The organism is Streptomyces sp. H27-D2, assembly GCF_035828615.1.
Lineage (GTDB): Bacteria > Actinomycetota > Actinomycetes > Streptomycetales > Streptomycetaceae > Streptomyces.
Map to the genome: position 1 here is coordinate 1 of NZ_JAYMZR010000013.1, position 57,671 is coordinate 57,671.

General features: G+C 70.7%; 48 protein-coding genes and 1 pseudogene (1 of these 49 running past the window's edge). 13 read left to right on the forward strand and 36 right to left on the reverse strand.

Going from position 1 to position 57,671, the window contains the following annotated elements:
• Positions 1-7 precede the first annotated feature (7 nt).
• From ilvC to QMK28_RS07905, 5 genes are all read right to left on the reverse strand, one after another.
• Positions 8-1,006, reverse strand: a complete 999-nt coding sequence (ilvC, locus tag QMK28_RS07885; protein ID WP_326436299.1) for a ketol-acid reductoisomerase — start codon at positions 1,004-1,006, stop codon at positions 8-10.
• A 137-nt stretch (positions 1,007-1,143) separates the two neighbouring features.
• Positions 1,144-1,671, reverse strand: a complete 528-nt coding sequence (ilvN, locus tag QMK28_RS07890; RefSeq protein ID WP_326436300.1) for an acetolactate synthase small subunit — start codon at positions 1,669-1,671, stop codon at positions 1,144-1,146.
• A 33-nt stretch (positions 1,672-1,704) separates the two neighbouring features.
• Positions 1,705-3,636, reverse strand: a complete 1,932-nt coding sequence (locus QMK28_RS07895) for an acetolactate synthase large subunit (protein ID WP_326436301.1) — start codon at positions 3,634-3,636, stop codon at positions 1,705-1,707.
• 204 nt (positions 3,637-3,840) lie between these two features.
• Entirely contained in the window at positions 3,841-6,720 is a 2,880-nt protein-coding gene (locus QMK28_RS07900) for a putative bifunctional diguanylate cyclase/phosphodiesterase (RefSeq protein WP_326436371.1), read from the reverse strand.
• A 435-nt stretch (positions 6,721-7,155) separates the two neighbouring features.
• Positions 7,156-8,094 (reverse strand): 2-hydroxyacid dehydrogenase, encoded by a 939-nt coding sequence (locus QMK28_RS07905; protein ID WP_326436302.1) that lies wholly within the window; start codon positions 8,092-8,094, stop codon positions 7,156-7,158.
• A gap of 89 nt (positions 8,095-8,183) precedes the next feature.
• Here QMK28_RS07905 and QMK28_RS07910 point away from each other — a divergent pair, with 89 nt between their 5' ends.
• Together QMK28_RS07910 and QMK28_RS07915 are read left to right on the forward strand one after the other, a co-directional pair.
• Positions 8,184-9,218 carry an aldo/keto reductase gene (locus QMK28_RS07910; RefSeq protein ID WP_326436303.1) on the forward strand — a complete coding sequence of 345 codons (1,035 nt, stop codon included), beginning with the start codon at positions 8,184-8,186 and terminating at the stop codon, positions 9,216-9,218.
• A 269-nt stretch (positions 9,219-9,487) separates the two neighbouring features.
• The gene (locus tag QMK28_RS07915; protein ID WP_326436304.1) at positions 9,488-10,663 is read left to right on the forward strand and encodes a PQQ-dependent sugar dehydrogenase; all 1,176 of its coding nucleotides are present in this window, start codon (positions 9,488-9,490) and stop codon (positions 10,661-10,663) included.
• Between the two features lie 162 nt (positions 10,664-10,825).
• Here QMK28_RS07915 and QMK28_RS07920 read toward each other — a convergent pair whose 3' ends face one another.
• From QMK28_RS07920 to gdhA, 15 genes and pseudogenes are all read right to left on the reverse strand, one after another.
• On the reverse strand, positions 10,826-14,176 hold the full coding sequence (locus QMK28_RS07920; protein WP_326436305.1) for a helix-turn-helix transcriptional regulator: 3,351 nt from the start codon (positions 14,174-14,176) through the stop codon (positions 10,826-10,828).
• 94 nt (positions 14,177-14,270) lie between these two features.
• Positions 14,271-14,465, reverse strand: a complete 195-nt coding sequence (locus QMK28_RS07925; protein WP_326436306.1) for a hypothetical protein — start codon at positions 14,463-14,465, stop codon at positions 14,271-14,273.
• A gap of 226 nt (positions 14,466-14,691) precedes the next feature.
• Complete coding sequence (locus QMK28_RS07930) at positions 14,692-15,363, reverse strand: hypothetical protein (protein WP_326436307.1); 672 nt, start codon at positions 15,361-15,363, stop codon at positions 14,692-14,694.
• Positions 15,364-15,420: 57 nt separating this feature from the next.
• A pseudogene (locus QMK28_RS07935) lies at positions 15,421-17,620 on the reverse strand (MMPL family transporter).
• Positions 17,621-17,917: 297 nt separating this feature from the next.
• Complete coding sequence (locus tag QMK28_RS07940) at positions 17,918-20,029, reverse strand: phosphocholine-specific phospholipase C (RefSeq protein ID WP_326436308.1); 2,112 nt, start codon at positions 20,027-20,029, stop codon at positions 17,918-17,920.
• Positions 20,030-20,234: 205 nt separating this feature from the next.
• Entirely contained in the window at positions 20,235-21,743 is a 1,509-nt protein-coding gene (gene gatB, locus QMK28_RS07945; protein ID WP_326436309.1) for an Asp-tRNA(Asn)/Glu-tRNA(Gln) amidotransferase subunit GatB, read from the reverse strand.
• Positions 21,744-21,758: 15 nt separating this feature from the next.
• Positions 21,759-22,001 (reverse strand): hypothetical protein, encoded by a 243-nt coding sequence (locus QMK28_RS07950; protein ID WP_326436310.1) that lies wholly within the window; start codon positions 21,999-22,001, stop codon positions 21,759-21,761.
• Positions 21,998-23,497: an Asp-tRNA(Asn)/Glu-tRNA(Gln) amidotransferase subunit GatA gene (gene gatA, locus QMK28_RS07955; RefSeq protein ID WP_326436311.1), complete on the reverse strand. Its 1,500-nt coding sequence runs from the start codon at positions 23,495-23,497 to the stop codon at positions 21,998-22,000. The genes QMK28_RS07950 and gatA overlap by 4 nt, the downstream gene beginning before the upstream one ends.
• Positions 23,498-23,502: 5 nt before the next feature.
• Positions 23,503-23,799, reverse strand: coding sequence for an Asp-tRNA(Asn)/Glu-tRNA(Gln) amidotransferase subunit GatC (gatC, locus tag QMK28_RS07960; RefSeq protein ID WP_326436312.1), 297 nt, complete (start codon positions 23,797-23,799; stop codon positions 23,503-23,505).
• Between the two features lie 377 nt (positions 23,800-24,176).
• Entirely contained in the window at positions 24,177-26,306 is a 2,130-nt protein-coding gene (locus QMK28_RS07965; protein ID WP_326436313.1) for a putative bifunctional diguanylate cyclase/phosphodiesterase, read from the reverse strand.
• Between the two features lie 220 nt (positions 26,307-26,526).
• Positions 26,527-28,749, reverse strand: coding sequence for an NAD-dependent DNA ligase LigA (ligA, locus tag QMK28_RS07970; protein WP_326436372.1), 2,223 nt, complete (start codon positions 28,747-28,749; stop codon positions 26,527-26,529).
• A 45-nt stretch (positions 28,750-28,794) separates the two neighbouring features.
• Entirely contained in the window at positions 28,795-29,808 is a 1,014-nt protein-coding gene (locus tag QMK28_RS07975) for a methionine synthase (protein WP_326436314.1), read from the reverse strand.
• Positions 29,809-29,969: 161 nt separating this feature from the next.
• Positions 29,970-30,659 carry an SDR family oxidoreductase gene (locus QMK28_RS07980; RefSeq protein ID WP_326436315.1) on the reverse strand — a complete coding sequence of 230 codons (690 nt, stop codon included), beginning with the start codon at positions 30,657-30,659 and terminating at the stop codon, positions 29,970-29,972.
• Between the two features lie 109 nt (positions 30,660-30,768).
• Positions 30,769-31,311: a TIGR00730 family Rossman fold protein gene (locus tag QMK28_RS07985; RefSeq protein WP_326436316.1), complete on the reverse strand. Its 543-nt coding sequence runs from the start codon at positions 31,309-31,311 to the stop codon at positions 30,769-30,771.
• Positions 31,312-31,401: 90 nt separating this feature from the next.
• Positions 31,402-32,730 carry an NADP-specific glutamate dehydrogenase gene (gene gdhA, locus QMK28_RS07990; RefSeq protein ID WP_326436317.1) on the reverse strand — a complete coding sequence of 443 codons (1,329 nt, stop codon included), beginning with the start codon at positions 32,728-32,730 and terminating at the stop codon, positions 31,402-31,404.
• A gap of 598 nt (positions 32,731-33,328) precedes the next feature.
• Here gdhA and QMK28_RS07995 point away from each other — a divergent pair.
• The 7 genes from QMK28_RS07995 (at position 33,329) to QMK28_RS34225 (ending at position 36,974) form a co-directional block, all read left to right on the forward strand.
• Positions 33,329-34,333, forward strand: coding sequence for a hypothetical protein (locus QMK28_RS07995; RefSeq protein ID WP_326436318.1), 1,005 nt, complete (start codon positions 33,329-33,331; stop codon positions 34,331-34,333).
• 97 nt (positions 34,334-34,430) lie between these two features.
• The gene (locus QMK28_RS08000) at positions 34,431-34,718 is read left to right on the forward strand and encodes a hypothetical protein (RefSeq protein ID WP_326436319.1); all 288 of its coding nucleotides are present in this window, start codon (positions 34,431-34,433) and stop codon (positions 34,716-34,718) included.
• A complete protein-coding gene (locus QMK28_RS08005; protein ID WP_326436320.1) occupies positions 34,715-34,987 on the forward strand; it encodes a PIN domain-containing protein in 273 nt (90 codons plus the stop codon). Before QMK28_RS08000 ends, QMK28_RS08005 begins: the two co-directional genes overlap by 4 nt.
• Before the next feature lie 361 nt (positions 34,988-35,348).
• Complete coding sequence (locus QMK28_RS08010; protein WP_326436321.1) at positions 35,349-35,603, forward strand: type II toxin-antitoxin system Phd/YefM family antitoxin; 255 nt, start codon at positions 35,349-35,351, stop codon at positions 35,601-35,603.
• A complete protein-coding gene (locus QMK28_RS08015; RefSeq protein ID WP_326436322.1) occupies positions 35,588-35,989 on the forward strand; it encodes a PIN domain-containing protein in 402 nt (133 codons plus the stop codon). The genes QMK28_RS08010 and QMK28_RS08015 overlap by 16 nt, the downstream gene beginning before the upstream one ends.
• Positions 35,990-36,171: 182 nt before the next feature.
• A complete protein-coding gene (locus tag QMK28_RS08020) occupies positions 36,172-36,774 on the forward strand; it encodes a DUF6879 family protein (RefSeq protein ID WP_326436323.1) in 603 nt (200 codons plus the stop codon).
• A 50-nt stretch (positions 36,775-36,824) separates the two neighbouring features.
• Positions 36,825-36,974 (forward strand): DUF6082 family protein, encoded by a 150-nt coding sequence (locus QMK28_RS34225; RefSeq protein ID WP_443050576.1) that lies wholly within the window; start codon positions 36,825-36,827, stop codon positions 36,972-36,974.
• Positions 36,975-37,059: 85 nt separating this feature from the next.
• On the opposite strand, the gene QMK28_RS08025 is transcribed toward QMK28_RS34225, so the two are convergent.
• A complete protein-coding gene (locus QMK28_RS08025) occupies positions 37,060-37,263 on the reverse strand; it encodes a DUF397 domain-containing protein (RefSeq protein ID WP_326436324.1) in 204 nt (67 codons plus the stop codon).
• A 22-nt stretch (positions 37,264-37,285) separates the two neighbouring features.
• Complete coding sequence (locus tag QMK28_RS08030) at positions 37,286-38,119, reverse strand: helix-turn-helix domain-containing protein (RefSeq protein ID WP_326436325.1); 834 nt, start codon at positions 38,117-38,119, stop codon at positions 37,286-37,288.
• 238 nt (positions 38,120-38,357) lie between these two features.
• Here QMK28_RS08030 and QMK28_RS08035 point away from each other — a divergent pair, with 238 nt between their 5' ends.
• On the forward strand, positions 38,358-39,017 hold the full coding sequence (locus QMK28_RS08035; RefSeq protein WP_326436326.1) for an ATP-binding protein: 660 nt from the start codon (positions 38,358-38,360) through the stop codon (positions 39,015-39,017).
• Between the two features lie 213 nt (positions 39,018-39,230).
• Here QMK28_RS08035 and mnmA read toward each other — a convergent pair whose 3' ends face one another.
• Together mnmA and QMK28_RS08045 are read right to left on the reverse strand one after the other, a co-directional pair.
• Positions 39,231-40,403: a tRNA 2-thiouridine(34) synthase MnmA gene (mnmA, locus tag QMK28_RS08040; protein WP_326436327.1), complete on the reverse strand. Its 1,173-nt coding sequence runs from the start codon at positions 40,401-40,403 to the stop codon at positions 39,231-39,233.
• A 130-nt stretch (positions 40,404-40,533) separates the two neighbouring features.
• Entirely contained in the window at positions 40,534-41,703 is a 1,170-nt protein-coding gene (locus QMK28_RS08045) for a cysteine desulfurase family protein (RefSeq protein WP_326436328.1), read from the reverse strand.
• 110 nt (positions 41,704-41,813) lie between these two features.
• Here QMK28_RS08045 and QMK28_RS08050 point away from each other — a divergent pair, with 110 nt between their 5' ends.
• Both QMK28_RS08050 and QMK28_RS08055 read left to right on the forward strand, forming a co-directional pair.
• Entirely contained in the window at positions 41,814-42,725 is a 912-nt protein-coding gene (locus QMK28_RS08050) for an alpha/beta fold hydrolase (protein ID WP_326436329.1), read from the forward strand.
• Positions 42,726-42,747: 22 nt separating this feature from the next.
• Positions 42,748-43,386 carry a mycothiol-dependent nitroreductase Rv2466c family protein gene (locus QMK28_RS08055; protein ID WP_326436330.1) on the forward strand — a complete coding sequence of 213 codons (639 nt, stop codon included), beginning with the start codon at positions 42,748-42,750 and terminating at the stop codon, positions 43,384-43,386.
• A 78-nt stretch (positions 43,387-43,464) separates the two neighbouring features.
• Here the strand turns inward: QMK28_RS08055 and QMK28_RS08060 are convergent, their stop codons facing one another.
• The 11 genes from QMK28_RS08060 to QMK28_RS08110 form a co-directional block, all read right to left on the reverse strand.
• Positions 43,465-44,409, reverse strand: a complete 945-nt coding sequence (locus QMK28_RS08060) for a beta-ketoacyl-ACP synthase III (RefSeq protein WP_326436331.1) — start codon at positions 44,407-44,409, stop codon at positions 43,465-43,467.
• Positions 44,410-44,661: 252 nt separating this feature from the next.
• Positions 44,662-45,516 (reverse strand): thioesterase family protein, encoded by an 855-nt coding sequence (locus QMK28_RS08065; protein WP_326436332.1) that lies wholly within the window; start codon positions 45,514-45,516, stop codon positions 44,662-44,664.
• Between the two features lie 106 nt (positions 45,517-45,622).
• A complete protein-coding gene (locus QMK28_RS08070; protein WP_326436333.1) occupies positions 45,623-46,282 on the reverse strand; it encodes a trimeric intracellular cation channel family protein in 660 nt (219 codons plus the stop codon).
• A gap of 63 nt (positions 46,283-46,345) precedes the next feature.
• Positions 46,346-47,740, reverse strand: a complete 1,395-nt coding sequence (locus QMK28_RS08075) for a M1 family metallopeptidase (RefSeq protein ID WP_326436334.1) — start codon at positions 47,738-47,740, stop codon at positions 46,346-46,348.
• A gap of 99 nt (positions 47,741-47,839) precedes the next feature.
• A complete protein-coding gene (locus tag QMK28_RS08080; protein WP_326436373.1) occupies positions 47,840-48,892 on the reverse strand; it encodes an ABC transporter ATP-binding protein in 1,053 nt (350 codons plus the stop codon).
• Positions 48,893-49,005: 113 nt separating this feature from the next.
• Positions 49,006-50,052 (reverse strand): ABC transporter ATP-binding protein, encoded by a 1,047-nt coding sequence (locus QMK28_RS08085; RefSeq protein WP_443050580.1) that lies wholly within the window; start codon positions 50,050-50,052, stop codon positions 49,006-49,008.
• Positions 50,053-50,093: 41 nt separating this feature from the next.
• The gene (locus tag QMK28_RS08090) at positions 50,094-51,104 is read right to left on the reverse strand and encodes an ABC transporter permease (protein WP_326436336.1); all 1,011 of its coding nucleotides are present in this window, start codon (positions 51,102-51,104) and stop codon (positions 50,094-50,096) included.
• 99 nt (positions 51,105-51,203) lie between these two features.
• Entirely contained in the window at positions 51,204-52,958 is a 1,755-nt protein-coding gene (locus QMK28_RS08095) for an ABC transporter substrate-binding protein (protein ID WP_326436337.1), read from the reverse strand.
• A 31-nt stretch (positions 52,959-52,989) separates the two neighbouring features.
• The gene (locus QMK28_RS08100; protein ID WP_326436338.1) at positions 52,990-53,988 is read right to left on the reverse strand and encodes an ABC transporter permease; all 999 of its coding nucleotides are present in this window, start codon (positions 53,986-53,988) and stop codon (positions 52,990-52,992) included.
• Positions 53,989-54,448: 460 nt separating this feature from the next.
• On the reverse strand, positions 54,449-55,192 hold the full coding sequence (locus QMK28_RS08105; protein ID WP_326436374.1) for an enhanced serine sensitivity protein SseB C-terminal domain-containing protein: 744 nt from the start codon (positions 55,190-55,192) through the stop codon (positions 54,449-54,451).
• A gap of 216 nt (positions 55,193-55,408) precedes the next feature.
• Positions 55,409-56,287 (reverse strand): enhanced serine sensitivity protein SseB, encoded by an 879-nt coding sequence (locus QMK28_RS08110; RefSeq protein WP_443050581.1) that lies wholly within the window; start codon positions 56,285-56,287, stop codon positions 55,409-55,411.
• 285 nt (positions 56,288-56,572) lie between these two features.
• Here QMK28_RS08110 and QMK28_RS08115 point away from each other — a divergent pair, with 285 nt between their 5' ends.
• The gene (locus QMK28_RS08115) at positions 56,573-57,208 is read left to right on the forward strand and encodes a hypothetical protein (RefSeq protein ID WP_326436340.1); all 636 of its coding nucleotides are present in this window, start codon (positions 56,573-56,575) and stop codon (positions 57,206-57,208) included.
• A 185-nt stretch (positions 57,209-57,393) separates the two neighbouring features.
• On the opposite strand, the gene QMK28_RS08120 is transcribed toward QMK28_RS08115, so the two are convergent.
• Positions 57,394-57,671, reverse strand: the final stretch of a protein-coding gene (locus QMK28_RS08120; protein ID WP_326436375.1) for an AAA family ATPase. It continues 379 nt past the right edge of the window; the window shows 278 of its 657 coding nt (coding positions 380-657); its start codon lies beyond the right edge, outside the window; its stop codon occupies positions 57,394-57,396.

Genomic DNA, 57,671 nt, shown 5'->3' on the forward strand with positions numbered 1-57,671 from the left:
GAGAGGCTTACGCCTCCTCGTCGACCCAGCTCATGAGCTTGCGGAGCTCCTTGCCGGTGGTCTCCAGCAGGTGGTTCTCGTCGGCCTTCTTGTACTCGTTGTACTTGGGCAGACCCGAGTGGTACTCGGCCATCCACGCCTTGGCGAAGGTGCCGTCCTGGATCTCGCCGAGGATCTTCTTCATCTCGACCTTGGTCTGGTCGTTGATGATCCGCGGGCCGCTGATGTAGTCGCCCCACTCGGCGGTCTCCGAGATCGACCAGCGCATCTTCTCCAGGCCGCCCTCGTACATGAGGTCGACGATGAGCTTCAGCTCGTGCAGGCACTCGAAGTAGGCGATCTCCGGCTGGTAGCCGGCCTCGGTCAGCGTCTCGAAGCCCGCCTTGACCAGCGCGGCGGTGCCGCCGCAGAGGACCGCCTGCTCGCCGAAGAGGTCGGTCTCGGTCTCCTCGGTGAAGGTGGTCTTGATGACGCCCGCGCGGGTGCCGCCGATGCCCTTGGCGTACGAGAGGGCCAGTTCCAGGCCCTTGCCGGTCGGGTCCTGCTCGACGGCCACGATGCACGGCACGCCGCGGCCCTCTTCGTACTGACGGCGGACGAGGTGGCCCGGCCCCTTCGGCGCGACCATACAGACGTCGACGTTGGCCGGCGGCTTGATGAACTCGAACCGGATGTTCAGGCCGTGGCCGAAGAACAGCGCGTCGCCGTCCTTGAGGTTGTCCTTGACGGACTCCTCGTAGACCTGCGCCTGGAGCGGGTCGGGAACCAGCATCATGATGACGTCGGCCTCGGCGGACGCCTCGGCGGGCGTGAGCACCCGCAGGCCCTGCTCCTCGGCCTTGGCCTTGGACTTGGAGCCCTCGTGCAGACCCACGCGGACGTCGACGCCGGAGTCCCGGAGCGACAGCGCGTGGGCGTGGCCCTGGCTGCCGTAACCGAGAACCGCGACCTTGCGGCCCTGGATGATGGACAGGTCAGCGTCGTCGTCGTAGAACATCTCGGCCACTGGAGGATCTCCTTGTTTCGGGTTGTGCGTCCCACCGTATGACGGGGAGCGGGTGGGAAGTCTCGGGGTCTCGGAATACGGTCGCCCGGTCGAGCGGCGACGGGGTGCGGCTAGGGCGGAACAGGCCCTAGTGCGTACTAGGCGCTGCGGTCGAGCGCGCGCAGCGACCGGTCGGTGATGGAGCGCCCACCGCGGCCTATGGCGATGGTGCCGGACTGCACCAGTTCCTTGATGCCGAACGGCTCCAGCATCTTGAGCATCGCTTCGAGCTTGTCGGCGCCGCCGGTGGCCTCGATGGTGACGGCCTCCGGCGCGACGTCGACGGTCTTGGCGCGGAAGAGCTGGACGATCTCGACGATCTGGGAGCGGGTCTCGTTGTCGGCGCGGACCTTCACCAGGACGAGCTCGCGCTGGATCGCAGCGCTGGGCTCGAGTTCGACGATCTTCAGGACGTTGACCAGCTTGTTGAGCTGTTTGGTGACCTGTTCCAGCGGGAGCGCCTCGATCACGTTCACCACGATGGTGATGCGCGAGATGTCGGGGTGCTCGGTGGTGCCGACCGCGAGTGAGTCGATATTGAAGCCGCGGCGGGAGAACAGGGCGGTGATCCGGGCGAGGACACCGGGCTTGTTCTCCACCAGGACGGAGAGCGTGTGCTTTGACATGGGCTCGTTCTCTCTCTTCTCTGTGTCCCGCGCTCAGTCGTCCGTGTCGCCGAAGTCCGGGCGGACGTCCCGGGCGGCGAAGATCTCGTCGTTGGAGGTGCCCGCGGCGACCATCGGCCAGACCATGGCGTCCTCGTGGACGATGAAGTCCACGACCACCGGGCGGTCGTTGATGGAGTTGGCCTTCTCGATGACCGCGTCCAGCTGGGACGGGTCCTCGCAGCGCAGACCGACGCAGCCCATCGCCTCGGACAGCTTGACGAAGTCCGGGATACGGGTGCCCTTGTTCTCGGCCGAGCCGGTGCCGACCGTGGAGCCGCTGCCGGCGTTGGTGTCGCCGTTGTGCAGCACGGTGTTGGAGTAGCGCTGGTTGTAGAACAGCGTCTGCCACTGGCGGACCATGCCCAGCGCGCCGTTGTTGATGATCGCGACCTTGATCGGGATGTTGTTGAGCGCGCAGGTGGCCAGTTCCTGGTTGGTCATCTGGAAGCAGCCGTCGCCGTCGATCGCCCAGACCGTGGCCTCGGGCCGGCCGGCCTTGGCGCCCATGGCCGCCGGGACCGCGTAGCCCATGGTTCCGGCGCCGCCGGAGTTGAGCCAGGTCGAGGGCTGCTCGTAGTCGATGAAGTGCGAGGCCCACATCTGGTGCTGGCCGACGCCCGCCGCGTAGACGGTGCCCTCGGGGGCCAGCCGGCCGATCCGCTGGATGACCTGCTGCGGCGAGAGGCTGCCGTCCGCGGGCAGGTCGTAGCCCAGCGGGTAGGTGTCGCGCCAGCGGTTGAGGTCGGTCCACCACTCGGCGTACCGGGTGCGGGCGTGCGGGCCGAGCGGGACCTTGCCGCTCGGGGCGCCGTCCGTGCTCCCGGCGGCCTCGCCGAACTCGGTCTGCAGCGCGACGACCAGGTCGGCGATGACCTCGCGGGCGTCGCCGACGATCGGCACGTCCGCGACGCGGTTCTTGCCGATCTCGGCCGGGTCGATGTCCGCGTGCACGATCTTGGCGAACGGGGCGAACGAGTCGAGCCGGCCCGTGACGCGGTCGTCGAAGCGCGCGCCCAGCGCGATGATCAGGTCGGCCTTCTGGAGCGCGGTGACGGCCGTGACCGCGCCGTGCATGCCGGGCATGCCGACGTGCTGCGGGTGGCTGTCGGGGAACGAGCCGAGCGCCATCAGCGTGGTGGTGACGGGCGCGCCGGTCAGCTCGGCGAGGACGCGCAGCTCGGCGGTCGCGCCGGCCTTCATGACTCCGCCGCCGACGTACAGCACCGGGCGCTTGGCCTCGTTGAGCAGCCGGGCGGCCTCGCGGATCTGCTTGGCGTGCGGCTTGGTGACCGGGCGATAGCCGGGCAGGTCGGTCTGCGGGGGCCAGGAGAAGGTGGTCTTCGCCTGCAGGGCGTCCTTGGCGATGTCCACCAGCACCGGTCCCGGGCGGCCCGTGGACGCGACGTGGAACGCCTCGGCGATCACCCTGGGGATGTCGTCCGCGTTGGTGACCAGCCAGTTGTGCTTGGTGATCGGCATCGAGATGCCGCAGATGTCCGCCTCCTGGAAGGCGTCCGTGCCGATCGCCTTGGAGGCGACCTGGCCGGTGATCGCGACCAGCGGGACCGAGTCCATGTGGGCGTCGGCGATCGGGGTGACGAGGTTGGTGGCGCCCGGTCCTGAGGTCGCCATGCAGACCCCGACCTTGCCGGTGGCCTGGGCGTAGCCGGTCGCGGCGTGGCCCGCGCCCTGCTCGTGGCGGACCAGGATGTGGCGCACCTTCGAGGAGTCCATCATCGGGTCGTAGGCGGGGAGGATCGCACCGCCGGGGATGCCGAAGACGGTGTCGGCGCCGACTTCCTCAAGAGAACGGATGAGGGCCTGCGCGCCCGTGCAGTGCTCGACGGGTGCGGGCTGCTGTCCGCCGGTACGGGGCCGCGGCTGCGGGTGGTGGGCCCCGGTGGCCTGTTCGGTCATCGGCATTCTCTTCTCGAAGATGAGGGTTTGTGAGGAGATCTGCTCAGTGCCAGTGCAACAAAAAACCCCTCGAGCCGTGAGGCAGTCGAGGGGAGCGCGTCGGTGATGTCAGCAGGACTTTCGAGGAAGTCCTGCTCAGCCGACGCGCTGTCCAAGTACGAGAATTCGGGTGCGCATGACATTGACCATCCCCCTGGCGCAGGGTAGGTGTCAAGTAGGTGGGACGGGCGTCTCAGCATTTGAAACCAGCGGGGGCCGGAAGGGCGGGTGGAACGGGGGGTGCGCCGAGAGCGCTCCGCCGACCAGCGCGGGGCCGCCCACCCCCGGCAGCGGGTAGCCGCCGCGGGCCAGCGAGCGGCGCAGCCGGTGTTCGTCGAGCGGGCCGGAGAAGGCCATGCCCTGGCCGTGCGTGCACCCCATGGCGCGCAGCGCGACGACCTGGTCCGGCAGGTCCACGCCGTCCGCCACGGACTGCATCCCGAGGTCGGCGGCGATCCGCAGCAGCCCGGCGGTGATCTTGTGCAGCCGGGCGGACTCGACCACGCCCTCGACCAGACCGCGGTCCAGCTTGAGTATGTCGATGGGGAGCCGGCGCAGCGCGCTGATCGCGGCGTAGCCGCTGCCGAAGCCGTCGAGGGCGATGCGCACGCCGAGCCGGTGCAGCCCCACCAGGCGCTGTTCCAGCTCGTCCATCGGCACCCTGGGGTCACTGTCGGCCAGCTCCAGGATGAGGGCGCCGGACGGCAGACCGTGCCGGATCAGCAGTGCCTCGATGCTCTTGGGCGGCAGCGCGCGGTCCACCAGGCGGCGAGCGGAGAGTCGTACGGTCACCGGCACCGGGTGTCCGGCGCGGTGCCGCTGCGCGGCCTGTTCGACGGCCTCCTCCAGCTGCCAGCGGCCCAGCTCGGCGGTGCGGGCCCCGTCGTCGTACTGGCCGGTCTCGGCGACCCGCAGGAACTCGGCGGGGGTGAACAGGATGCCCTGCGCGGAGCGCCAGCGGGCCTGCGCGGAGACGGCGGAGATCCGGCCGCCGTCCAGTTCGACGACGGGCTGGTGCAGCAGGGCGAACTCGCCGTCGTGCAGCGCCGTGCGGAGCCGGGTGGCCAGCTCGGCCCGGCGCACCACGTCGGCCTGCATCTGCGGGGCGTACATCTCGACCCGGCCCTTGCCGGCGGATTTCGCGCGGTACATCGCGAGGTCGGCGTTGCGCATCAGGTCGGCGGGGGTGATGCCGGGCTCGGCGAAGGCGACGCCGATGCTGGCGGCGACGCGCACTTCGGTGCCGTTGACCCGGTAGGGCCTGGAGAGGTTGAGGCGCAGCCGGTCGGCGATGTCGTGGACGCGGAATTCGCGGACCGTGTGGTCGCGGGTGCCGTCGCCGCGGATGAGAGTGGCGAACTCGTCGCCGCCGAGCCTGGCGGCGGTGTCGACGGCGCGTACGGACTCCTGGAGGCGGCGGGCTGCCTGGATGAGGAGTTCGTCGCCCGCCTGGTGGCCGACGGAGTCGTTGACCGCCTTGAAGCCGTCGAGGTCGATGAAGAGCACGGCGGCGTCGAGGTCGGAGGCGCGCCGGCCGCCGAGCGCCTGCCGGACCCGTTCGGTGAACAGGGCCCGGTTGGGCAGGTCGGTGAGCGGGTCGTGCGAGGCGTTGTGCTGGAGCTGGGCCTGGAGCCGGACCCGTTCGGTGACGTCGCGGCTGTTGAAGATCAGGCCGCCCTGGTGCCGGTTGACGGTGGATTCGACGTTGAGCCACTGGGCGCCGTCGGAGCGGCTGCCGCCGGCCCTGAAGCGGCATTCGATACGGGTGGTCGGCTCGTCGTCGGGCGGCGCGGCGAGAAACCGCCGGACTTCGTGGACCACCCGGCCCAGGTCCTCGGAGTGGATGAGGGAGGCCAGTTCGGAGCCGACCAGCTCCTCCGCCTCGCGGCCGTAGACGCCCGCGGCGGCGGGGCTGACGTAGCGGAGCACGCCGGTCGGGGCGGCGATCATGATGACGTCGCTGGAGCCCTGCACCAGGGAGCGGAAGTGGTTCTCCTTCTGGGCCAGTTCCTGGGTGAGGCTGATGTTGTCGAGCAGCATGATGCCCTGCCGGACGACGAGGGCGAGCACTACCGTGCAGGCGGTGAACAGCACCACCCGGTCGATCCGGCGGCCGTCGATGACGGTGTAGAGGATGCCCAGGGTGCAGACGGCGGCGGCGAGGTAGGGCGTCAGGGCGGCGAGCGAGCCCGCGATGGGGCGGCTCGGGTTGCGGTCGTTGCGGACGCCCCGGTCCCAGTCGATCCGCTCCCCCACGCCGCGCTTGGCGACCCAGGGGGCGTACGCGAGCAGCAGCGAGCCGGCGAACCAGCCCGCGTCGAGGAGCTGGCCCGAGCGGTACTCCTCGCGGAGCAGCGGCGAGGTGAACAGCGCGTCGCACAGCACGGTGAGCGCGAGGGCGGCGATGGCGGTGTTGATCGCGGAGCGGTTGGCCGAGGAGCGCCGGAAGTGCAGCGCGAGCACCATGCTGACGAGCGCGATGTCGAGCAGCGGATAGGCCAGTGAGAGCGCGGTGTGCGCGACGGTCTCGCCGTCGAAGTGCGCGGTGTGGGCGAGCGCCAGGCTCCAGGAGAGGGTCAGCAGCGAGCCGCCGATCAGCCAGGCGTCCAGGCCCAGGCAGACCCAGCCGGCGCGGGTGACCGGGCGCTTGGCGAGGACCAGCAGGCCGACGATGGCCGGTGGCGCGAAGAGCAGGAAGCTGAAGTCGGCGAACGAGGGGCTCGGCACGGGCTGCCGGAGCACCACCTCGTACCAGCCCCAGGCGCCGTTGCCGAGCGCGGCCATCGCGGAGGAGACCGCGAACAGCAGCCAGGCGGGTCGAAAGCGGGTCGCGTGGCTGCGGGCGTACCAGAGGCAGGAGACGGCGGCGGTGAGGGCGGCGGCGCTGAGGCCGAAGTCACCCATGCACTTCGCGACCCCGGGGGAGCCCCAGCCGAGCGCGGAGCCGGTGGCGTACCCGCCGCAGAGCAGGGCCAGGACGACCTGCGGCAGCACCCCGGCCGGTCCGCCGGAGGCCGACTCCCGGGAGAGCACCGCGCTCGACGCGCTCACCACGCAGTCCTCGACCGCATCGTCCTCGACCGCATCGTCCTCGACCGCGCAGTCCTCGACCGTACGGTCCGCAGCCGTACGGTCCGCGGCGGCGGGGCCCAGCGATGTCGTGGTCGACAGTCGCCCCGTGTCGGGTACTTGCTCCATTGGCCGTGCATCGCCCGTCGCCCCCCTAGAGTTCCGGTCCTACGCGCACGCCGTATCCCGCATGGCGTGGCCCCCGATTCGGGACGATACACCAGATCGGTCACTCAGGGACATACTTCCTCTACACAGCGTAACTACCTGCGGAATCACGGCTACTGAGTGCATTCACACCGCTCCGCAGGGTGCTTTGAGCAGACAATTCGACTGCCGGGATGGCGTCGGGAGGGCACCGGGAGCGGCGGGTGGGAAAGCGGCCGGCCACTCCCCCGCCCGCTTCGCGCTCCGCGGTCAGCCGCTCGTCACCACCACGTGCTGGAGTTCCTCGCCCGCCGCGAAGCGCCGCAACTGCTCGCGCAGCAGCCGCTTCGCGCGGGGCAGGAAGGCCGACGTCGGGCCGCCGACGTGCGGGGTGATGAGCACACCGGGGGCGTGCCACAGCGGATGACCCGCAGGCAGCGGCTCCGGGTCGGTCACATCGAGAGCCGCCCGCAGCCGGCCGGAGTCCAGCTCGGCGAGCAGCGCCTTGGTGTCGACGACGGCGCCGCGGGCCACGTTCACCAGCAGCGCGCCGTCCCGCATCCGGGCCAGGAAGTCGGCGCCGACCAGGCCGCGGGTCTCGTCGGTGAGCGGGGTGGAGATCAGCACGACGTCGGCGTCCGGCAGCAGTTCGGGCAGCTCCGAGAACGGCAGCACCGGGCCGTGCGCCGTCTCGCGGGCGGAGCGCGCGACGCGCACGACCCGCGCGCACTCGAAGGGCGCGAGCCGGTCCTCGATGGCGCTGCCGATCGCGCCGTAGCCGACGATCAGCACCGACTTGTCGGCGAGCGCCGGGTAGAAGCCGCTCCGCCACTCCTCCGCGTCCTGGCCGCGGACGAAGCCGGGGATGTCGCGGAGCGAGGCGAGGGTGAGGGTCAGGGCCAGTTCGGCGGTGCTCGCCTCATGGACGCCGCGGGCGTTGCACAGCCGCACACCGGGCGGCAGTCCCGGCAGGGCGGGCAGCATCTGGTCCATGCCGGCGGTGAGGGTCTGCACTACCTGTAGGCGCGTCATCCGCGGCAGCGGGCGCACGGCGACCTCCGCACCCCGCATGTACGGAACGCCGTAGAAGACGCAGTCCGCGGGGTCCGCGGGGAACTCGGAGCCACCGTCCCAGTGGGCGTACTCCAGGCCGTCGGGGAGTCCGCCGATCTCGTCGGCGGGGATGGGAAGCCATACGTCAGCACTCATGCCCCGAGGCTATGCGAACGAGATCTTCCACAGAGGTTAGTTTGGACTGCGTCCCTGATGGGGGCGTCGGGGACGGAGGACAGGACCAGGTGGAGCGCAGGACGATCGGTGCGGCGGCACTCGAAGTGAACGCGGTGGGTCTCGGCTGCATGCCGATGAGCTGGGCGTACACCGCGTCGCAGCAGGACGGCGAGAGCTCCCTGCGCACGGTGCGCGCCGCCCTCGACCGCGGTCCGGTGCTGTTGGACACCGCGGACATGTACGGCCCGTTCACCAACGAACTGTTGGTGGGCCGCGCGCTGCGGGAGCGCCGGGCGGACGCCTTCATCTCGACCAAGTGCGGGCTGCTGGTGGGCGATCAGCACATCGTCGCCAACGGACGCCCCGGGTATGTGAAGCGGGCTTGCGACGCGTCGCTGCGGCGGCTGGGGACCGGGACGATCGATCTCTACCAGCTGCACAGGGCCGATCCGGAAGTCCCCATAGAGGAGACCTGGGGCGCGATGGCGGAGCTCGTCGCGGCGGGCAAGGTGCGCGCCCTGGGGCTGTGCGCGGTCGGTGCGCGGGCGCAGTTCCGCACCGGGAAGGGCCCCGGGCGTGTGGGTGCGGGCGCGGGGCGCGCGGGAGCGCGGATGCACGACAACACCCTGCGGCAACTGGAGCGCGTCCAGCAGGTGTTCCCGGTCAGCAGCGTGCAGGCCGAGCTGTCGGTGTGGTCCACGGACGCGCTGGGCGCGCTGCTGCCGTGGTGCGAGGCGCGCGGCATCGGCTTCCTGGCGGCGATGCCGCTGGGCAACGGCTTTCTGACCGGCACGCTGAAGCCGGGCCAGGGCTTCGAGCCGGAGGACGTACGGGCCCGGCACCCGCGGTTCACGGCCGAGATGATGGCGGCGAACCAGCCGATCGTGGCCGGGCTGCGGCGGATCGCCGAGCGGCGCTCGGTGACGACCGCTCAGGTCGCGCTGGCCTGGGTGCTGGCGCAGGGGCGGCACGTGGTGCCGGTGCCGGGGGCGAAGAAGGAGCGCTGGGTACGGGAGAACACGGACGCGGCGCGGCTGGTGCTGAGCGCGGGCGAACTGTCCGAGATAGCGGCGCTGCCGCATGCGGTGGGGTCGTGGGACTGATATCGGCTTCGGGTCGGTTCCTGAGGGCGCTCGGGCGGCGCTCCGGGGCCTCTCGGGCGGCTCCACGGGGGCTCCGCAGGGGCTCCACGGGGAGGCTTCGGCCGGCTTCGCACTGCTTCGCGCGGCTTCGGGAACGGCTGATGGTGCGAGAACGGAACCTCGGGGCTCCGGGCGGTGTATCAAGCAGTGTGGGGTGTTCCACCACACCGCTGAACCGCTGACCGTGCTCGAAGCGGTCACCCGAAAGACCCGAACGAAGGGGACCAACCGTGCGTCGTCCTGTTGTGACCGCCGCGCTCGCGGCTGCCGCGCTCCTGCTCGCGGCCGGGTGTTCGTCCGACGAGGACGGCGCCGGCCGCCCGGCGCGGAGCTCGTCGTCGAGTCCGGGCGGGGCCGGCGCCGACGGCGAGTCGTCCTCCCCGGCGGAGCCCCCGTCCTCGCCCGCCCCCGCCAAGGGCTCGGTGAAAGTGGAGCGCACGCTCACCGAAAACCTCGACTCCCCCTGGGGGCTCGCCCCGCTGCCGAACGGCGATCTGCTGATCGCCTCCCGCGACAGCGGGAAGATCCTCCGAATCAGCGCCGACGACGGCAAGAAGACGGAGCTCGGCTCGGTGCCCGGCGTCTCCGCGAGCGGTGAGGGCGGCCTGCTCGGCCTGGCCCTGGCCCCCGCCTTCGGCGCGGACCACATGGTCTACGCGTACTTCACGACCGCGTCCGACAACCGCATCGCCCGGATGAGCTACGACGACAAGAAGCCCGCCGGCAGCCAACTGGGGGCTCCCGACACGATCTTCAAGGGCATCCCCAAGGGCGAGATCCACAACGGCGGCAGAATCGCCTTCGGCCCGGACAAGATGCTCTACGCCGGAGCGGGTGAGACCGGCGACCGCGGCCTGGCCCAGGACAAGGAGTCCCCGGCCGGCAAAATCCTCCGCATGACCCCGGAGGGCGAACCGGCGCACGGAAACCCGGAAGCCGACTCGGTGGTCTATTCGTACGGGCACCGCAATGTGCAGGGGCTCGCCTGGGACGCCCAAAAGCACCTCTGGGCCTCCGAGTTCGGCCAGGACGCCTGGGACGAGCTGAACCTCATCGAGCCGGGCAAGAACTACGGCTGGCCCCTGGTCGAGGGCAGGCGGGAGAAAGCGGGATACGTCGAGCCGGTCGAGCAGTGGAAGACGGCCGACGCCTCACCGAGCGGCATCGCCTTCGCCAAGGGCTCCATCTGGATGGCCGGGCTGCGCGGCGAGCGGCTGTGGCGCATCCCGCTGGACGGGACGAAGCCGGTCGCCGAACCGCAGGCGTTCCTGAACGGGAAGTACGGCCGGCTGCGCACGGTGGTGGCCACGGAGGACGGCGGGCTGTGGCTCGTCACCAACGAGACGGATTCGCGCGGCACGCCGGAGAAGGGTGACGACCGCATCCTGCGGCTGGAAGTCAGCTAGGCCGTGCTCTGAGCGAGCGCTGTCTGCGGGCACAGTCTGCGGGCGCTGTTCTGTGAGCGCTGTCCTGTGAGCACTGGCAGTACCGGCCCCTTCCGGAGCGCCTCCGGCCCGTCGCGTCTCCCGCCCGGGGCGACGACTGAGGCCGTACGGACAGCGCCGGACTCAGCCGATGCGCTCGGGCTGGGACTGGGACTGGGGCTGGGGCTGGGACTCGGGCTCGGCGAACAGCCGCAGCCGGTGGGCCAGGGCCGCGGCCTCACCGCGGCCCGAGAGGCCCAGTTTCGCCAGGATGTTGGAGACGTGCACGCTCGCCGTCTTCGGTGAGATGAACAGCTCCTCGGCTATCTGACGGTTGCTGCGCCCCGTCGCGACCAGCCGGAGCACGTCGCGCTCGCGCGGGGTCAGCCCCAGCGACTCGGCGGCGTCGGCCGGGGCCGTGACACCCGGCCGGCCGCTGCCGGAGCCGCGTGCGGCAGCGCGACCGTTCGCGCCGGCCGACCGTCTGACCAGCGGCAGCCGCGCCCGCTGCGCCAGGATCACGATGTCCTCGATCAACGGGCGGGCGCCCAACCGCTCGGCGACCGCCAGCGACTGCGCCAGCAACCCGGCCGCGCGCTCCCGGGCCGCCCGCACATCCGTGACGGGGGCGGGCGGGCCGGCGGAGCCGGCGCCGGGGCCCGAGCCGGAGTCGGAGACAACGTCGGGGCCGGGGCCCGAACCTGAGCCGACACCAGAACCCGAGCCGAGGCCGGAGTCCACACCGGCACCCGAGCCGGAACCTGAGCCCGATCCAGATCCCGAAGCGAGCCCAACGCCAACGCCGGAGGCAGCGAGAACGTCGCTGCCACCCCCCGCGCCTCCCCCGCCCCCCACGCCAGAGGCGATCAACGCGTCGGCCCAGCGGTAGCGGACCCGCGCCAGCTCGTACGGGCGGTCCAGCGGTTCGAAGGCCGCCGCTGTGCGGGCCCACTGGTCCGGGTCGTCGCGGCCGTCGGCGCGGAGCAGTTCGGCGTGCAGCAGCTGGGCGTGCGCCTCCCAGACCGGTACGGGGCGGGGCAGCCGCTTCGTCGCCTCGCTGATCCGGGCCAGCACCGCCGCCCGCCCGGCGTCGGCCGCCGGCAGGCCGCGGGCGTCCGCTTCCGCCGTGGCCGCCGCGCACAGCAGCCGCCAGGCGTAGCGCTGGGTGCCCGGCATGAAACCGGTGTCGAGGGCGCCGGTCAGCTCGGCCCGTACGTCGGCGATCCGGCCGCGCGCCGCCGCGATCCGCAGGGCCAGCCGGGCGAGGTTGATGGTGTACTGCGGCTGCGGGTCGTGGGTGCCGTACTCATGGCGGGCGAGCGCGAGTTCCTGTTCGGCCGTGTCCAGGTCGCCGCGCTCCAGGGCCAGGCAGGTGTAGCGGACGGCTGCCGCGCCGCGCGGCCGGGGGCTCTGTCCGGCCCGCCGGGTCGCGGCGGCGGCTGCCTCCGACTCGTCCCAGCGCCCCAGGGCGAACAGCGACTCGGACTGGTTGCCGAGCACCCACGCCTTGGCGTCCTGGAGTCCGAAGCGGTGGTAGATCGTGTTGCCCGCCTCGGCCACCTCGACGGCCTGCGCGGAGCGGCCCACGCCTTCGAGGGCGGAGGCCAGATTGACGTGGCAGCGGCCGAGCACTCCGACGTCGCCCAGTTCGACGACGCGCTTGCACACCGTGGCCATCTCGGCGAGCCCGGCCTCCACCTCACCCGAGTCGATCATGAGCCCGCTGAGCGTGATCCGGGCGTGCATCTCCAGTTCCTCGGCGCCGACCAGCCGGGCCAGCTCCACCGCGCGCTCGGCGGCGTCATAGCTGTCCGGGCCCGGCTGGTGCACCGCGAGCCAGCCCGCGGCCTGGGCGAGCACCTCGGCGTGCACGACGGACGGCGGCAGTCCGCGCACCAGCTCCTGCGCGGTGCCCAGTTCGGCCCAGCCGTCGCCGCGGCCGAGGCTTGAGACGATCTTGCAGCGCTGGACCCAGAACCAGGCGGCGCGCAGCGGGTCGTTGCCGCCGTCGAGCACCCGCAGGGCCCGCTTGGTGACGGTGAGCGCGCGCTCCCGCTCCCCCGACAGCTGGGCCGCGACCACGACTTCGGCGAGCAGGTCGAGCAGCCGCAGCGCGTCCTCGTCGCAGCCGCAGGCCGGGTACGCTCCGGCGGCGTCGATCGGCCGCAGCGCCTGGCGCACCTCACGCGGGGTGTCCTCCCACAGCTCCATGGCCCGCTCCAGCAGCCGCAGTTGCTCGGCGAAGGCGTGCCGCCGCCGGGCCGCGACGGAGGCTTCGAGCACGGCGGGCAGCGCCTTGGCGGGGTCGTGGGCGTGGTACCAGTAGCTCGCGAGCCGGGTCGCGCACTCCTCGGCCCGCACGAGTGCGGGCGCGGCCTCCAGGGCTTCGGCGTAGCGGCGGTTGAGGCGGCTGCGCTCGCCGGGCAGCAGGTCGTCGGCGACCGCTTCGCGGACCAGGGAGTGCCGGAAGCGGTAGCCGTCGCCGTCGTTCGTGGGGAGCAGGATGTTGGCGCCGACGGCTATCCGCAGCGCCTCGATGAGGTCGTCCTCGCTCAGCCGGGCGACGGCCGCGAGCAGGTGGTGTTCGACGGTGGAGCCGCCCTCGGCTGCGATCCGCACGACCCGCTGGGCGTCGTCGGGCAGCGATTCGACGCGGACCAGCAGCAGGCCGCGCAGCGAATTGCTCAGGCCGGTGCTGCGGCCCTCGCTGATGCTGGCGGCGAGCTCCTCGACGAAGAAGGCGTTGCCGTCGGAGCGGTCGAAGACCCGGTCGACCAGGGCCTGGTCGGGTTCGGCGCCGTTGATGCCGGCCATCTGGCCGCGCACTTCGTCGCGGTTGAAGCGGCGCAGTTCGATCCGCCGGACGGTTCGCATCCGGTCGAGTTCGGCGAGGAAGGGGCGCAGCGGGTGCCGGCGGTGGACGTCGTCGGCGCGATAGGTGGCGACGATGACCAGGCGGGCGTGCTGGAGGGTGCGGAAGAGGTAGGCGAGGAGTTCGCGGGTGGAGCGGTCGGCCCAGTGCAGGTCCTCGATCGCGAGGACGAGGGTGCGCTCGGCGGCGAGGCGTTCCAGCAGCCGGGCGGTGAGCTCGAAGAGCCGGGCCCGGCCGTCCTCGTCGTGCGATTCGCGGGCGGTCTCGCCGAGTTCGGGCAGCAGTCGGGCCAACTCGCCCTCCTGGCCGGCGGCGGCCTGGGCCAGTTCGTCGCCGAGCTGCCGGCGCAGGGCGCGCAGCACGGTCGACACGGGGGCGAACGGCAGCCCCTCGGCGCCGATCTCGATGCAGCCGCCGACGGCGGTGACGGTTCCGGCGGCGTTCGCGGCGGCGAGGAACTCCTCGACGAGCCGGGTTTTGCCGACGCCCGCCTCGCCGCCCACGAGCAACGCCTGCGGCTCGCCCGCGGCGGCGCGGGCGAGCGCGTCGGTGAGGGTGGTCAGCTCTTCTGCGCGGCCGATGAACACCGGGCTGACGGACGTGGTCTGCACGGGGCTGAGCATCGCACAGGGGTCCGACAGTCCGGCAGTGGATTTTCCGGCAGCGGATTTCTCGGTACGGGACACAGCGCGGCTGATCGTCGCGGCCGGGCGGCGGTTACGCGGTGGCGCGCCGCGACCGTAGGGGGCTGCGGCTCCGGCCGGGCTGCTCGCTCACCCGGCCCTCCGCCTCGTTGCCGGCCGAGCGACGGGCGGCGGTGGTTGTCCGTACCGCCTCGCGTGCCAGCCGGTAGCGGTCGGCCCGCTGGATCAGTTCGGCGGAGCGGAGCTGGTGAAGTTCGTAGTGGAACATCTGGATCTCCTGGTGACGGTGGCTTCTCGCGGCTTCTTGCCGTGCTTGAAGCTTCGTCTCCCAGGGGGGTCCGGCACATCGGGCGAGTGCCTGATCCAGAACTGCCCGGGGGCCTTAGGCGGGGGTCCCTTACGGGCTGGGCCGCCTAAGGCCGCGGGCCGCGCACCTCAGACCCCGGCGGTGAGGGCGTGCCGCGCCCTCACGCCGGGGGTCGTCGCGCCAGGGGTCACTGTCCGGGGACCTGCGGCTGCGCCGGGGTCTTGGGAACCGTGGGCAGGTTGGCGAAGAGGTCGAAGTACATGCCGACCGCGATCAGCAGGCCGATGAGGCCGAGCGCGACGCCGCCCCAGGCGAGCGCCTTGACCCAGACCGGACGGGGGCCGTCGGCGGTCTCCGGGCGGAGCAGCACGGCGCCGCCGAGCACGATGGCGACGAGTGCGAACGCGCCGTTGAAGAGCGCGGTGGTGTGCCAGGGGTTGGCGTAGACCGCCTGGACCTGGTCGCTGGCCTTGCCGCCCTGGAGCTTGATCTGCCCGAGGAGCTGCTGGCGTTCGGCCATCAGCGTGCCGAGCCAGCTGCCGCTGATCGAGATGAAGCCGAGCGCCGTGCCGACGACCGCTCCGGCGCCGGAGAGCACGCCGGTGCGGGCGGGGGCCGCCGCCTCGTCGTCGTCCAGGTCGTCGAGGTCCTCGCCGAGGTCGTCGCGCGCGTCAGCGGAGGTCTCGGCGGTGGCCGGCTCGGCGTCGGTCACGGCCGTGCCCGCGGGCTCGTCCTTCGCGGTCTTGGCCGTGCCCTTGGCGGGGGCGTCGGCGGTGTCTACGGCGATCGCCTCGGAGGAGCGTGCCTCCGGCTCGTTGTCGCCCGTTCCGGCCGTCTTCTCAGTCTTCGTGATATCCATGAGGGCTCACCGTAGGGATGGTTTCTGAGAGCTGTATGAGGACGCGTGGGGCAGCGCTCAGCAGACGTGGGAGCGCTCGTCGGCGGCGCTCCGCTCAGCGGACGCCCGGGGCTCCGGCAGCAGGTCCCCGGGCGGTCCCGGCGACGGCTCCGGCTCCCGTTCGACGGGCTGCGCCGGCCTCGCCGTGAGGGCGGACTCGGCCGGCGGCTCGATGCTGAAGCGCGGCAGCAGCCGGTCCAGCCAGCGCGGTATCCACCAGTTCGCGCCGCCCAGCAGATGCATCAGTGCGGGCACCAGGAGCGTGCGGAGCAGGAAGGCGTCCAGCGCGACGGCCGCGGCCAGCCCGATGCCGAACATCGCGATGATCCGGTCGCCGCTGAGCACGAACGCCGAGAAGACGGCGATCATGATGACCGCGGCGGAGTTGATCACCCGGCCGGTCTCGGCGAGTCCGACCCGTACCGAGCGCCGGTTGTCGCCGGTCCGCCGCCACTCCTCGTGCATCCGGCTGACCAGGAAGACCTGGTAGTCCATGGAGAGCCCGAAGAGCACCGAGACCATGATCACCGGTAGGAAGGGCTCGATCGGACCCGCGCTGCCCAGTCCGAGCAGCTCGCTGCCCCAGCCCCACTGGAAAACCGCGACGACGATCCCGAAGGACGACGCGACGGCGATCACGTTCATCGCCGCCGCCTTCAGCGGGATGCCGACGCTCCGGAAGGCGAGCAGCAGCAGCGCGCAGCCCAGCGCGATGACGACGCCGACGAAGAGCGGCAGCTTGTCGACGATCACCGAGGCGAAGTCGTCGTAGCTCGCGGTGAGCCCGCCCACCTGGGTGTCGAGCGAGGTGCCCGCCTCGGCCCGCGGCAGCACGTCGGCGCGCAGCCGCTCGACGAGTCCGGAGGTGGCCTCGGACTGCGGGGCGGTCGTCGGGACGACCGTGATCACGCCGGTGCCGCCGCTGCCGTCGAACACCGGGCCCGAAGCCGTCCGCGAGCAGGTCGTAGGCCTGCCGGGTGGTGGCGGATGAGGCGTTGTTGCCCTGGTCGGAGGTGCCCAGGTGCAGCGAGAACACGGGGATCGCCAGGATCAGCATGACGGCGGCGGCGATGCCACCGAGCAGTTTGGGATGCCGCTCGACGAAGGCGGACCAGCGGGCGGCGATGCCGGTGGGCGGTTCGGGCCGCGGTCCGTGTTCGGCGAGCCCGCGCCGCTCGCGCCGGCTCAGGGCGCGGGTCCCGATCAGCCCGAGCAGCGCCGGCAGCAGGGTGATCGAGGCGGCCACGGTGAGCACGACGGTGAGCGAGGCGGCGATGGCCACCCCGTTGAGGAAGCTCAGCCGCAGTACGAGCATGCCGAGCAGCGCGATGCAGACGGTCGCGCCGGCGAAGACGACCGCGCGCCCCGAGGTGGCCACCGCCCGCGCGGCGGCCTCCGCGACCGGCAGGCCCTGCCGGAGCCCGCTGCGGTGCCGGGTGACGATGAAGAGGGCGTAGTCGATGCCCACGCCGAGGCCGATGAGCATGCCGAGCATGGGCGCGAAGTCGGCGACGGTCATCACATGGCCGAGCAGCCCGATGCCGAGATACGCGGTGCCGACGCCGACCAGCGCGGTCGCGATCGGCAGCAGCATGGCGGCGAGCGAGCCGAAGGCGAGGAAGAGCACCACGGCGGCGGCAGCGATGCCGACGATCTCGCTGAGGTGCGCGGTGGTCTTCTCGGTGAGGGCGATGCCCGCCCCGCCCAGTTCGACCTGGACTCCGGTGGTCCCGGCGGCGGTCGCGGTGGCCGCGGACCGCTGGGCGGCGGCGGACTTCGCGGTGTCGACGACCCGCTCCACCCGCGCCCGGTCCAGCTCTTCGACGGGGGCGTCGAAGGAGACGCTCGCGTAGGCGGTGCGGCCGTCGTCGCTGATCCTGGCAGCGCCGTCGGCGCCGTACGGGCCGCTGACCTCGGCGACGCCGGGCAGCCGGGCTATCTTTTCGAGCGCCCCGGTCATCCGGTGCTCGACGTCGGCGGTGCGCACGGTGCCGCCGTCGGCGCGCCAGACGATGGTGTCGCTGTCCCCCGGCCGGCCGGGGAACGCCTCCTGGAGGAGCGCGCTCGCTCTGCCGGATTCGGTGCCGGGCACCTCGTAGTCGTTGGAGTACGCGGTGCCGGCGAGGGCCGCCGCGAGCGCGACGCCCCCGAGGGCGGCGAGCCACAGCGCGATGACGAGAAGGCGGCGCCGGAGGCACCAGCGGGCGAGTTCGGCCATGACCTGCTTCCGGGCCGTGCGTCGATCACCCACGGGGAGGACCGGAGCGGTCGAGCGCATGACGGACAAGGGACACATCGAGCGCCTCGCACTCCGCGCGGGAGGGAAGCCGCGGGGTGCCGGAGGCTGCGTATGACTGCGGATGTGCGGATGACTGCGGATGACAGGGGCCCCGCCACCGGCCCGGTGAAAGGTGGTGGCGGGGCCTCCGTTTCAGCACTCTCGCAGCACGAAGAGATCTTTTGCGGCTTTTGTGGGTTTACCCACATAACCCGTCATACCCCGTGCAGAAATGGGTCAGCCCGTGACGGACGCCCTGCCGTTCTCGATGTGGCCCATCAGCCGACGGGCGAACGAGGCGTCCTCCGCGGCCGTGAGGCTCACGTCGTACCAGCCGTGCGCCCGCTCCGCCGCGACCGGCAGCGTCCGCGAGGCGCCCGGCCGGAGGGTGAGAGTCTGCTTGCGCGCGTCGCTGTAGGCGTCGGCGCGCAGCGTGAGGGTCAGCGTCCGGCGGCCCCGGTTGGTGAGGGTGAGGTGCAGCTCCCGGTGCCGGGCCTCGACCCGGCCGGCGACCTCCAGCGCGGCGGCGGCCCCGTCCCCCGTACCGGCGAACTCGCGGCGGAAGCCGTTCGGCCCGGTGAGCGTGAAGCGGTACGCGCCGTCCTTGACCGGCACGTCCCACTCGGCCCTGCCCAGCACCTCCCGGTGCTGCGGCGTCGCGTACTCGCCCGCGTACGGGTAGAGCGCGAGGTGCGCGGCGGCCCGGCCGGTGTTGCGCAGCGCGAGCCGGAAGACCCCGGCGCGGGCGTCGAAGCGCCCGTACGCGTCCGGCTGGTAGGGCAGCGGGCGGGCAGGCCGGTGGCCGTGCTCCTGCTCCGGGAGCCGCTGGTCCGCCGGCGGGGCGGGCCGCCAGCGCCCGGTGAAGGCCGGTATCGCGCCCGGCCGGTCCACGGACGGCTGCCTGCGCCCCCGCGAGAAGTCGAAGGCCGAGGTCAGGTCGCCGCAGACGGTCCGCCGCCAGGCGCTGATGTTGGGCTCGCGCACCCCCAGCCAGGTCTCCATGAACCGGGTGATCGAGGTGTGGTCGAAGACCTGCGAGCAGGCGAAGCCGCCGACCGTCCAGGGCGAGACGACGGTCATCGGCACCCGCATGCCCAGCCCGGTGGGCTTGCCCTCCCAGAACTCGCCCTCGGTCCCGGCGGCCGGCACCGGCGGCGGCACATGGTCGTAGAAGCCGTCGTTCTCGTCGTAGGTGAGGAAGACGGCGGTGTGCCGCCAGACCTCGGGGTTCGAGGCGAGCGCGTCGAGGATCTTGTACGTGATGGTGGCGCTGGCGATCGGCGAGGAGGCGCCGGGGTGCTCGGAGTCGACGGCCGAGGGCACCAGGTACGACACCTTGGGCAGCTTCCCCGCGGCCACGTCCGCGCGGAACGCGTCGGCCAGCCCGTCCGTCCTGCCCCGCCGCAGCGCCCGCTCGAAGAGGCTGCGCTCCGCGCGGCTGAGCGTCGCCACCCCTTCGTCGAGCAGCCCGAGCAGCCGGGTGCGCTCCGCTTCCGAGGCCGCGTCGCGCACCTTGGCGTAGAACGCCTCCATGTACGCGAAGTCACCGGCCTTGGCGAGCGCCTTGCGCGCGACGGCCTTGAAGGAGGCGTAGAACTCCAGGTTGTTGTCGGTGAAGTTCTCCCACTCCTGGTAGACCTTCCAGCTCACCCCGGCGGCTTCGAGCCGCTCCGGGTAGGTGGTCCAGGTGTAGCCGGTGTGGGTGCCCTCGCTGTACGCGTCATTGCCGACCGCCCGCTTGCCGGTGCCCGGCTCGAAGCCGGTCCAGCCGCTCACCAGGTGGTTGCGGTTGGGGCTGGTGGAGCTGTGGATGGACGAGTGGTAGGCGTCGCAGATGGTGAAGGTGTCGGCCAGCTCGTAGTGGAACGGCAGGTCGCGCCGGTCGTAGAAAGCCAGCGTGGCACCGGTCTTGGCGGTCACCCAGTTGTTCATCCAGCCGTCGTTCCACGCCTTGGCCCCACCGCTCCAGCTGTGGTCCAGGTCACCGATGTACTGGAGGTCCTTGTGCTGCGCCTCGGCCGCCTCACGCACCGGGAACGGCAGTACGGTCCCCACGCCGAGCGCTCCTGGCTGCTCGAACACGCTCTTGCCGCCGGGCAGCCGGATCGCGTTGCGGTCCCCGAAGCCGCGGACGCCGCGCAGCGAGCCGTAGTAGTGGTCGAACGAGCGGTTCTCCTGCATCAGGATCACCACATGCCGGATGTCGCCGATGCCCTTCGCCGCACCCGCGGCCGGCTCGGCGGCCAGCGCCTGCTGGAGCGAGGGCGGCAACAGCGACCCGGCCGCGGCGGCGCCGACCGCGCCGCCGCCGAGAGCGAGCATCCGCCGCCGTGAGATGTCCGTGGTCAAGTGGGCCTCCTGAATCGGGTGTGACCTGCCGGAGGCTATGCAGGGCAGATGGCCGGGGGAAGACCTGTGCACGGCTGCGGAGGAAACGTCCAACAAGTGGGCGAGCGCGGTCCAAGCGGGCGGGGAACGCCGAAGGGCGGCGCCCCGGTCTCCCGGCACACCGCCCTCGGCGCGTGCACAGCCTCAGCTGCGCGCGCCCTGCCGACTACTCCTTCGGAGCCAGCCGCTCAAGAATCAGCTCGCGCACACGGGCGGCGTCCGCCTGTCCGCGCGTCGCCTTCATGACCGCGCCGACGAGCGCGCCCGCCGCGGCAACCTTGCCGTCGCGGATCTTGTCCGCGATGGCGGCGTTGCCCGCGATGGCCTCGTCCACGGCCGTGCCGAGCGCGCCGTCGTCGGAGACGACGGCCAGCCCGCGCTTCTCGACGACCTCGTCCGGGTCGCCCTCGCCGTCCAGTACGGCGTCGATGACCTGCCGGGCCAGCTTGTCGTTGAGCGAGCCCTCGGCGACCAGCGCCGCGACGCGCGCGACCTGGGCCGGGGTGATCGGCAGCGCGGTGAGCTCCTGGCCGGTCTCGTTCGCGCGCCGGGCCAGTTCGCCCATCCACCACTTACGGGCCTGGTCGGACGGTGCGCCCGCCGCGATGGTGGCGAGGATCGACGGGATCGCGCCGGCGTTGAGCACCGACTGCATCTCGTGGTCGGTCATGCCCCAGTCGGCCTGCAGCCGCTTGCGCTGCACGCTCGGCAGCTCGGGCAGTCCGGCCCGCAGCTCCTCGACCCACGCGCGGGCCGGGGCGATCGGGACCAGGTCGGGCTCCGGGAAGTACCGGTAGTCCTCGGCGTTGTCCTTGATGCGGCCGGCTGTGGTGCTGCCGTCCTCCTCGTGGAAGTGCCGGGTCTCCTGGAGGATCGCGCCGCCGTCGTTGAGCACAGCGGCGTGCCGCTGGATCTCGAAGCGCGCCGCCCGCTCCACGGAGCGCAGCGAGTTGACGTTCTTCGTCTCGGAGCGGGTGCCGAACTTCTCCCGGCCGTAGGGGCGCAGCGACAGGTTCACGTCGCAGCGCATCTGGCCCATTTCCATCCGGGCCTCGGAGACGCCGAGCGCCTTGATGAGCTCGCGCAGCTCGGCGACGTAGGCCTTCGCGACCTCGGGGGCCCGCTCACCCGCTCCCTCGATCGGCTTGGTGACGATCTCGATGAGCGGGATGCCGGCCCGGTTGTAGTCGAGCAGCGAGTGCGAGGCGCCGTGGATACGGCCCGTCGCGCCGCCGACGTGGAGGGACTTGCCGGTGTCCTCCTCCATGTGGGCGCGCTCGATCTGCACCCGGAAGACCTCGCCGTCCTCCAGCGAGACGTCCAGATAGCCGTTGAAGGCGATCGGCTCGTCGTACTGCGAGGTCTGGAAGTTCTTCGGCATGTCCGGATAGAAGTAGTTCTTCCGGGCGAAGCGGCACCACTCGGCGATCTCGCAGTTCAGCGCGAGACCGATCTTGATGGCCGACTCGATGCCGATGGCGTTGACCACCGGCAGCGCGCCGGGCATGCCGAGGCAGGTGGGACAGGTCTGCGAGTTGGGGTCGGCCCCCAGGGTGGTCGAGCACCCGCAGAACATCTTGGTCTTGGTGCCGAGCTCGACATGGACTTCGAGGCCCATGACGGGATCGTAGGTCGCCAGCGCGTCCTCGTAGGACACAAGTTCAGTGACGGTCACGGTAGAACTAACCTCTCAGCCCAGCAGGACGTCGTCGTCGCCCAGCCGCTTCAGCTCGCGGTAGAGCAGCGCGACACTCGTGGCGATGGCGGCGGCCGAGACCACGGCGTCGACCATCATCAGGGTGTCGTTGTCGCTCCGGGCGAGCTTGGCGCGCTTGGCGATGCCCACCACGCCGAAGAGCGAGGTGCCGATGGACAGATAGGTGCCGGCCCTGGACTTCTTGAATCCCTTGGCCTTGGCGAGTTTGCCACTCACAGCGACGGTGCCTCCTCGATCAGCGGGTGTCCCCAACGGGCGGTGAACGCGGCCTCGCCGGCCGCGCCGACCCGGTAGAGCCGGTCGTCGGCCATGGCGGGAGCGATGATCTGCAGCCCCACCGGAAGACCGTCCTCGGGCGCCAGGCCGCACGGCAGCGACATCGCCGCGTTGCCTGCCAGGTTGGACGGGATGGTGCACAGGTCGGCGAGGTACATCGCCATCGGGTCGTCCGCCCGCTCCCCGATGGGGAACGCGGTGGTCGGCGTCGTCGGCGAGATGAGCACCTCGACGTCCTCGAACGCCTTCGCGAAGTCCCGGGTGATCAGCGTCCGGACCTTCTGCGCCGAGCCGTAGTACGCGTCGTAGTAGCCGGAGCTGAGCGCGTACGTGCCCAGGATGATGCGGCGCTTGACCTCGTCGCCGAATCCGGCTTCGCGGGTCAGGGCCGTGACGTCCTCGGCGGAGCGCGTGCCGTCGTCGCCGACCCGCAGGCCGTAGCGCATGGCGTCGAAGCGCGCGAGGTTGGAGGAGCACTCGGACGGTGCGATCAGGTAGTACGCGGCGAGCGCGAGGTCGAACGACGGGCAGGAGATCTCGACGATCTCCGCGCCCAGCTCGCGCAGCAGCTCCACGGACTCGTTGAACCGCTGCATGACGCCGGCCTGGTAGCCCTCTCCGGCGAACTCCTTGACGACGCCGATCCGCATGCCCAAGACGTCGCCGTTGCGGGCGGCCTCGACGACGGACGGCACCGGTGCGTCGATGGACGTGGAGTCGAGCGGGTCGTGCCCGGCGATGACCTCGTGCAGCAGGGCCGCGTCGAGGACCGTGCGGGCACAGGGGCCGCCCTGGTCGAGCGAGGACGAGAAGGCGACCATCCCGTACCGGGACACCCCGCCGTAGGTCGGCTTGACGCCGACCGTGCCGGTGACGGCGGCCGGCTGGCGGATGGAGCCGCCGGTGTCGGTGCCGATGGCCAGCGGGGCCTGGTACGAGGCCAGCGCCGCCGCGGAGCCGCCGCCGGAGCCGCCGGGGACCCGGGTGAGGTCCCACGGGTTGCCGGTCGGGCCGTAGGCGCTGTTCTCGGTGGAGGACCCCATGGCGAACTCGTCCATGTTGGTCTTGCCGAGGATGACGACGCCGGCGTCCTTGAGGCGCTTGGTCACCGTCGCGTCGTACGGCGGGATCCAGCCTTCGAGCATCTTGGAGCCGACGGTCGTCGGGACGCCCTCGGTGGTGAAGATGTCCTTGAGCGCGAGCGGAACCCCGGCCAGCGGGCCGAGCTTCTCGCCCCTGGCGCGCTTCTCGTCGACGGCGCGGGCCTGCGCGAGCGCGCCCTCGCGGTCGACGTGCAGGAAGGCGTGCACCTTCTCGTCCACGGCGTCGATCCGGGCCAGGTGCGCCTCGGTGACGGCGACCGCGGTCACCTCGCCGGACGCGACCTTGGCCGCTGTCTCAGCGGCGGTGAGCTTGATCACATCAGTGCCGGTCATGGTGTTCACTCCTCCCCCAGGATCTGCGGCACCTTGAAACGCTGCTGCTCCTGCGCCGGGGCGCCGGACAGCGCCTGCTGCGGGGTCAGTGACGGACGGACCTCGTCCGCCCGCATGACGTTGGTCAGCGGGAGCGGGTGGGAGGTCGGCGGTACGTCCTCGTCGGCCACATCGGAAACGCGGGCGACCGCGCCGATGATCACGTCGAGCTGTTCGGCGAAGTGGTCGAGCTCTTCAGCCTTCAGCTCCAGACGTGACAGCCGGGCGAGGTGGGCGACCTCCTCGCGCGTGATGCCAGGCATGCAGCGATCCTCAGGGTGGGTGTATTGGGTTTCGGCAGCCCAATCCTATGGGGCCCGACGCCATGCCCGCGAAACGGTTTGCCGCGGGGCGGCCGGGGAGCCTCGAAAACGCACTGCCTCCTGCCGAGCCCCGACCCGGCCCGGTCGCCGCCGACGAGACGCGAGGGGGCGGGGCCGGAGGGGCGGTGGGTCCTGGACGCTGTCGTGTATTTGTGGGCCGCCAGGCCCGTAAATACACGGTCCAGGACCTACCGCCCCGCAGGCCCCGCCCCCGTCACCAACGTCCCACCGACGGCACACCCGGACGCGGCCCGCACCCACCGGACGGCCCCGGACGGCAGACGGCCCGCACCAAAATCCGCGCCCCGCGAAGCGCCCTACGTAACCGGCTGATCCAAATCCGCAGCCGGCGCATGCTGCGGCTCCGGCTCAGCCTCCGGCACCCGCCCGAGCGTCAGCTCGTCATGCCGGTGCCACCCGCTCTTACTGCGCAGCCGCAACCAAGCCGTGGCCTCCTCCGGCGGCATGGCCGCCGCGACCAGCCACCCCTGCACCGCGTCACACCCGAGATCCCGCAGCCGCTCCCACGTCTCGTCGTCCTCGACGCCCTCCGCGACGACGAGCAGCCCGAGCGAGTGCGCGAGGTCCACCGTGCAGCGGACGATCTCCGCGTCCTCGTTGTCGATCGCGAGCCGGGCGACGAAGGACCGGTCGATCTTCAGCTCGCTGACCGGCAGCTTCCGCAGGTGGACGAGGGAGGAGTAACCGGTGCCGAAGTCGTCCAGCGACATCTTCACGCCGTGCGCGGTGAGCCCGGCCAGCGTGTCGGCGGCCCGCTGCGGGTCTTCCAGCAGCACATGCTCGGTTATCTCCAACTGGAGCGCGCCGGGCGGCACTCCATGCCGGGCGAGCCGCGCCGCGACCGAGCCCGCGAAGCCGGGGGTGTGCACATCGCGCGGCGAGACATTCACCGCGACCGCCACCCGCAGCCCGCTCGCGCGCCAGATCGCGAGCTGCCCGAGCGCCTTCTCCAGGACGTACTCCGTCAGCTGCGGCATCAGCCCGGAGCTCTCGGCTATGGCGATGAACTCATCCGGGCTGACTCTTCCCCGCTCGGGGTGCACCCACCGTACGAGGGCCTCAAGACCGGAGACGTGCCCGTCGAAGCCGACCTTCGGCTGGTAGTGCAACTCGACCTCGCCGGCGTCCAGCGCGCGCCGCAGGTCGCCCAACAGGCCCAGCCGGTCAGGTGTGTTGCCGTCCCGCCGGGCCTCGTAGAGCTCGACTCCGCTGCGGTCCCGCTTCGCCTGGTACATCGCGACGTCAGCCCGGCGCAGCAGCCCTTCGGCGTCCAGCGCGTGGTCCGGGTAGACGGCGACTCCGGCGCTCGCTTCGAGGACGAGGCTGAGCCCGTCGAGGTCGAGGGAGGAGCCGAGCGCGGCGACGAGCCCGCGGGCGACGCGCTGCGCGCTGGTGAGCGAGTCGGCGACGGGGAGCAGTACGGCGAACTCGTCGCCGCCGAGCCGGGCGGCCTCCGCGCCGCGCGGGAGCGCGAGCCGCAGCCGGTCGGCGATCTGCAACAGCAGCCGGTCACCGGCCAGATGGCCGAGCGTGTCGTTCACCGATCGAAACCGGTCGAGGTCTATGAGGACGAGGGCGACCCGCTCGCCGCTCTCCTCCGCGTCGTCCAGCGCCGACCAGGTGCGCTCCAGCAGCCACTGCCGGTTGGGCAACCCGGTGAGCGGGTCGCGCAGTTGCTCCTCGGCGCGGGCGCGGGCGATCCACAGGGTCGAGTCGAGGGCGATGAGCGGCACCGCGAACAGCGGGAGCAGCATGGACGCGTGGACCATGATGACCACGATGAGCGGCGCGATGCCCAGCAGCGCCGCGCCGACCATCGCCTGCCGGGCGAGGGCGGTGCGGGCGACGGAGGTCAGGCCGCGGCCGCGCGGCGCCAGCGAGAACCAGAGCAGTGAGCGGGTCAGGAGTAAGTAACAGAAGGAGGCGACGACCACCTCGGGCAGGATGTCGGTGTTCCACTGCTCGGCAGCCCAGGGCCTCTCGACGGTCGGGGCGGGGCCGAGCGCGGTGAGCGCGTAGGCCGTCACGCCGATGCCGAGGATGTCGACCGAGCCGTGCAGTAGCGCCTGTCGCCAGCGGTGCCGTCGCGCGGCGCCGACGAGGGTCACCACGGCGAGGCTGACCACGACGGCCGGCAGCCAGCCGTAGAGCAGCAGCACGGCGAGCGTCAGGGCGGCACCCGAACCGGTGCCGCCCCACCAGCGGTCGCGGCCTATCGCGACCAGATGGCCGACGATGATGCCGGTGAGGATCGCGAGCGACCAGCCCTCGCTCCCGCCGGGGAATATCGCGTGGCCGCTGTCGAGGTGGCGGAAGACTCCGATCGCCAGCGCGACTGCCGCCACCGCGACCACGGCCACCGGGAACGCGGGTAGCGCGAGCCTGCGCAGCCAGGACGCCGCATCGGCGCTTTCGGTGGGTTTCATGCCCGTCCCTCTCACAGCCGGCGGTGCCCGCACCACGGAACGACGCAGTGTCACCAGACTCCGATGCCACCACGACTGAGTTCCCACCACGCAGCTGTGCACGGCAGGCGCACATCTCAACAGTAGGCCGCGTAAGCCGTCAGCGGGCAGCGATCGGCAGCGGTTGCCCGAATGCGACCCGGCCACCCTCAACCCTCCGGTTTGCGCCGGGGGGTGACTCCTACGCCTCCTCGGGGGGTGTCACCTCGGGAGGTGTCACCGCGGCCTCCCGCGCTGCGTCCGGACCCTGTTCAAGCAGCACCGCGAAACCTCCATCATCCAGCACAGGCACTTTCAGCTGCATCGCTTTGTCGTACTTCGATCCAGGGTTGTCGCCAACAATCACGAAGGCGGTCTTCTTCGAAACGGAACCGGTCACCTTCGCACCCTGCTGCTGCAAGGCGTCCTTCGCGCCATCTCTGGTGAAGGACTGCAGCGTGCCGGTGACGACCATGGTGAGACCGTCCAGCGGTCGCGGCCCTTCGTCGCCCGTGTGTTCCTCCTCCATACGTACCCCGGCAGCCCTCCACTTCTGCACGATCTCGCGGTGCCATTCCTCTTCGAACCACTTCTTTACCGAGGCCGCGATGGTGCCGCCGACCCCGTCGGTGGCCGCCAACTCCTCCTCGGACGCCTCCGCGATGCGGTCCAGCGAACGAAACTCCCGGGCCAGCGCCTCGGCGGCGACCGGGCCGACATGCCGGATCGACAGCCCGGTGATGATGCGGGCGAGCGGGCGCTGCTTGGCCGCCGCGAGGTTCTCCAGCAGCGCGGTCGCGGTCTTCTTCGGCTCGCCCTTCTGGTTGGCGAAGAAGGTCACCACCTTCTCCTCGCCGGTCTTCGGGTCGATCTTGGGCAGCCCGGTGTCCTGGTCGCGGACGACGACCTTGATGGGCAGCAACTGCTCGATGGTCAGGTCGAAGAGGTCGCCCTCGTCCCGCAGCGGCGGCGTCGGGGGCTCCAGCGGCTGGGTGAGCGCGGTCGCCGCGACATAGCCCAGCGCCTCGACGTCCAGCGACTTGCGGCCGGCGAGATAGAACAGCCGCTCGCGCAACTGGGCTGGGCAGGAACGCCCGTTGGGGCAGCGGAGGTCGATGTCGCCCTCCTTGGCGGGCTGCAGCGCCGTACCGCAGTCGGGGCACTCGCCCGGCATCACGAACTCCCGCTCGCTGCCGTCCCGCAGATCCGCCACCGGGCCCAGGATCTCCGGGATGACGTCGCCCGCCTTGCGCAGCACCACGGTGTCCCCGATGAGGACGCCCTTGGCCTTCACCACGTCCTGGTTGTGCAGCGTCGCGTACTCCACCTCGGAGCCGGCCACCGTCACCGGCGCCATCACCGCGTACGGGGTGACCCGGCCGGTCCGGCCCACGTTGACCCGGATGTCGAGGAGCTTGGTGTTGACCTCCTCCGGCGGGTACTTCCAGGCGATGGCCCAGCGCGGCGCGCGGGAGGTGGACCCCAGCCGCCCCTGCAACGGGATCTCGTCCAGCTTGACGACCACGCCGTCGATCTCGTGCTCGACGGCGTTCTCGACGGAGTGCCGGTTCGCGCCGTGGAAGGCGATGAACTCCCGCACCGCTTCGAGCGAGTCGACCACCTTGTTGTGCTTGGCGGTCGGCAGGCCCCACTCGTGCAGCAACTCGTAGGCGTGCGACTGGCAGTCGATGTCGAAGCCCTCGCGGGCGCCGATGCCGTGCACCACCATGTGCAGCGGCCTGGTGGCGGTGACCTTGGGGTCCTTCTGCCGCAGCGAACCCGCCGCGGCGTTGCGCGGGTTGGCGAACGGCGGCTTGCCGGCCTCCACCAGACGCGCGTTCAGCTCCTCGAAGCGCTCCATCGGGAAGAAGACCTCGCCGCGCACCTCCACCAGCTCGGGGACGCGCTCCCCCTTGAGCCGCTCGGGGATGTCGGAGATGGTCCGCACGTTGGGTGTGATGTCCTCGCCCGTGCGCCCGTCGCCGCGGGTCGCCGCGCGGGTCAGCCGGCCCTTCTCGTAGGTGAGGTTGACGGCCAGGCCGTCGATCTTCAGCTCGCACAGATAGTGGTACGTGCCGACGCCGGCCTCGCCGAGGTCTTTGGCGATCCGCTCCGCCCAGGCCGCCAGCTCCTCGGCGTCGAAGGCGTTGTCCAGGCTGAGCATCCGCTCCCGGTGCTCCACCGCGGTGAACTCGGTCTCGTAGGCCCCGGCGACCTTCTGGGTCGGCGAATCGGGGGTCCGCAGTTCCGAATACTCGCTCTCCAGCGCCTCCAGCGACCGCAGCAGCTGGTCGAACTCGGCGTCGCTGACGACCGGGGCGTCCTTCACGTAGTAGCGGAAGCGGTGCTCCTCGATCTGCTCCGCGAGCTGCCGGTGCTGCTCCCGTACCTCCGCGGGCGCCGTGGCCCGCGTCTCGCCGGCCACCTCGCCTGCCACCGTGCTGCGTTCCCCTGTCAAAGCGGCCTCCCGTTACTCAGGGTTGTCTGCGAGCGATCTCGCCGCCCGGACGCAGTGGGCCTGCGCGGCGCGGGCGTACGCGGGTGACGCACCCGCGAGCCCGCACTCGGGAGTGATGACCACGGACCCACTGAGAGTCCCTGGAGCCAGCCCCAGCCTGCGCCACAGCGTCCTGACACCCATGACGCTACCGGCAGGGTCGGACAATTCCGTGTCGGTGCCCGGCACCAGCCCGGCGAACAGCGCCAGGCCGCCCTCCACGGACTCCCCGATCACCTCGTCATCACGCTCGGTGAGGAGCGAGAAATCGAATGAGACGCCGGTCGCCCCGGACCGCCGCAGCAGCGCGAACGGCACGCCGGGCGCGCAGGAGTGCACCACCACCGGGCTGTCCCCGGCGACCCGCACGATGTCCCGCAGCGTGCCCTCGACCGTCACCCGGTCCACCGCCCGGTAGGTGCGGTAGCCGCTGGCCGTACGGACCGTGCCGGTCAGCACCGAGGTCAGCGACGGCTCATCGAGCTGGAGCACCACACTCGCCCCCGGCACCCGCCGCCGTACGTCCGCCAGGTGCGTCCGCAGGCCCTCCGCGAGCGAGCCCGCGAGGTCCCGGCAGGCACCCGGGTCACGCAGCGCGGACTCGCCGTTGCGCGTCTCCAGCGCCGCCGCGAGCGTCCACGGGCCGACTGCCTGCACCTTCAACGGCCCCTGGTAGCCCTGGGTGAACTCCTCCAGCGCGTCGAGGTCCTCGCCCAGCCAGGAGCGGGCCCGTTTGGTGTCCCGCCCCGGCCGGTCGCCGATCCGCCAGCCGCTGGGCTCGACCCGCGCGAACACCTCGACCAGCATCCCGGCCGTCCGCCCGATCATGTCCGCGCCCGGCCCGCGCGCGGGCAGCTCCGGCAGATACGGGAACCGCTCGTACGAGCCGGTGACGGTCCTGGCCGCCTCCCGCGCGTCGACGCCCGGCATCGATCCGACGCCGGTCGCGGCCCCGGCACCCCAGTTGAACTCGCTCTTCTCGCTCACCCGAGCAGACTACGGCGGATACCTCCGGGGTCGCCCCAGATCCCACCCCTGTCCGACCCGCGCCGGTGGCGATTCCGCTGCGCTCGTCTATGCGTCTGTGCGTCTGTGCGTCTGTGCGTCTGTGCGTCTGTGCGTCTGTGCGTCTGTGCGGTATTCGACCGTCAGCCGCTCGGCCGCACCGACAGGTCCGTGACCTCAGCGTCGCGCGGCAGGTCCAGTGCCATCAGGATCGTGGTCGCGACAGACTCGGGCGCCATCCAGGCCGCGGGGTCGTACTCCTTGCCCTCCTGCTGGTGGACCTTCACCTGCATCGGGGTCGCGGTGCGGCCGGGGTGGACGCTCGTCACCCGTACCCCGTTCCCGCCCTCCTCCCAGCGCAGCGAGTCGGCCAGCGCCTTCAGACCGTGCTTGCTGGCGGCGTACGCGCCCCACTCGGCGCTGGCCCGCAGCCCGGCGCCGGAGTTGACGAAGACGACATGGCCCTGCGCGACGCGCAGTTGCGGCAGGAAGAGCCGGGTCAGCTCGGCGGGCGATACGAGGTTGGCGGCCAGCGTCGCGTTCCACGCCTTGGGGGTCAGCTCGCCGATCCGGCCGAGTTCGACGACGCCCGCGATGTGCAGCAGGGAGTCCAGCCGGTCGGGCACCTGCTGCTTGCTCATCGCCCAGGACAGCCGGTCGGGGGTGGACAGATCGCCCACCAGCGTGCGGGACCCGGGGAAGCGGTCGGCCAGTTGCTTGGCCCGTCCGGCGTCCCGCGCGACCAGCCACAGCTCGTCGCCGCGCTCGGCCAGCCGCTCGGCGACCGCGGTGCCGATGCCGGATCCTGCCCCAGTGATCAAGTGCGTTCCCATGGCACGATCCTAACGAGGGCGGCCCGGCGCTCCCGCCGCTCCGGGGCCGCCGGCCGTCCGGCCGACGCACCGCTCAACGCGGGACACCGTCGCCCGCCCGGCGCGCCGCTCAGCCCTGGATGCCCGCCTGCTCCTCCAGATACGCGAGCGCGCCCACGCCGTCCTCCGCGAAGAAGACCAGCTCGGTGAGCGGCAGCGGCAGGAAGCCCTCGGCGTCCATCCGCTGGAACTGCTGCCTGAGGCCGTCGTAGAACCCGGCCGCGTTCAGCAGCACGACCGGCTTGGTGTGCAGGCCGTGCTTCTTCAGCTCCAGGATCTCGGTCGCCTCGTCGAGCGTCCCGGTGCCGCCCACCATCACCACGATCGCGTCGGCCCGCGAGAGCAGCCCCGCCTTGCGTTCGGCGAGGTCCCTGGCGATCACCATCTCGTCAGCGTTCTTCCGCGCCTTCGTCCGCAGGAACTCCACGGACACGCCCACGAGCCGCCCGCCGCTGTCCTGCACCCCGTCCGCCATCACCTTCATGAGCCCCGACTCCGAACCGCCCCACACCATGGTGTGGCCGCCTTTGCCGATCAGCTCGGCGAACTCCCTGGCGGGGGCGGTGTAGCGCTCATCGAGGTCGGCGGCGGAGCAGAAGACGCAGATATTCATGCGCGCAACGGTACGCGGGCGCCTGCGGCCGGAGGCCCGGCCGCGTCGGCCCCGTCCGACCCGTCCGACCCGTCCGACCCGTCCGCCGACTCAGATGAGCCCCTGCGCGAGCATCGCGTCGCCCACCCGCTCGAAGCCGGCGATGTTGGCGCCCACCACGTAGTCGCCCGGCGATCCGTACCGCTCGGCGGTCTCGTAGCAGGTGTCGTGGATGCTGCGCATGATCGTCGCGAGCTCGCCCTCGACCCGCTCGAAGGTCCAGGAGTCGCGGCCGGAGGTCTGCCGCATCTCCAGCGCGCTGGTCGCGACGCCGCCCGCGTTGGCCGCCTTGCCCGGCCCGAACGCCACCCCGGCCGCCCGCAGCAGCGCCACCGCCTCCGGTGTGGTCGGCATGTTCGCGCCCTCGGAGACCGCCTTGACGCCGTGGCGCAGCAGGGTGCGGGCGGCGTCGGCGTCGAGTTCGTTCTGCGTCGCCGACGGCAGCGCGACGTCGGCGGGCACGTCCCACACCCGGCCGCCCGCGACGTACGAGGCCGAGGCCCCGCGCCGCTGGGCGTACTCGCTGATGCGGCCGCGCTCGACCTCCTTGATCTGCTGGAGGAGCGGGAGGTCGATGCCCTTCTCGTCCACGACGTAGCCGCCGGAGTCGGAGCAGGTCAGCACATTCGCGCCGAGGGCCTGCGCCTTCTCGATGGTGTAGATCGCGACATTGCCCGACCCGGACACCACGACCTGCTGGCCGTCCAGGTCCTCGCCGCGCCGCTTGAGCATCTCGGCGGTGAAGAGCACGTTGCCGTAGCCGGTCGCCTCGGTACGCGCCTGGGAGCCGCCCCACTCCAGCCCCTTGCCGGTGAGGACGCCCGCCTCCCAGCGGTTGGTGATGCGCCGGTACTGGCCGAAGAGGTAGCCGATCTCCCGGCCGCCGACGCCGATGTCGCCCGCCGGGACGTCGGTGTGCTCGCCGAGGTGGCGGTGCAGCTCCGTCATGAAGGACTGGCAGAAGCGCATCACCTCGTTGTCGGAGCGAGCGCGCGGGTCGAAGTCGCTGCCGCCCTTGCCGCCGCCGATGCCGAGCCCGGTGAGCGCGTTCTTGAATATCTGCTCGAAGCCGAGGAACTTGACGATGCCCAGATTCACCGAGGGATGAAAGCGCAAGCCCCCCTTGTACGGTCCGAGGGCGCTGTTGAATTCCACCCGGAATCCCCGGTTGACGTGGATTTCACCGGAGTCGTCCTGCCACGGCACCCGGAACATCAGCTGCCGCTCCGGCTCGCAGATCCGCTCGACCAGCTTGGCCTCGGCGAACTCGGGCCGCGCGGCCAACACGGGAGCGAGTGTCTCCAGCACCTCCAGGGAGGCCTGGTGGAATTCTGGCTCACCGGGGTTTCGGCGTATCAGCTCGGCATGAAAAGACGACATCAGTTCATTCCCCTTCCGGGACAACGAATTCGGCTTGCCCGTCGCGCGCCTCCGACCCTATGGGCCGGACTTCCCCGGCCGGCCTCCGGGGTGACGGGCGGGCGTCCCGCCGTCCGGCCCGTGCGCCGAGTACGCGCCCGCGCCGGGCGCGCGGCGGGCCGCCCGGCGGTCGTGAGCATGGCACCGGGTTCTGGAACGCCGCCTGATTCGGCCGGTACTTCGCTCAAGACGCGCATGCCGGTGCGCGGTCGCGGTGTTTGCGGGATGGCACGGCCGGTGCCGAGGGACGGGGGAAACCCCGCCACGTCGTCCGGCGAACGGTCCACCGGACGCCGGAGATCCGGCGTCCGGTGCGGCAGCGCCAGGTGCGGGCGAACCGGCAGCCGGTGGCCCCGCCGACCCCCTAAAGGACTCGGGGAGAGAACTCCTCCCCCGCCCCACCGTCTCCCGCGCAACTCCTCACCCCATCGGGTGACTTGGGTGCGCAGGCGGCGGAGTTGGGGCTACGCTCACGCAAACAACCGCAAATACTTCGGCCCCCGGCCAGGACGGCAATCCTGATCGAGGGCCTGACCAACAAGGAAGAAAACCCTTCCCCATGGCTGAGCCCAAGTCTAGTGCGCCCATGTCCGGCGTCACCCATGTCCGTACGCGCCACACCGCGAACTTCACGGTTCTCTCGAACCGGCTGACCCAGCGCTCCGGCAGCGCGGTCACGGTCGGCGTCGCCGCATACATCCTGTCCCTCCCCGACGGCGTCTCCATCCGCGTCGACGCGCTCTGCGCGCACTTCCACGAGGGCCGCGACCTGATCGCCCGCGCCTTGCGCGAGCTGGAGGAGGAAGGCTGGCTGGAGCGCCGTGTCGAGCGCGGGCCTGGCGGGCGGATCGTCACGCGGACGTTCGTCTACGACGTGCCGGGGGCGGGAGCGGGGCCGGTGCCCGCGCCTGTACCTGTGCCTGTGCCCGCGCCTGTGCCCGCGCCTGTGCCGCACGAGCGGCGGCCGGACGAGCCGGTGCGGGTACGGGGGCGGGTGCGGAACGAGCCCGCGCCCGCGCCCGTCGAGCCCGCGTCCGAGCCGACCGCCCCGGAACCAGCGCCGTACGAACCGGCCGCCGCCCCGGAACCCGCCCCGTACGAACCGGCCGCCGCCCCCAAGCCCGCGCCGCCGCCAACTCCCGTAGCCGCCGAACCCACAAGCGCCGCCACCGCCGAGCCCAGCGACCCCCGCGCCACCGCCGTACTCGGCGCGCTCCGGCACCGGGACCGCCGCCTGCTCCTCTCGGCGCGCGAGATGACCGAGTTGGCTCCCGCTGTCACCGCCTGGCTCGACCGAGGCGTCGGTCCGCACCGGATCGCGGAGGCCCTGGCGGCTGACCTCCCCGCCACCCTCACGCGCCGCCCGGCCCGCCTCATCGCCTACCGGCTCGAACACCACCTCCCGGCCCTGCCCACACCTGCCCCGGAACGTCCGCCCGTCGTCCCGCTGCGCAACTGCGGCGGCTGCGACCGCGCCTTCCGCTCGGAGTGGGCCGAAAGATGCCGGGACTGCCGCTCGGCCCAGCCGGGCACCGGGCAGAGCGCCGAACCACTCGCGGCCTGATCACGGCCCGAGCCCCGAGTTCCACCCTCATAGACCCACCGGGTCATAACCTGGAGAGGCACGCATGCAACACGCACTCGCGATAGAGGAGCCGATCATGACGACTGCAGCCGGCGGTACGCCACGACCCTCCGCTGCCAACCGGTCCGCCGACGACGCTCACCCCCTGCGCACTATTCGCGACATTCGCGAGTCTTTGCCCGAGGATCAGGTAAGGCACTTCGACGCCGAACTCGCGGATACCGACATCGATGCCTTGCCTGCGATGCTCCACCGATGGATCACGTTGGGCAACGACGGATTCTTGGAGTTCCTGCTCTCGACGCCGTTCGAAGGCTTGGAATTCGGCGCCCGCTCCTACGGCGAGCAGGCGGACACAGAGTGATCTACCTCCTCGACACCAACGTGATCGCTGAGATCTCAGTACGGCCCAAGCCCGAACCGGCGGTCGTGGCGTGGGCGCGTTCGCTCGCGGCGACCAGTCTCTACGTCAGCGTCATGACGTTCGCCGAAATCCAAGCGGGAGTCGACAGCGCTCCCGATCCCAGCCGACGGGCCGTGTACGCACGGGCTCTTGCCGACCTCAGGGAGGAGTATCAAGACCGGGTTGTCGCGATCGACGAACCCGAGGCAGCGGCGTTCCTCGCTATCTAACAAGAGGCTGAAAGCGGCGGGAACGGGCATCGACACGCCCGACGCCCTCATCGCCGGCACAGCCCTGGCCAACGGCTGGACCGTAGCCAGCCGGAACGTCAAGCACCTCGACCGAACCGGTGCCCTGCTGATCAACCCCTGGGAGTACGCCGGCTGAGCGTTGCGCCGAAGCGTCCAGCCCCCGAGGGGCCTACTGCGCTTCAGCCGCCCCGGCCCCCGCTGGCCCCGGAACGTCCAAGCGCGAGCCTGCTGAGCCAGAGCGTACCCAGCAGGCTCGCGCCGTCGTCAGGCAAGGCCGGACAGGGCCTTATGGGGATCTACCGTTCTAGACCGAACAGCGGGAATCAGATATTCTGATTCCATGAAGACGATGACAGCGACCGAAGTGTCGAGAAACTTCGCGTCGGTCCTGGACCGCGCCGAGCATGGCGAGACCATCGTGATCACACGCGGTGGCCGCCGCCTGGCCACGCTCGGGCCGGCCTCGGCCGGGAACGGGGCGGCGATCAAAGAGTTCCTCGCCGGCCACCGCCCCGACCCGGCGTTCGCCGAGGATGTCGCCTCCGCCCGTGACCTGCTGACCGATGAGATGAGCGCGACGTGGCCCGACGCCTGATCCTGGACACCGGCATCCTCATCCGATCCGAGCGCGGTGCGGCGAGCCTCGCGACGCTCCTGGAGGGAGACGATGACGTGGCTCTGGCAGCCGTCACCGTCGCCGAGTTGCAGTTCGGTGTGGAGCTGGCCGATGGGGCCCACCGTGAACAGCGTCAGGAGTTCATCGACGGCGTCCTGGCGCTGATTCCCGTGGAGGACTACACCACGGATACGGCCAGGGTCCACGCCCGATTGCTGGCCTATGCCCGCCGCACCGGCCAGCCGCGCGGCGCTCACGACCTGATCATCGCGGCGACCGCCGCAGCGACCGCACGCACCGTCGTGACCGCCGACGCGAAGGCGGCGTTCCACGACCTGCCCGGCGTTCGTTCCCTCTCCCTGTGATGACGCGCCCGCTGGCACCACGGCGGACTTCTCCATCAGACAGCCCCCTGGGCAGGGCATCGGCAGAGACCTCACGCATGCACTTTCCGGAAAGCTACCGGAGGGAGTCTCGGTTGGTTCGGACGAGCGACTCGTCGTGATTCCGAGGAACGCGCTCATCGCGGCGAAGCCGGACATTCCCCGTGTTTGAATCGCTCTGCGGTGCCGAATCGGAAGTCCTCAAGCGGGAAGATTACTTGAGCGACTTCTACCGCACCTTCGAAGGAAACATCGAGCGATTCGACAAGCTGGAGCGAGGGCAGTCGTTCCAGGAACCCGGGTACGAGAGCTGGGAAGCATTCCACAGGGGAGACTGGCGGGAGTCCCTCTCGCTGTTGGAATCCTCCAGACCAGCTCTCGTCGACTACTACGACGGGATGCGCCGGCGAGGCTTGACGACCCGCCGCGTCCGCGTTGTCGAATCGCCTGTGACGCCCTATATCCAGTGGGAAATGCACGTGCTTCGACTGCGGGCCGAACTGGGTGAAGAAATCCGTATCGTTGACGCAGGCGGGCTGCGGGAGTTCGAGAAGGAATCCCCTGTTCCAGAGCTCGTCATCCTCGGATATTCGACCTTGTACGAGATTCTCTACAACGCCACGGGAATCGGTGCTGGAGCCCGCCGCTTCAGGAATCGAGATCTGATCGACGAGGTCGCTGCCGCATTCGAGTCCCTGTATCGCCAGGGGGAGGAGTTCTTCGAGTTCTTCGACCACACAATCTCCCCCCTGGCACCGCCCACCTGACTGGACAACCCAAGGATTCGGAATTTCATTTGCGCGAGGTCAGTTCAGGGATGTTCCAGGGCGAGCGCGGCAGGAACTTCTGGGCGGCCAGCAGGGAGAAGCGCATCCGGACGGCCCACGGAAAGCGCGAAATCAAGTTTCAGCTCATCATCGATGACGAATACCGCAGGGCGGTCGCTGAAGCGGACCCTTCTCCGTAGTCACCCACGAGGGCGGTCACGGCTGAGGCGGCAGATGTGGTCTTCCGCGCACCCACCGCCTCGACCGTGTAACACGCGTCATACGTCAGCCGTTGAACTCGCCCGCTTGGGCGCCGCGTATGAAAGCCGTCCACTCGGCGGCGGTGAAAGTCAGCACCGGGCCGGCAAGGGCCTTGGAGTCTCGGACGGCTCGACCGCCGTCGGCCAGTGGCGCTACTTCTACGCAGTCTCCCGATGCCCCACTGAACGAGGACGTTTGGAAGTCTCCAACGATCTCATGGATATGCATAACGATTTCTCTCTTCTCAGGGTTACAGGGAGCTTGCGATCTCAGAGATCAGCGAAAGGGAGTCGGTGGGGTCAAGGGCGTACGACCGCAGGTGATCGAACGCCAGCGTGTAGCCACGGATGTCTTCCGGGCTCTCGATGTAACTACTACTCGTCAAGCTCTCCAGGAAAACCACGTCGCCGTACGGAGGAGGGATCTGGAACATGACGAACGCACCTGAAGTGCCCGCACTCGCGCCACGCTCAGAGGGCAACACTTGTAGCGTCACCTGCGGTTGACCGGCAGAGCGCACGAGGGCCTGCAGTTGCGCCTTCATGACGCCAGGACCGCCCACAGGGGTCCGCAGGAGAGGCTCCCACATGATCGCCCAGAAGCGGGGAATCCGTTCGCCCTCGAACGTCGTCTTCCGACGCTCCATGCGCACGGCCACACGCTGCTCCACCACCGCTGGGTCCACGCCGGCAGGGTTCGCTTCGAGTACTGCTCGCGCGTACGCCTCCGTCTGAAGCACGCCCGGGACGAGGGCGAGTTGCCAACTTCGGATGTATTCCGCCTCAGCTTCCAAGCCGATCAAGTCGGCGTAGGAGGGCGGGATGGTGTCGCCGTACTCGAACCACCATCCGCGCTGGCCAGCGGTCCGCACCAGGTCTTCCAAGCCATGCCGAAGGGTGGCGTCGGTGACCTCGTAGAACTCCAGCAGATCTCTGAGGTCCCGCTGGCGCAGCGGATTGAGGCCATTCTCGATGCGGCTGATGCGGGGCCGCGAGCACTCGAGTACCTGCGCGGCTTGATCCGCCGTTTTACCTGCGGCCTCGCGGAGCCTTCGCAGCTCAGAGCCCAGTCGCCGACTCCTCATGGTTGGAGCATGTGCAGCAGGCACGCGTTCCCCTTCGATCCATTCATCGCCAGTCCGTCACAAGGTCTTTGACCGTACCGCCAAGACTTGATGCACGCGTGCATCGGTGACAGTTGCGCACGTTACATGTTCAGCGCTAGCTTACGTTGCGTCGCTTTTCGTAGTGCCTCATGTGCGCTGAGCGACCGATCAGGTGCGGGCAGGACCCGCGCACCACGTCCGGGAGGGGCTCACGGCCATGCCCGAGCAGTCGCCGTCACAGACATCGCACTACCCGTGCCGACCGGCATCCGTGCCGGAGATCCGCAGAGCCACCAGAGAAATCCTTGCGGAGTGTGGGCTCCAACTACTCTCCGACGACGCCGAGTTGTGCGTTAGTGAGCTGGCCAGCAATGCCGTGTCACACGGCAGCAAGGATGGTGAGCGGCAGCTGGCCCTGGCCGTCTCCACGACCGAGGCGGGTCGGCTGCGAGTGGAGATTCACGATGCGTGGGATGGTCTGCCGCGTGTCCACCGGGCCGGCGCCGACGACGAGAACGGCCGTGGCCTGTACCTGGTCACCGCCTTGGCGACCGACTGGGGCGCCGAGCCCCGGTTCGACGGACAAGCCCCGGGCAAGGCGGTGTGGTTCGAACTGACACTGCCGGAGAAGTGCGAGCCGACCGTAGACATCACCGAAACGGGTGATGCCGAGTACCCGTACCGGATCGGCTTCGCTCCTCGTGCGACCGTGGTGGCCGAACCTGTCGGCCGCTCGCACGAGGAGCTGCTGACTACGACTCAGGCCCTGGCCGTCGTGTCACGTCTCGCGCCGATGTTGGGGATGGAGCTGGGCCCAGCTCGACCGCGCCGAGGGACCGCGTGTTGGGAGCGTAACGCGGGCACCGTCGATGGATAGCGGATCTTTGCTCTACGCCTGTGAGTTGTGCCGCTGCCTGGTCGCCGCTCCAACGCTGCGCACGCGTGCCTGCTGGGCGGCCGACCGGGCGGGAACCCTCAGAATCGTCACGCAGATCGCGTGCGAGGACAGCGGGCGGTGCCGGAGCCGCCAGGCCATCGACGGCGGGCGTTGGGCGTCGAGTGAGTGAAACGGCCCCCGTCCAGACCAGGCTCAACCCCGGCTGGCGGCCGTCTCCCGGTGTGCGGTCGTCGCGATCGTCGCCGACCCCACCACCCGCGTCCCGTCGTACAGCACGATCGCCTGCCCCGGCGCCACACCCCGTACCGCCTCCGCGAACGTCACCCGGAGTTCGCCGTCCAGCAGTTCCGCGCGGACCTCCGTATCGCCGCCGTGGGCGCGCAACTGGGCGGTGTACGTGCCGGGGCCGGTCGGGGCGGTGCCGCACCAGCGGGGTTTGATGGCGGTGAGGGCGTCCACGTCGAGGGCTTCCACCGGGCCTACCGTGACCCGGTTGTCGACCGGTGAGATGTCGAGGACGTAGCGGGGCTTGCCGTCGGGGGCCGGGACACCGATGCGCAGGCCCTTGCGCTGGCCGATGGTGAAGCCGTGGGCGCCCTCGTGGGAGCCGAGGGTGGTGCCGTCCTGGTCGACGATCTCGCCCTCGGCCGAGCCGAGGTGCTTGGCGAGGAAGCCCTGGGTGTCGCCGTCGGCGATGAAGCAGATGTCGTGGCTGTCGGGCTTCTCGGCGACGGCCAGGTCGCGGCGCTCGGCCTCGGCGCGGATTTCGCCCTTGGTGGTGAGGGTGTCGCCGAGCGGGAACATCGCGTGGGCGAGCTGGCGCTCGTCGAGGACGCCGAGGACGTACGACTGGTCCTTGGCCATGTCCGAGGCGCGGTGCAGCTCGCGGCTGCCGTCCTCGGCCAGCACGACGGTCGCGTAGTGGCCGGTGCACACGGCGTCGAAGCCGAGCGCGATGGCCTTGTCCAGCAGCGCCGTGAACTTGATCTTCTCGTTGCAGCGCAGGCACGGGTTCGGGGTGCGGCCCGCCGCGTACTCGGCGACGAAGTCCTCGACGACGTCCTCGCGGAAGCGTTCGGCGAGGTCCCAGACGTAGAAGGGGATGCCGATGACGTCGGCGGCACGCTGGGCGTCCCGCGAGTCCTCGACCGTGCAGCAGCCGCGCGCGCCGGTGCGGAAGGATTGCGGGTTCGCGGACAGCGCGAGGTGCACGCCGGTCACGTCGTGCCCGGCCTCGGCGGCTCGGGCCGCCGCTACGGCGGAGTCGACGCCGCCGGACATGGCGGCGAGCACGCGGAGGCGACGTCCGTCGCGGGGACCTGTGGGAGCACCGGGAAGCGGTGCGTTCTCATAGTCAGCAGTCATAGCGCTTCCAGAGTACGGGGCGCGGCCGCACTCCCCTATCGGGTTGCTTGTGAGGCCGCGCTCCCCGTACGCGCCGGCCCGGCCCGGCGCGTACGGGGAGCGGGGAGGAAGGCGGGGCCGGGCCGAACCCTCAGCTCAGCCCCGCCGTCCGCGCCCGGTCCACCACCGGCCCGATCGCCTCCGCCACCGCGTCCACGTCGGCCTTGGTCGAGGTGTGCCCGAGCGAGAACCGCAGCGTGCCGCGCGCCAGGTCGGGGTCGGTGCCGGTGGCGAGGACGACGTGGCTGGGCTGGGCGACGCCCGCCGTGCAGGCCGAGCCGGTCGAGCACTCGATGCCCTGGGCGTCCAGGAGCAGCAGCAGCGAGTCGCCCTCGCAGCCGGGGAAGGCGAAGTGCGCGTTGGCGGGGAGCCGGCCCGCCGGGTCGGGGTCGCCGCCCAGGACCGCGCCGGGCGCCGCCGCCCGTACCGCCGCGACCAGGTCGTCCCGCAGCGCCCCGACCCCGCGCGCGAAGTCCGCGCGCCGCTCGGCGGCGAGCGTTCCGGCGACCGCGAAGGCGGCGATGGCGGGGACGTCGAGGGTGCCGGAGCGGACGTGCCGCTCCTGGCCGCCGCCGTGCAGCAGCGGTACGGGCGCGTAGGCGCGGCCCAGCAGCAGCGCGCCGATGCCGTACGGGCCGCCGACCTTGTGGCCGGAGACGGTCATGGCGGCGAGGCCCGAGGCGGCGAAGTCCACCTCGACCTGGCCGAATGCCTGCACCGCGTCGGCGTGCATCGGGATGTCGAACTCCCGCGCCACCTCGGCCAGTTCGCCGACCGGCAGGATCGTGCCGATCTCGTTGTTGGCCCACATCACGGTGACCAGCGCGACATCGTCCGGATCGCGCTCGATCGCGGCGCGCAGGGCGTCGGCGTGCACTCGCCCGTACGCGTCGACGGGCAGCCACTCGACACGTGCACCCTCATGCTCGGCGAGCCAGTCGACGGCGTCCAGCACCGCGTGGTGCTCGACGGGGCTGGCCAGCACCCGGGTGCGGCGCGGGTCGGCGTCGCGGCGGGCCCAGTAGAGGCCCTTCACGGCGAGGTTGTCGGACTCGGTGCCGCCCGCCGTGAAAACCACCTCGCTCGGGCGTGCGCCGAGCGCGGTGGCGAGCGCTTCGCGGGACTCCTCGACAGTACGTCTGGCCCGCCGCCCGGCCGCGTGCAGGGAGGAGGCGTTGCCCGTGACGGCGAGCTGGGCGGTCATCGCCCGCACCGCTTCCGGGAGCATCGGAGTGGTCGCGGCGTGATCGAGGTAAGCCATGGTGCGGACGATTCTACGAGCCGAGGTGGGGGCGCGTGTCCGGCGCATCGGGACAAGGGCGCGGACCGGCCCTCTCGACACCCCGGTAAGGCGTCAATAGACTTTTGGTCATGACAGAACGGGAGCAGTCACAGGACCGGCGGCAGGGTCGGGAAGAGAAGCCCGGACAAGGCCCCGAGCAAGGCCCCGGACAGGACTGGCGGCTGGAGCGGAGCTACCTCAGCTCCTCCGGCGAAGTCCGCTGGAGCGCGCTCGGCACCCCCGGCGACCCGCCCGTCGTACTGCTGCACGGCACGCCGTTCTCCTCGTACGTCTGGCGCGGCATCGCCCGCTCCCTGGCCCGGGACCACCAGGTCTTCGTCTGGGACATGCCCGGCTACGGCGGCTCCGCGAAGTTCACGGGCCAGGACGTCTCGCTCGCCGGGCAGAGCCAGGTCTTCACCGAACTGCTCGCGCACTGGGGCCTGACCGAACCGTTCGTCGTCGCGCACGACTTCGGCGGCTGCGTCGCGCTGCGCGCGCATCTGCTGCACGACGTCCGCTACCGCGCGCTCGCCCTGGTGGACCCGGTCGCCCTCGCACCCTGGGGCTCCCCCTCCTACCGGCTGCTCGGCGCGCACGCCGACGTCTTCGGGCAGCTCCCGCCCGCGCTGCACCGCGCGCTCGTCCGCGAGTACCTCGGCTCGGCGAGCTGCCGGGGGCTGCACCCGGACGTACTCGACCGGCTCGTCGATCCCTGGTGCACCCCGGAGGGGCAGCCCGCCTTCTACCGGCAGATCACGCAGAACGACCAGCGCTGGACCGACGAGATCCAGCCCCGGTACGGCGAGATCGACATCCCCGCCCTCGTCTGCTGGGGCGCGGACGACACCTGGATTCCGGTGGCCAAGGCCCGCGAACTGGCCGCGCTGATCCCGCACGCGCGGCTCCGGCTGATCGAGGGGGCGGGCCATCTGGTCCAGGAGGACGCCCCCGCGCAACTGGCCGGCGCACTGCTCGGTTTTCTTCACGACCAGGGCTGAGGCCAGTGGCTAGGCTCCCGCCATGAGCCTCATCAAAGCACCCGACGAAAAGCTCGAAAAGCACGATATCGACTTCTACTTCGACCCGATCTGCCCGTTCGCCTGGATCACTTCGCGCTGGATTTTGGAGGTCGAGAAGTACCGCGAGGTCAAGCTACGGTTCCGGGTCATGAGCCTGTCCGTGCTCAACGAGGGCCGCGCGGACCTGCCGGAGAACTACCAGGAGCTGCTGGAGAAGGGCTGGGGACCGGTGCGGGTCTGCGTCGCCGCCGCCCGGGACCACGGCGACGCGGTGCTCCGCGACCTCTACACCGCGCTCGGCACCCGTATCCACCAGCAGGACGACAAGGACCTGCCGACCGTCATCGCGGCGGCGCTGGCCGAGGTGGGGCTGCCCGCCGAGCTGGCGGAGGCGGCGTACAGCACGGACTACGACGAGGAGCTGCGCAGGAGTCACCACGAGGGCATGGACCCGGTGGGCGAGGAGGTGGGCACCCCCACGATCCACATCGACGGGGTCGCGTTCTTCGGTCCCGTGCTCACCTCGATCCCGCGGGGCGACGACGCGGTGCGCGTCTTCGACGGCGCGCGACTGCTCGCCGGCTACCCGGACTTCTTCGAGCTGAAGCGGACCCGCACGGGCGAGCTGAACTTCGACTGACCGGGCACACACCGACAGAGGGCACAGCGCCCGCCGCTCGCGTCACGGGGAGCACTACGGCCCGGACTACCGCCCGCGCTACGGGCAGCGGATGACCTGGCCCGCGTACGACAGGTTGCCGCCGAAGCCGAACAGCAGAACCGGCGCGCCCGACGGGATCTCGCCGCGCTCCACCATCTTCGACAGCGCCAGCGGAATGCTCGCGGCCGAGGTGTTGCCGGACACCACGACGTCCTGGGCGATCACCGCGTTGACCGCGCCCAGCTTGCGGGCGAGCGGCTCGATGATCCGCAGATTGGCCTGGTGCAGCACGACCGCGGCCAGCTCGTCGGGCCGCACTCCGGCCCGCTCGCACACCCGCTTCGCGATGGCGGGCAGCTGGGTGGTCGTCCAGCGGTAGACGGCCTGCCCCTCCTGGGAGAAGCGGCTGGGGGCGCCCTCGATGAGCACCGCGCGGCCCATCTCGGGGACCGAGCCCCAGACGACCGGGCCGATCTGCGGCTCCTGCGCGTCGGAGGCGACCACGATGGCCGCGCCGGCCCCGTCGCCGACCAGCACGCAGCTGGAGCGGTCCGTCCAGTCGACGACGTCGGTGAACTTGTCGGCGCCGATGACGAGCGCCTTGGTCGCGGAGCCGGCCCTGATGGTGTGGTCGGCGGTGGCCAGCGCGTGGGTGAAGCCGGAGCAGACGACGTTGATGTCCATGACCGCCGGGGAGGGCAGGCCCAGCCGGGCGGCGACCCGCGCGGCGGTGTTCGGGCTGCGGTCGACGGCGGTGCAGGTCGCGACGAGGACCAGGTCGATGTCGGACGGCGCGAGGCCGCTGTTCGCGAGCGCCTTGGCCGCGGCGACCTCGGCCATGTCCGCGACGGTCTCGTCCGGCGCGGCGATGTGCCGGGTGCGGATGCCGACCCGGCTGCGGATCCACTCGTCGCTGGTGTCGACCGAGGCCGCCAGCTCATCGTTGGTAAGCACCCTGGCGGGCTGGTAGTGGCCCAGTGCCAGTACCCGTGACCCTGTCATGGGTGTTCTCCCGTTCCTGCCGACGACTGAATGGCCCAGTCTCGCCGCCGGGCACGGGCGGAACGCACTCGTATTCGCCAGCTTCCACCGCGAAATCTTGGCGGGTCATGCCAACATCGCCGGTCAGCGGGCGGTGGGGAGCGGATCGAGCGCTGATCGCGTGTCGGTCGCAGGACACTGGCGCGCCGCTCGGTCACCGTACCCGCACCGGATGGTCACCGGGGGCGCACAGACCGGCGTCGGCGACGCTGCTCAGGCCCCCAGCAGGGCCCGCGCGAGCTGTCGGGACTGGGCGACCAGCCGGTCCTCGCTGTCCCAGACCTCGGCGTCCTCCTCCAGGAAGCCGCCGGCCAGGTTGCGTGTGGTGATCGAGATCCGCAGCGGTCCCGGAGCCGGGCGGCAGCGGACGTGGACGGTCAGCTCGACGGTCGGCACCCAGCCGTTCAGCCCGAGGTCGAACGCGGTCGGCGGCAGCGCGTCGACCGCCAGCAGCAGCGACAGCGGGTCGGCGTCGCGGCCGTCGGCCAGGCCGAACCAGGCGCGCATCTCGCCGTGCCCCGAGGGCTCGCCGATGGCCCAGCCGGCCGTGGCCGGGTCGAGGCGCAGGTCGAGCCGGCCGGCGATCTCGGTGCTGCCGGGTATCGCGGACTCCCCGCCGGGGGCGTGCTGCGGGCCGAGGCAGTGCTCGTACGGCGGGATGGCGGGCGGCTTGGCGCTGGTGCGGACGTCGTCGGGGAGCGCGTCGAGGTCGCCGTAGCCCGCGATCACCCGCAGCCGCTCCACTTCGGTGCCGTCCTCGGCGAGCTGCGTCAAGGACGCCTGCCCGGTGGACACCGTGCGCCCGGTGCGGACGATCTCGGTGCGGATGACGGCGGGGCCCGGCCGGGAAGCGGTGAGGTAGTGCGCGGTGATGGTGAGCGGGTCGCGGTGCGGCAGCGCGTCGCCGAGCGCGCGGCCGGCCAGCGCGAGGAGGTAGCCGCCGTTGACGGCGCGGATGATCGTCCAGCCGGCGGACAGCTCCGCGTCGTACACGCCGCTCTCGCCGGACCGGGCCGTGACCGCGGTGTCCCGGTCGAACTCGCTGTCACCGATGGATGCCTGTGCCATGCGACGCACGCTACACCGGATGGTTACCCGCGAGTAGGGGCGGGCTGGGAACCGGTCGCGGATCACATCGCGGGTCACACCTACCACGGGTCACAGCTCCCGCGGATCACACCTCCTCGACCGCCGAGCTGCGCCGGTGCCAGGCCCTGGGGGCCCGCCAGCCGTACCGCATCGCGAGCAGCCGCAGGACGAACGCGGTGAGCGCCGCGACGCCGCTGGTGAAGGCGTTGAGCGACTGGAAGTGGATGAGCAGCGCGGCCATCGACGAGCCGACGATGGCCGGCACCGCGTAGACCTCCCGGTCCCAGCGCAGCAGCGAGGGGATCTCGTTGGCCAGCACGTCGCGCAGCACGCCGCCGCCGGCCGCCGTCGCCAGCCCGAGCACGACGGACGCGGTCAGGCTCAGCCCGTAGGCGTACGCCTTGGTGGTGCCCGCGACGCAGAACAGGCCCAGCCCGGCCGCGTCGAAGACGTTCACCGCGCCGTTGATCCGCTCGACCTCGGGGTGCAGGAAGAAGATCAGGGCGGCGGCCACCAGCGGGGTCAGGAAGTACCCGAGGTCGGTGAAGGCCGCCGGCGGCACAGCGCCGATGACCAGGTCGCGGATCAGCCCTCCGCCCAGCGCGGTGACCTCGGCGAGCACGGCGATGCCGAACACGTCGAAGTTCTTGCGTACGGCGAGCAGCGCACCGGAGGTCGCGAAGACGAAGATCCCGGCGAGGTCCAGCCAGTGCTGGACGGAGGGTGTGAACAGATCGGTGAGCACCCCGACATCTTCACCTGTCAGGCGGGCCGCTCCCCGTATCGCTACGACATCACCGCGATACCGCTACGGCAGGGCGGGCTTGGTGTCGGTGTTGAGCCAGGTGTCGAAGAAGCCGTCGAGCTGCTTGCCGGAGAGCTTCTCGGCGAGGGCGACGAACTGCTTGGTCTCGACGTTGCCGTAGCGGTGCTGGGCCGTCCAGGTCTTCAGCAGCTTGAAGAAGGTCTCGTCGCCGATCCGCTCGCGCAGCAGCTGGAGGGTCATCGCGCCGCGCGAGTAGACGCCGGAGGAGAACATCGTGTCGCGCTGCGGGTCGCCGATCCGCACCTTCCAGAACGGGGAGTCGGCGGGCCGCGAGTTGTAGCTCGCGAGCATCGAGTCGTGCGCGGACTTGGTGCCGCGGTGCTCGGTCCACAGCCACTGGGCGTAGGTCGCGAAGCCCTCGTTCAGCCAGATGTCCTTCCACTGCTTGACGGAGACCGAGTCGCCGAACCACTGGTGGGCCAGCTCGTGCACGATCGTGCCCTCGCTGCGCACCGCCGAGTAGACCGGCTTGGTCTGGGTCTCCAGCGAGAAGCCGGCCTGCGGCATGTCGTCGACGATCGCCCCGGTCTCCTCGAAGGGGTACGGGCCGAACACCTGGGACCAGTAGTCGGTGGCCTCGGCGGTGATCCCGTATACGTCCACGGAGTTGCTGTTCGCCAGCACCGGGTCGATGGCGACGTAGATCGGGGTGCCGCCGGGCGTGCGGCCCTTCTTGACGTCGAACTCGCCGATCGTGGCGGTGGCCAGGTAGGTCGCCATCGGCTTCGTCTCGCGCCAGTGGTGGACCGTGCTGCCGCCCTTGCCGGACGTGGACACGAGCCGGCCGTTGGAGACGCCGGTGAGGCCCTTGGGGGCCTTGATCCGGATGTCGAAGGTCGCCTTGTCCGAGGGGTGGTCGCTGCCCGGGAACCAACTGGAGGCGGCGTTCGGCTCGCAGGCGACGAAGACGCCGTCGTCCGTCTTCATCCAGCCGTAGTCGGAGCCGAACACGATCGGGCCGCTGAGCGGCTCGGGGACGCCGCCGTAGGTGACGGTGGCGGTGAACTTCCGGCCCTTGTGCAGCGACTTCTCCGGCGAGACGCGTATCTCGTCGCCGTACCGGTCGAAGGCCGCGGGTCTGCCGTTCACCTCGACCGAGGAGACCGTGAGTCTCTGCAGGTCGAGGTTGAAGGAGGTGAGCTTCTGGGTGGCGCGGGCGGTGACGGTCGAGCGGCCGTCGAGCCGGTCGGTGGTGGGGTTGTAGTCGACGCCCAGGTCGTAGTGGAGGGCGTCGTAGCCGCCGTTGCCGAGCGCGGGGAAGTACGGGTCGCCGACGCCGGGAGCCCCGGGTGACGAGGCGGGGGCAGCGGAGATCACCCAGGCCGAAGCCGCCGCGGTGGCGAGGGCGAGAAGCCGAGTCGAACGGGAGAGTGCCATGAGTCGTCCCTTCGAACGCACGAACGCTGGAAACACGATCGCGCCGACTCTGCACTCTCCCGCCTGGGCATGCACATGACTTTGCTAAGTCGTCATGCGCTACATGCCCGTTGACCTCTGTACACCCGACGACTCGCCCGGCACCTGGTCCGGAGCGTTCTCCGGGTGGTGGCACGCCACCTGGTGGCCGGTCTTGAGCGCGATCAGCGGCGGCTCGGTCGTCTTGCACACCTCGGTCGCCTTCCAGCACCGGGTGTGGAACCGGCAGCCGGACGGCGGGTTGATCGGCGAGGGCACATCGCCCTTGAGCAGGATGCGCTCGCGCTGGGTGCGCCGCTTGGGGTCGGGCACCGGCACCGCGGACATCAGCGCGTTGGTGTACGGGTGCATGGGCGCCCCGTACAGCGCGTCCCGGTCGGCGAGTTCGACGATCTTGCCCAGGTACATGACCGCGATCCGGTCCGACACATGCCGGATGACGGACAGGTCGTGCGCGATGATCACATACGTCAGGCCCAGCTCGTCCTGGAGGTCGTCCAGCAGGTTGACCACCTGGGCCTGGATCGACACGTCCAGCGCCGAGACCGGCTCGTCCGCGACGACCAGCTTCGGCTTGAGCGCGAGCGCGCGGGCGATCCCGATGCGCTGCCGCTGGCCGCCGGAGAACTCGTGCGGATAGCGGTTGTAGTGCTCGGGGTTGAGGCCCACCAGCTCCAGGAGGCTCTGCACCTCCTTCTTCACCCCGCCCGCGGGCGTGACGTTCTGGAGCCGGAACGGCGTGCTGACGATCGCGCCGACGGTGTGCCGCGGGTTCAGCGAGGAGTACGGGTCCTGGAAGATCATCTGGACGTCGCGGCGCATCGGCCGCATCTTGCCCGCGCTCAGGTGCGTGATGTCACGCCCCTGGAACTCGACCTTCCCGGCCGTCGGCTCCAGCAGCCGGGTGATCAGCCGTCCCATCGTCGACTTGCCGCAGCCCGACTCGCCGACCACGCCCAGGGTCTCCCCCGGCCGTACGTCGAAGTCGATGCCGTCCACCGCCTGCACCGCGCCGACCTGCCGGCTCAGCACTCCCTTGGTGATCGGGAAGTGCTTCACCAGGCCGGACACCTTGAGCAACGGCTCCCCGTCGGCGACCGACGGCTTGCGCAGCGAAGACTTGGGTCCGGCCGCGCTCTCTTGCGGCCCGCTCTTGCCGGGCTGTGCTTTCTGGGGTTCTTGTGCTTTCTGGGGGTCCTCGGGCTTCTCGGGCACAGCCTGGTCCTTCACAGCTTGGGCGCAATCTCTTCGGTCCAGATGCGCGACCGCTCGTCCTGCGTCATGTGGCAGGCCGCGAAGTGCCCCTCGCCGACCTCACGGAGCAGCGGGATCTCGGTGCGGCTCGCGTCGTTGGCCGGCACGTCCGCGTACGGGCAGCGGGGGTGGAAGGCGCAGCCGCTGGGCACGTTGATCAGGCTGGGCGGAGTGCCCTTGACCGGGATGAGCCGGGCGGTCTGCTCGCGGTCGATGCGCGGCATCGATCCCAGCAGGCCCCAGGTATAGGGGTGCTGTGGCTCGTAGAAGACCTTCTCCGCGGTGCCCCGCTCGATGGCCTTGCCGCCGTACATCACCATGATGTCGTCGGCCAGTTCGGCGACGACGCCCAGGTCGTGGGTGATGATGATGACGCCGGAGCCGAACTCCTTCTGCAGATCGCGGATCAGGTCCAGGATCTGCGCCTGGACGGTGACGTCCAGGGCGGTGGTCGGCTCGTCGGCGATCAGCAGCTCGGGGTTGTTGACCAGTGCCATCGCGATCATGGCGCGCTGGCGCATACCGCCGGAGAACTGGTGCGGGTAGTCGTCGAAGCGCTGGTCGGGCTCCGGGATGCCCACCCGGTCCAGCATCTCGACGGACCGCTTGCGGGCGGTCTTCTTGTCGACCTTGTTGTGCACCCGGTAGCCCTCGGAGATCTGCGCCCCGATCGTGTAGTACGGGTGCAGCGCGGTGAGCGGATCCTGGAAGATCATCGCCATTTTGCTGCCGCGCAACCGGCGCACCCGGTCCGGGTCGGCGCCGATCAGCTCTTCGCCGTCGAGCCAGACCTCACCGCTGATGCGGGCGCTGCCCGCGCGGTGCAGGCCCATGACACCCAGTGAGGTCACGGACTTGCCGGAGCCGGACTCGCCGACGATGCCCAGCGTTCTGCCGCGCTGCACGTCGAAGCTGATCCCGTCGACGGACTTGACCAGGCCGTCGTCGGTGTCGAAGTGGATGCGCAGGTCGCGTACCGAGAGGAAGGTCTCCGGGGCGGCGGCCGGCGGGGTCGCCACCGGCTCGCCGACGGCCGCCGCCGGCTTCTTTTCGAGCTCGCTCACGAGTACCTCACCCTGGGGTCGATGGCGGCGTACACCAGGTCCACCAGCAGATTGCAGAAGACGATGAAGAAGGCGGCGGTCAGCGTCACACCCATCACGATCGGCAGGTCGTTGTCCTTCACGGCCTGGATGGCGTACGCACCCATGCCGTTGAACGAGAAGACCGTCTCGGTGATGACGGCGCCGCCGAGCAGCAGACCGAAGTCCATGCCGAAGATGGTGACGATCGGGGTGAGCGCGGCGCGCAGACCGTGCTTGGTGACGACCTTGCTCTCCCGCAGGCCCTTGGCCCGTGCGGTGCGGATGTAGTCCTCGCCCATCGTCTCCAGCATGCCTGCCCGCGTTAGTCGGGCGTACAGCGCGGAGTAGAGGAAGGCGAGGGTGCACCACGGGATGATCAGGTTCCAGAACCATTCGGCCGGATTCTCCCCGAATGGCACATATTGGAGATTTTCCCAGATGGGCCATTGATAGGTGAACAGCGCCAGGCAGAGCGTGCCGGTGAAGAACATCGGCAGCGAGACGCCGGCCAGCGCGACGCCCATGGCGATGCGGTCGAAGATCGAGCCGCGCCGGAGCGCCGAGAGGACGCCGATCGCCACACCGGATATCAGCCACAGCACCGCCGCGCCGATGGCGAGGGAGAGCGTGACCGGGATACGGGCGGTGATCTCGGGCCAGACCTCGACGTGCTGCTTGAACGAGTAGCCGAAGCAGGGTGCGTGACACACCGAGGCGTCCGGGCCGAAGTTGTACTTCGCCCCGACGAAGATCGCCTTGATGAACTGCCAGTACTGCGCGTACAGCGGCTGGTCGAAGCCGAGGTTTTTCTTGATGGCGGCGATGGACTCCGGGTTGGCGTCCTTGCCTACGTATTGGGTGGCCAACTGTGTGACCGTTTGCCCGCCTAGGCGGGGGACCAGGAAGAAGATCGCGAAGGTGACTGCGCTGACCACCAGCAGCAGTAGCACCGCGGCGAAAACGCGTCGGATGATGTACGCAGTCACAGCCGTCCGGCGCCGGGCCCGCCGGACCGGGGGTTACCCGGTCCGACGGACGCCAGTGCCTTCACCTGCCTTTCGAGGAAATCGGCGGCTGGGCCGCTGCTACTTGGAGGAGCCGATCAGCAGGTAGTCGTACATACCGAGGTACGCCTGGGTCACCGTGACGTTCGTCGCGGACTTCGGCCGGTACAGGAAGTTCTTGCGGTAGAGAAGCGGCACGGCGGAGGCGTTCTCCATGACCAGCTTGTCGACCTCGCCCCAGATCTTGGTGCGCTCGGCGGCGTCCGTGGTGCCGATGCCCTTGGTCAGGGTCGCGTTGATCTTCTTGTCGTCGAGCTCCATGAGGTTGTTGCCACCGGACGGCTTGATCGCCGAACCGTTGACGATCTGGTCCAGGAAGCCGAAGCCGGTCGGCCAGTCAGCGCCCCAGGCCATCATCATGAGGCCGATCTTGTGCTCGTGGACGTAGCTGGGCACACCCACGAAGTTGGCGAAGTACTTGCCCGCCGGGAAGGTCTTGATCTCCGCGGAGACCTTGATCTTCTTCAGCGACTCCTGGATCGCGGTCGCCATCGAGACCTCGTCAGGACGGTCCGAGCGCGCGGTCAGCGTCGTCTTGAAGCCGTTCGGCTTGCCGCACTTCTTCAGGGACGCCTTCGCCTTGGCGACGTCACCCTTGTTGCCCGGGGTCTGGTACAGGTCGAACTTGGAGTAGCCGTTGACCGAAGGCGGCAGCAGCGTGCTGGCGACGTCGCCCTTCTTGTCGCCGCCGATCACGCTCTGGACCGATGCCTTGTCGACCGCCCACTGGACCGCCTTGCGGCAGTCGACGTTGTCGAAGGGCTTCACCTTGAGGTTCATCGCCATGTAACTCGTGGCGCCGGCGTACGGGTTGTCCGTCCGCGCGAGCTCGTCCTTCTGGGTGATGACCTTCGGCTGCGTCTTCGACTGCAGTCCGAGGCCCTCGGCCGCCGCCGTGATGTTGTCGGCGAGGAGGTTGTTGTCGATCGTGACCGCGTTGACCTTGAACCGAATGTTGATCTTGTCCGGCAGCGCCGGGCGGATCGGGTCGGTCTTCTTGTCCCACTGCGGGTTGCGCACCAGGGTGGCGCTGCGGCCCTCCTGGTAGGACTGGAACTTGTACGGGCCGGACGAGACGATCTTCTTCACGTACGACGCGCCCTTGTCGGCCTTCGCCGGCACGGGGGCCGTCTGCGAGAAGGTCGCGAGGTAGTCGAAGTCCGCGAAGGGCTTCTTCAGGTTGAAGATGATCGTCTGGTCGTCGGGGGTCTCAATGGACTTGAGGCCGTCCTCGGACTTGTTCTTGTACGGACCCTTGTACTTGTCGCCGCCCTCAAGGTACGCCTTGAAATACGTCGGGCCGTTCGACAGCGCCTCGGGCGCGAAGTTGCTGCGCTCGACCGCGTACTTGACGTCCTTGGACGTCACCGGGGTGCCGTCCTCGAACTTCACGCCCTTGCGCAGGGTGTAGGTCCACGTCTTGGCATCCGCGCTGGCCTCGCCGAGCTTCTCCGCCAGGTCGGGGACGACCTTGAGGCCGTCCTTGCCCGCCTTCGGGTCGAAGCTCGTCAGCGAACGACCGTACAGGCGGGAGAAGTTCTGCACCCAGCCGTAGTACGTGTTGCCCGGGTCCAGGGAGTCCGGCACGTCCGGGTGCTCAAGGGTGACCGTCCCCCCCTTCTTATCGGACTTGTTCACCAGCGAGGTGAGACCGGCATCCGCCTTGGAGGAGCCGCCACCCTTGCCGTCGCTGTCCTTCGAGCCACCGCACGCGGATGCCCCCAGCGCCAGCGCCACGGTGATCGCCACCGCAGCTGTCGCTTTTCTAGTGTTCATCCTGAGGAAAGCCCCCTCGATCGACGCATCATCACTTGCTGCGGGGGTCGAGGGCGTCTCTCAGCCCATCGCCCAGCAGGTTGAACGCCAAGACCGTGACAAAGATCGCCAAGCCCGGCACGAGCATGTACTGCATGTCGACCTCGTACAGATCGGTCGCGCTGGTGAGCATGCCGCCCCACGACGCCTGCGGCGGCGCGATACCCACGCCGAGGAAGCTGAGCGCGGCCTCGAAGAGGATGTTGGTCGGGATCAGCAGCGTCGAGTAGACGAGGATCGGAGCGACCAGGTTGGGCAGCAGTTCACGGAAGAGAATGAACGGCCCTCGGGCGCCCAGGCTCCGCGACGCCTCGACGAACTCCCGCTCGCGCAGGCTGAGCGTCTGGGCCCGGACGATACGGCCCATATAGGGCCAGTTGAAGAACCCGATCACGAAGATCAGCACGCTGACCCGCAGCGGCAGACCCTCCAGGCCGAACGCCCCGTCCTGCAGCGAGGCGGAAATGGAGATCGCGAACAGCAGCAGCGGAAAGGCCAGGAAGGTGTCCATGGTCCGGCTGATGATGCTGTCCACCCAGCCGCCGTAGAACCCGGCGATGACGCCCATGATCGTGCCCAGGACGACGGAGAGCAGCGTGGCGCCCGCGGCGACCAGCAGTGACACCCACGAGCCCTCGATGATGCGGGCCAGCAGGTCGCGGCCGTACTGCGGGTCGACACCGAGCGGGTGATCCCAGCTCATGCCGCCCCATCCGCCCTTGGGCGCGAGCAGTTCGGGGTCGATCAGGTTCTGGTTGAAAGCGTTGGGGTCGAGCCCGAACACCGACTGGATCGGCTTCGCCAGCACGGCCATCAGCACCAGGAGCAGCACGACGACGGCGCCGACGACGGCGACCTTGTCACGCTTGAATCGCATCCAGGCGATCTGGCCGAGGGAGCGTCCCTCGATCTGGCTTCGTTTGACCCCGGTGAGGACAGCCTCCGGCTGCGCCTCGGCTTCCGCCCCGGTGGTCTCGATCGGTGCGGTCACGGTGCGTTTGACCCCTCTCGGCCGACGGTGGTCGGCCCGCGCCCGCCGCTGTAGCGGCTTGGTTCAGATCAGTTGGATCACGGGTGCAAGTCGTGCGAACGGTGCAGAAGTTCACCCGAGGCACGTCCCGTACACAAGGGCGAAGACCCTTGCTGCGGGAGTCTTCAACGCATTCACGATCACGCGCCAGCCCTGACGGTGAATGTTTGCGCAACCGTGATGCGGGAACGGGCCTTCCGTTATACGGACAGCGGCTGCGACTGAGCGGATCACCGGGCCCGCTGAACAGGCTCCGACCATGGGTTTTATCGGGGTAATCCATCGCGAAACGGCCTCGTTGCGAGCCGTGCGGGACACCTCTCCGTACCTGTCAGCGCCTGCCAGTACCTGTCAGTACTCGCCGGCGCGCGTCCGCACCCGTCGGCGCTCGTCCGCGCTCGTCCGCGCCCGTCCGCGCCCGTCAGTAGGGGCGCGGGTATCCGTAGCCGTACGACTGGGCCGGCGCGGCCGCTCCGCCGCCGAAGGCGTCCCGGTCGAAGAACGGGCGGCTGTTGGCGCGCATCCACATCGCCACCGGGTCGTAGTCGTCGGTCATCGCGACCGTCGAGACCGGCAGCCCGTCCGGCACCGCGCCGATCGACTGCTGCATCATCAACCGGACCGAATCCACCGCTTGTTGCCCGGTGTCGTACAGATCCAGACCAATCGCCAGATACGGTGCGCCGAGGGCGGGCTGCACCCAGGCCCGGCGCAGCGCCCGGACGGCGGGCGTGCGGTGCGCGTTCTGGGTCAGCTGGGCGTAGAACTGCGGCAGTTCGATGGCCGGGTCGGTGATGCGCAGCGGTCCGGCGGGCAGCCGGTCGAGACCGCCGGCGATCCGGCGCAGGTCCAGCCAGGGGATGCCGACGCCGCCGCCGGGGGCGTGCGGGTTGAGCCACAGGCCCCAGCGGTCGGGGAAGAGCGCGGTGGCGATGTCCCGTCCGGACACGACCTCATGCGCACGATTCCAGCCACTCGCGGCCAGCTCCTGCGCGGAGGTCACGCAGGGCGCGTAGCCGAGCCCGTCGACCTCCATGTTCCCGTACTGGGCGTCGGGGGAGCCGGCCTGGCCGTGCCAGAGCAGCATCCACACCTGATCGCCGGTGAGGGCCAGCAGCAGCGCCTCGTAGGCGTCCAACCGGCCCGGGGTGACCTGCCGCAGCATCTGCTCGACCTGGCCCGCTGCCGCTGGTCCGCCTCCCGCGCTCACGTGGTTCCGCCCCTTCTTCCGGCCATCCGGCCTGTCCCCCGTTCCAAGGCACGTGCGTGCGCCCCGTCTCGGCCATCCAACCAGCTTACGAGCCCGTCGAGGCTCCTCTTGGAGTACTCACCGGGCAGTCACCGGACAATCCCGGCGCGGCCCGTAGGCGCCCCGAGGCGCTCAGCGGTCCCATGCGAAGAACGGACGGACCCACTCCAGCATCCAGTCGCCGACCCGGTCCTTGGCGATGTCCAGCAGCACCAACTGCACCGGCCAGCGCACCGGGACCGCCCCCAGGGCCCGTCCCAGCGCGTCCATCGCGGCCTCCCGGTCGGACGGCTCCCAGCGGGAGAGCGCGACGCCGACGAACAGCGCCGGCTCGCCGCCCTCGACGCTGGCCAGCGCGCGGCGCGCGGAGAGCACATTGCCGGTGGCCGAGAACTCGTGTGCGGCGGCGGCCAGGAAATCGACCGGTTCGTCCTGCCAGTCGGGCTCGAAGAGCCGCACCCGGCCTCCCCCCGCCGGTCCGTCCAGCTGACTGCGGCCCACCCGGCACAGCTCGGCGACGGCGGCGGGCGGCAGCGGCACGCCGACCGCTCCGTCGGGGTTGACGGCGAGACCGACCTGCGGCGGCAGCCCGCGCGCGAACTCGCGGGCCGGGGCCACGGTGAACGACATACGCACGCCGACGACCTGGCGGAACTGCTGCTCCGAGCTGAAGACCGGGACGTACGCGCCGCCCTGGATCTCCATCGTCGGCAGGTCCAGATCCGGGCTGCCGGGTCCGCCGCCGTTGGGCAGCGGCACCCAGAGGTGGCTGCGGCCGAGCACCTCCAGGATGCGGGCGCCCGCGCCGGGCGTGCCGAGCGAGGCGGCGAGCACCTCCTCCAGCTCATTGGCGGGGAAACCACCGGGGTGCTCGACGGGGGGCCCTGCGGGGTATCCCGCCGGAGGCCCTGCGGGGTGTCCCGCCAGGGGTCCTACGGGGTGTCCCGCCGAGGATCCGCCGGGTATTCCGCCCAGCGCCAGGGAGTGCTCGTGCTGCTCCGGGATGTTCATCTCGTCCAACCGCCGTCTCGTTCCGACCTGCACCGGCACCCTAACGGCTGCACCGCCGACAGGGCTCGCCCTCGGCCGGAATTCACGACAAAGGTCCAGGTCACGGCGGTGCCCCGGACGCCAACCCGGAAACGCTGGGTGTCCGTCCAGTTGCGGAGTGTGCCCGGCGGTCCGGACGGTGGAACCAGGGAACGGCAGGAAGTGGCGGGAAATCGCCTCCGGGCCGCCCCCCGATGGCAGCGATGTCCGCTGTACCGGTCCGCACTACCGAAAGGACCCCCAGATATGCATCCCACTCGAAAGACCGGCGTCCTGGTCTCCTCGCTCGTAGCCGGTGCGCTCGTCCTCGGAACCGCCGGAACGGCAGTCGCGGTGACCGAGCAGGACCCCGCGCGGTCCGTCGGAACCGTCCCGGCCGCACCCTCGGCCGCCCTTCCGGCCGGCCAGGGCGACCCGCTGGGCCCGCTGTCCGCTCTGCTCAAGCCGGTCACCGATTTGCTCGGCGCCTTGACGGGCGCTCCGAGCGGGAGGCTGCCCGCCGCCGACGCCGCCAGGCTCGACGACGCCGCTGACGCCGTCGTCGACGCCTACGCCCTCGCGAAGGCCCAGGGGCCCAGCCTGCAGTCCAGGAGCGGTGGCGAGACGGACGGGCCGGCCCCCTCCGCGGCACTGGGCGCGAACTCCAAGGACGCCGCGTCCCCGGCGGACCGCAAGGTACGCGCCGCCCTTCGGGCGAAGACCGACTCACTGATCAGGGCGAGGGCCGCCGACGCTCCGCTGCCCACGGTGTCCGACCTCGCCAAAGCGATGGCCGAAGTGTCCGGTTTGGGGACCGCCGTGGCCGGTCACGGGCTGGGCAAGCTCGCGGAAGTCATCGGCCTGCCTCTCACGGGCCTGCCTCTCACCTCGCAACTGGAATAGGCGCGACTGGGGGAGGACCGGCTGAGGTCCTCCCCCCGACCGGTGTCCGGGAGGCGCCCCCAGGGTTTCGCGTCGTTCGGCCGCACCGTCCTCAGTCGCCGAGGGCATCCCTCCACCGGCGGACCCGGTCAGCCATCGCGCTCACCCCACTGGTCAAACCACTGGTCAAACCACTGGTCGAACCACTAGTCGAACCCGATCAAGCTCAACGCGTCGACCTCCGCGCGCCCCAGCACCACCGCCGACGCACACCCCCGCGGCAGCACCCCCGCGTCCGCCTCCGCGATCAGCCGCCCGACCGCCCTGCGGTGCCGCGCGAAGGCGTAGCCCGAGACGTCACGGCCGCGCGAGGCCTGCCCGGCGAGGGCGAGCTCGGGCGGCACGTCCAGCAGGACGAGATGCAGCTCGCGGCCCCGCCGCCGCGCGTCCTGGGCCAGCCGGCGGCGGACCCAGGCGAGCGTCC

Excerpts from the sequence above, each read along its gene's own strand:
- ilvN (WP_326436300.1), bottom strand. The coding sequence starts at position 1,671 with ATGTCAAAGCACACGCTCTCCGTCCTGGTGGAGAACAAGCCCGGTGTC.
- QMK28_RS07895 (WP_326436301.1), bottom strand. The coding sequence starts at position 3,636 with ATGCCGATGACCGAACAGGCCACCGGGGCCCACCACCCGCAGCCGCGG.
- QMK28_RS07905 (WP_326436302.1), bottom strand. The coding sequence starts at position 8,094 with ATGAGTGCTGACGTATGGCTTCCCATCCCCGCCGACGAGATCGGCGGA.
- QMK28_RS07920 (WP_326436305.1), bottom strand. The coding sequence starts at position 14,176 with ATGCTCAGCCCCGTGCAGACCACGTCCGTCAGCCCGGTGTTCATCGGC.
- QMK28_RS07925 (WP_326436306.1), bottom strand. The coding sequence starts at position 14,465 with ATGTTCCACTACGAACTTCACCAGCTCCGCTCCGCCGAACTGATCCAG.
- QMK28_RS07930 (WP_326436307.1), bottom strand. The coding sequence starts at position 15,363 with ATGGATATCACGAAGACTGAGAAGACGGCCGGAACGGGCGACAACGAG.
- gatA (WP_326436311.1), bottom strand. The coding sequence starts at position 23,497 with ATGACCGGCACTGATGTGATCAAGCTCACCGCCGCTGAGACAGCGGCC.
- gatC (WP_326436312.1), bottom strand. The coding sequence starts at position 23,799 with ATGCCTGGCATCACGCGCGAGGAGGTCGCCCACCTCGCCCGGCTGTCA.
- QMK28_RS07965 (WP_326436313.1), bottom strand. The coding sequence starts at position 26,306 with ATGAAACCCACCGAAAGCGCCGATGCGGCGTCCTGGCTGCGCAGGCTC.
- QMK28_RS07980 (WP_326436315.1), bottom strand. The coding sequence starts at position 30,659 with ATGGGAACGCACTTGATCACTGGGGCAGGATCCGGCATCGGCACCGCG.
- QMK28_RS07985 (WP_326436316.1), bottom strand. The coding sequence starts at position 31,311 with ATGAATATCTGCGTCTTCTGCTCCGCCGCCGACCTCGATGAGCGCTAC.
- gdhA (WP_326436317.1), bottom strand. The coding sequence starts at position 32,730 with ATGTCGTCTTTTCATGCCGAGCTGATACGCCGAAACCCCGGTGAGCCA.
- QMK28_RS07995 (WP_326436318.1), top strand. The coding sequence starts at position 33,329 with ATGGCTGAGCCCAAGTCTAGTGCGCCCATGTCCGGCGTCACCCATGTC.
- QMK28_RS08000 (WP_326436319.1), top strand. The coding sequence starts at position 34,431 with ATGACGACTGCAGCCGGCGGTACGCCACGACCCTCCGCTGCCAACCGG.
- QMK28_RS08010 (WP_326436321.1), top strand. The coding sequence starts at position 35,349 with ATGAAGACGATGACAGCGACCGAAGTGTCGAGAAACTTCGCGTCGGTC.
- QMK28_RS34225 (WP_443050576.1), top strand. The coding sequence starts at position 36,825 with ATGTTCCAGGGCGAGCGCGGCAGGAACTTCTGGGCGGCCAGCAGGGAG.
- QMK28_RS08025 (WP_326436324.1), bottom strand. The coding sequence starts at position 37,263 with ATGCATATCCATGAGATCGTTGGAGACTTCCAAACGTCCTCGTTCAGT.
- QMK28_RS08030 (WP_326436325.1), bottom strand. The coding sequence starts at position 38,119 with ATGAGGAGTCGGCGACTGGGCTCTGAGCTGCGAAGGCTCCGCGAGGCC.
- QMK28_RS08035 (WP_326436326.1), top strand. The coding sequence starts at position 38,358 with ATGCCCGAGCAGTCGCCGTCACAGACATCGCACTACCCGTGCCGACCG.
- mnmA (WP_326436327.1), bottom strand. The coding sequence starts at position 40,403 with ATGACTGCTGACTATGAGAACGCACCGCTTCCCGGTGCTCCCACAGGT.
- QMK28_RS08045 (WP_326436328.1), bottom strand. The coding sequence starts at position 41,703 with ATGGCTTACCTCGATCACGCCGCGACCACTCCGATGCTCCCGGAAGCG.
- QMK28_RS08050 (WP_326436329.1), top strand. The coding sequence starts at position 41,814 with ATGACAGAACGGGAGCAGTCACAGGACCGGCGGCAGGGTCGGGAAGAG.
- QMK28_RS08055 (WP_326436330.1), top strand. The coding sequence starts at position 42,748 with ATGAGCCTCATCAAAGCACCCGACGAAAAGCTCGAAAAGCACGATATC.
- QMK28_RS08060 (WP_326436331.1), bottom strand. The coding sequence starts at position 44,409 with ATGACAGGGTCACGGGTACTGGCACTGGGCCACTACCAGCCCGCCAGG.
- QMK28_RS08065 (WP_326436332.1), bottom strand. The coding sequence starts at position 45,516 with ATGGCACAGGCATCCATCGGTGACAGCGAGTTCGACCGGGACACCGCG.
- QMK28_RS08075 (WP_326436334.1), bottom strand. The coding sequence starts at position 47,740 with ATGGCACTCTCCCGTTCGACTCGGCTTCTCGCCCTCGCCACCGCGGCG.
- QMK28_RS08095 (WP_326436337.1), bottom strand. The coding sequence starts at position 52,958 with ATGAACACTAGAAAAGCGACAGCTGCGGTGGCGATCACCGTGGCGCTG.
- QMK28_RS08105 (WP_326436374.1), bottom strand. The coding sequence starts at position 55,192 with ATGCTGCGGCAGGTCACCCCGGGCCGGTTGGACGCCTACGAGGCGCTG.
- QMK28_RS08110 (WP_443050581.1), bottom strand. The coding sequence starts at position 56,287 with ATGAACATCCCGGAGCAGCACGAGCACTCCCTGGCGCTGGGCGGAATA.
- QMK28_RS08115 (WP_326436340.1), top strand. The coding sequence starts at position 56,573 with ATGCATCCCACTCGAAAGACCGGCGTCCTGGTCTCCTCGCTCGTAGCC.